Source organism: Aerococcus sp. UBA6277, assembly GCF_002440555.1.
Classification (GTDB): Bacteria; Bacillota; Bacilli; order Lactobacillales; family Aerococcaceae; genus Aerococcus.
The window spans coordinates 1-57,671 of the sequence record NZ_DJUR01000035.1 but is presented as its reverse complement, the minus strand read 5'-3'; the positions used below and the strand labels follow the sequence as shown (position 1 = coordinate 57,671).

Sequence of the window (57,671 nt, the reverse complement as noted above, 5' to 3'; positions counted from 1 at the left end):
AAAAATAATAGAAAAAGTGAGTGGGTCCGCTCAGCTCAACAACACTGGAAGAATAGTGCCGTATCAGACAAAGTATGTTGCAAACTATTCTGAAGTGGACTTGAGCTGATCGAGCGAAACTGACTAGGTTTGGAGCGTCAAAAAACAATTTATCAGTAACACAAAAATCCGAGGAATTGATCAAAACGATCATTCCTCGGATTTTTATTTTGAAGATGTTAGTGAATTTAGAAATCCACTTGGTTGTCTTCTTTGTTTTTACGACGTTGGTCACGACGTTTTTTACGTTGGTCAGCCATGCGGTTGTCTTTGTTATGTTTAGAAATTTGACGGCTTAATTTTTTCTTGTAACCCGGTTTGACTTTACGACGTTTGTTTCGTTCAATCATTCCAACTACAGTATGGTCAACTTCAGGTGCTTTTTGACGGGCAGCACGGGCATCGTGGTCTTTACCGTCGATTAGTTGATGGTCTTTGATATCTTTATTTTCAAAGACGATCCCTTTGTTTTCCAACCATTCAATATCTTTTAATTCATCCGGAATATAGAAGGTAATGGCAGTACCTGGTTTACCTTGACGACCAGTACGACCAACGCGGTGGATGAAGAACTCTAATTCATTCGGTACTTCGTAGTTGATTACGTGAGATACACCCTCAATATCGATCCCACGAGCAGCTAAGTCAGTGGCTACCACATATTGGAAGTCTAAGTTTTGCACTTGCTTCATGACACGGCGACGTTCACGCGATGGTAAGTCACCATGAATTTGACCGACATTTAAACCTTGAGATTTCAAGTATTTGTACAATTCTTGTACAGTTTCCTTGGTGTTAGCGAAGATTAAGGCTAAGTATGGTTGACCAATTGTTAAGGCATCGAATAACAATGCTTTACGGTCGCGTCCTTTAACAGGTACCAAGTAGTTATCAATGGTATCTGAAATTTTGTGACGAGCTTCAATTGTGACCCACTCAGGGTTGCTTAAGTATTTTCTCAAGAATGGTTTCAATTTATCTGGAATAGTCGCTGAGAAAACGTACATGTTCAATGATTTCGGCATACGCCCGGCAATTTGATCGACTTCATTTAAGAAACCTAAATCAAGGGTCATGTCTGCTTCATCGACAACGAAATCTGTTACTTGGTGTACAGAGATCAATTGGTTGTTGATCAAGTCTAATAGACGTCCTGGTGTCGCAACAATGACTTGTGGTACGGTATTTTCTAAACGGTTGGCTTGTTTAACAGTATCTGTCCCGCCAAAAGCACGCTCGATATGTAAATTTTCATCTGAAAATGACAAGATTTGACGCCCAGCTTGGTATAACTGCTCCGCAAGTTCACGACTAGGCGCTGTAATAACCAACTGTGTGTGGTTTTCCGCTGTAATCTTATTTAATAGTGGCAATAAGAAGGCGTGCGTTTTCCCTGATCCTGTTTGGCTTTGGGCAATGACATCGCGGCCTGATTGAATCACTGGAATAACTGTTGCTTGAATTGGAGACGGCTCATAGAAATTCAAATCTGCGAGTGCGTCGTTGATAAATGGTTTTAAATTAAATTGTGTAAAAGACATGGTCTCCCACCTTTCTCTACTTGCCAGCTTAGGCAAGTGCGGTTCTTTTTGCTCATCCGTACTATTGTACCATTATCCTACTTAAATCGAAAATAATAGAATATTAAAAAATACTAAGAATAGTCAGGACTAATTCTTGTGTAAGTGATGAAAGTTCGTATATAATTGAAGATGAACTATGAAAGGATGTAGCATAATGACTAACAAACAAGTTGGTGGGCTTATCGTTATGTTTGGTGCAGCAGGAGATTTAGCGCGCCGTAAACTATACCCATCTTTATTCCGATTATATCAGCGTCAATTATTATCTGAAAACTTTGCCTTGCTAGGAAACTCTAGACGCGAATGGACTGACGATTATTTCCGTGATATCGTCTTAGATTCAATTTCTGACCAAGAAGCAGAAGAAGAAACAATCAACAACTTTATCAAACATTTCTTCTACACATCTCATGACGCCACTCAAGCGGATGATTATGAGAATTTGAAGAATGAAATGGATCGATTAAGAAATGAATTTAATACCGGTGAGAAAAATTTATATTACCTATCGACTTCACCAGCCCTATTTCCTGAAATTACCCAAGGATTGAAGGATGCTGGCATTGTAACGGATGGCGGTACACACCGAGTCATCTTAGAAAAACCATTCGGTACTGACCTATCATCAGCCAAAGAATTAAATGATGCCTTAGCGATTTCTTTCGATGAAAAAGATATCTACCGTATTGACCACTATCTTGGTAAAGAAATGGTGCAAAATATCTTAGCGACACGTTTCTTTAACCCTGCAGTTGAAGCTTTATTAAACCAGGAATTCGTTTCAAATATTCAAATCACCTTAGCAGAAGACATGCCAGTTGGTAGCCGTGGTGGTTACTACGACCAATCAGGTGCTATTCGTGACATGCTACAAAACCATATCCTACAAGTGGCGACATTACTTGGTATGGACCTGCCCGCTTCACCAGATCAAGACGATGTGCATGCCAACAAGTTAGCTTTCATGAAACAAATCGATTCATTAACAGCTGACCAAACCGCTAAACAAACTGTGCGCGCCCAATACCTTGCAAGTGAAGATGGTGAATTCATCAACTACTTAGAGGAAAATGAGGTCGCGTCCGATTCTGTGACTGAAACTTATTTGGCGGGCTACTTCCAAGTCAATAACGAGCGTTGGGGCCAAGTACCCTTCTACTTCAGAACAGGTAAAGCCTTGGATGACAAACGGACAACCGTTGAAATCATCCTAAAAGATGCCGGTGATAAAACAGATATCGATAAGGGTTGTAACCCAAGTCAAAGTCGCATTACCTTCAACATTCAACCAGAAACTGGTTTAGCTTTTAACCTAAATCAAAAATTACCTGGTGAAGAATTATTGCCAACTATGGTGTCAATAAATTCTAATGTAGACGAATTAAACGCTGCTTATGTACCAGACGCCTATGAAAAATTGATTTACGATGCCCTAATCGGTGATCAAACCAACTTCTCGACATGGGATGAATTGGCTGAGCAATGGCGTATCGTCGATTCAATTATTGAAAATTGGAAAAATGCCGGTACTAAAACCTTACCTACATATGTTGGTAAAACACGTGGTCCTAAAGAGGCAGATGAATTATTACGCCAAAACGGCCATGTTTGGGTAAAATAGTTTTATTGAAAATTGCCTTATAGAAGAAACGGCTGATTTCACAAAATCTAATCCATATTAACAAAACCAGGAACGAAGATGAAAATCGAGGTTCCTGGTTTTGTTGTATTCCTTGTTTTAAAATACCCGTTTTCAACTGACTTAATAAGAAAACTAACTTTCAGAGTAAGTGTATTCTGGTACCTGAATGTCACCGGAGATAATGGCTGCTTTAGCTTCTTCAATTTGCGCCCAATCTTCGTCTGATAATTGCCCTTGGGTTAGCGAAACCCCACCATTTTCCAAGCCATAAGCTAAATTTTCACCTGCAGGAAAGGCATTGTCTCTTGTTTCCTCGGCTAAAGCAATAATAGCTGCCCCAGTATCTTTAAGGGTCGACGCTAAGGTAAAGTTGCCACCAGTCCACTCACCCTCGTCAGTTTGATCTCGGTCAACCCCAATCACCCATAGTTGCTCTTCTGAATTAGCTTCTAGACGGTTACGGGTCTCAGTGAAAACACCGTTACCAGACCCGCCAGCAGCTGTATAAATCACGTCAATACCCTGCGTATACATAGCATTAGCAATTTGTTGCCCTTTAGAGGCGTCACTAAACGACTCCGTATATTGGCTTTCTACTTCAATATTCTCGTCAATATAGGCAACACCCGCTTTAAAACCTGTTTCAAAACGGTCAATCACTGGAATTCTAGTCCCACCAATAAAACCAACTTGATTCGTTTCTGTAGTTAAAGCAGCCGCAACTCCAGCTAAGAAGGCAGATTCTTGGTCTTTAAAGGCGATAGATACCGCATTGTCTAGGTCAACTTCCCCATCAATCAAAGCGAAATTTTGATCAGGATTTTGCGAGGCCACTTCACTTAAGGCTTCTGCAGTTGTATACCCAAGACCAACGATAATATCATATTGGTCTGCAACCGCAACATTTAAATTAGGAATCAATTCAGATTGATCAGGTGATTCATAGTATTGGACCTTGGCTCCAGTTTCCGCTTGCCATGTTTGTAGCCCTTCCCAAGCAGATTGGTTGAACGACCGGTCATCAACGCCCCCTTCATTGGTTACCATACCGATTGATAAGGCATCAGTAGCTGTTGATTCACTCGCTTGTGAACTGGATGATGACGCTGTGCCAGCATTGGCATCCGTACCGGCATTTTGCCCTTGGCAGGCCACTAAAAGTAAGGCAGCACTTGAAATAAAAACGGTCTTAAATGTTGAAGACATGAATCGATTTTCCTCCCAACGAAAAACGGCAATGTTCGTTTATTCGCATTATTATTTTCTTTACCACATTACTTTAGCATAGTTATATTTTTAAATCCATATGAAATTGTTGTTTTATTGTATTATAGTTCGTTTAAATATGCATTTGCGCCCCATAAAATCTCTAAAATAGCCAATTTCCTTTGCAAAACCGAACGAAAAAGACCGCACCTGCATTTTACATACAGGTTGCGGTCTTGAAAGCTATATCCTATTTTTCTATTAGTCAAAAAATTGGTCGCGACGGTATTTCATAGCCACTTCACCTAGTTGAGCTAATAATTCTTCTTTCTCCTCTGAAGAATAAACGTTAGCGCCTGAGGCTTTCTCATGACCGCCACCATCATGTTGCGCAGCAATATGGTTGATTGCTGGCCCCTTAGAGCGGATTCGGCAACGTACTTTCCCATCTGGTTGTTCGATAAAGGTTACCCAAGTAATAACTCCTTCAATCGTTCCTGGAATTTGAACTATTTGGTAGGTTTCATTGGCTGTTAAATCAAGCGACTGCAATAAATCTTGTGAAATATAAACTGAATTTACTGTCCCTTGTGCTGATAATTTCATGTTTTGTAGGACATAAGCTTGCAAGCGAGCTTGAGAAATAGTTTGTGTATTTGATTCTTGCATCAATTCAGAAGCTGGGAAGTCGTAGTTCAACAATTCACCGGCAATTTGCATAGTATCTCGGGTTGTATTGTCATATAAGAAACGACCAGTATCCCCTACAATTCCTAAGAAGAAGCATTTAGCTGCTTCATCATTCATTTGCAACTTATTGTCATCACGCAAAACAATAGATGCCCATAATTCTGAGGTCGATGAGATACTTGGCTCAACGATCATAAAATCACCGTACGGATCGTCATTCGGATGGTGGTCAACTTTGACAAGGGTTGCCCCTTTTTTATACCGTTGATCATCAATCCGTGGTCGGTTAGCTGAATCGTTCACGATAACAAGTGCATGCTTGTAAGTATCATCCGAAATATCATCCATATCCCCGAATTCCGCTAATGAATCGTCATCTTGCCCCACTGCATAAATATCTTTATGTGGGTAAGTTTCTTCCAAAACTGCCTTTAATCCCATTTGCGAACCTAATGCATCCGGATCTGGGCGAACATGGCGATGAATAATGATAGTATCATGTGCCTCAATTGCCGCTAATATTTTGTCTAACATATTGACCTCTTTCTAAGTCCTAAAAATTTTCTCTTTTATCATTATACCCTTGATTGACAGATTCGTCATTAATTGGTCAGTGTTTTCACACTTGCCAATGCTTTTGTCATCACTTGTTTGCCGTGGTAAACCGTAATATCAATCTCCATAGACCGTCTAGAAACATCTAAGAATTCTAAGACGATATCGATGGTAGATTGTAAGGGTACTAATTTTAAATAATATGCACTTACCTTATCGACAACGATTGATTTATCTTGCATCTTCTTGACAAATTGTTTTACCGATAGTTGGATAATACTATGTTGTAAGGCATTAGATAAGGCACCGAAATCATTCGTTAATGAAACATCACTTAGAAATCGGTAGCGAGCTTTTGTCATATCCTCATTTTGTGCAACAAATTTCAACTTATCAGCTAATAGCATCTCAATCCGGTTTTCGCTCTTTTCTGTCTGTTGCGTATACTGTAATGTTCGTAAGACATCTTGTCTAGATAGGATACCTTGTAAATAATCCTCTTCATCCACAACCGGCAGTATTTCTAACCCATCCCAAATCATCATATGTGTAATCGAAGCAACACTCATTGGCTTCTTAGCCGAAATCGGTGTTGGTGTCATGGCTTTAGCTAAACGGGTATCCGGTGCGAAATCTAAGATATCCTTAGCTGTTAAGATCCCGGCTAACTTACCATCTCTTTCACAAATTGGAAAACGGGTATGCCCCGAGTTTTCTGACAATTGTCGGTAGGCTGTAATCGTATCATCCGTGTATAAAAATTGTGTTTGCTCAAGCGGAATGTAGATATCTTCAACAAGTAAAATATCCTTCTGCATAGACCGTTCTATCATCGCTTTATTGATTAAAGTAGCCGTTGCATAGGTATCGAAGTTGACACTTAAAAGTGGTACTTCCCGCTTATTAGCCAAGTCCACAATGTCATCTGAGGGTTTAAAGCCACCTGATATTAAGACAGCGACGTCATTCTCCAAGGCAATCCGTTGAATTTCATCACGGTTACCAACGATAATCAAGGAATCTGGTTCGATATAACGACGCATCCCGTCCGCTTCCATGGCGCCGATAATAAATTTACGGACCTGACGGCTCAGACCTGAAGCCCCACCCAAGACCTGACAATCCGTTACCTGGATAATTTCTTCGATGGTTAAATGGTGCATGCGACGGTTTTCGTTTTCTTCAATTCGGACGGTTCCCACCCGCTCTTTGGTCGCCACTAAATGCAAATTCTCAGCCGATTTAATCGCCCGATAAGCTGTCCCCTCTGACACCTTCAAATTGCGTGCGATAGACCGAACCGAGATTTTGGCATCAATGGGGAGGTTTTGAATATATTGAATGATTTGTTCGTGTTTAGTTGCCATTGGCATTGCTCCTCCGTTTAAAATCTGACCCATTCGGTTCTAGTCGTCATCCTTCTCTTCTTTAGATGACGTCTGATCTGGGGCAGGTTGAATTGCTGAATCTTCTTTTATATTTTTATTTTCATTTATATCTTCATTCTCTGATAATAAAGTGCTGGATTTGTAGGTTAGCGTTCCCGCTTCATTCGCTTCATTGGTATATAAATTCAAGCGAATATTTTCAAAAGCTAACTGCGACAAATCACTCACCGTAATCCCAAGCAACCGGATTCCTTGACTGACATCCCCGTATGTTTGCCACAGGTCCAAGGCGTAGAAATAAATATCCTGGCTATCTGAAATGGCGTCCACAAGCGACGTCTGCCGTGTAACCGTCTCAAAATCCGCATTACGAAACTTCAAAGTCACAACTTTTCCGTGCATGCCCTTTTCACGCAAGGCATCAGACACAGAATTGGCTAGCTTACGCAAGGTTTCTTCCACATCATTCTCATGGTAAAGGAAAGGATAAAAGGTCCGCTCCTTTCCAATCGATTTACGGATCCGAGTGACTTTAACCGGCCGGTCATCAACACCACGGACCCTTTCATACAAGGCCAAACCAGCTTTACCGAAGTACTGAATGCATTCATCTTGTGATAATTTCTTCAAGTCTGCACCTGTATAAATAGCCAGTTCATGCATCTTTTCAGCCGATCGTGTCCCGACCCCATAGAAATCTTCAATGGGCAATTGCTCTAAAAAGGGAATCGCTCGTTTAGGTGTAATGACCGTCATACCGGAAGGTTTTTGATAGTCAGACGCTAATTTGGCAATAAACTTATTATAAGACACCCCAATCGAACAAGTTAAATTCAATTCCTTATAAATAGTTTCTTGAATTTCCTTGGCCACGTCCATGGCGTAAGGAATCCCCTTCTTATTGTCAGTGACATCTAAAAAGGCTTCATCAATGGAAAGGGGTTCAATAATATCTGTATACCGCTTGAAAATATCCCGTACTTGTTCTGATACTTCTCGGTATAAGGCATAGTTGCCCGACACAAAAATCCCTTGCGGACATAAGCGGTAAGCCTCAGCCGCAGACATGGCTGAGTGGATCCCATACTTACGCGCTTCATAAGAAGCCGTTGATACAACACCCTTACCCGAATTCTCTTTTGGATGGCGGGCAATAATCACCGGCTTACCCCGATAAGCCGGATTATCTCTTTGTTCAACAGAGGCGAAGAAAGCATCCATATCGACATGTAATATTTTCCTAGACCCATCAATTTTTGGATCATCAAATGATAATATCCCTATCGTGCGCATGACACTTACCCCCTTTAAACACTGGGTTACTTGTGATGATTAGTCTTCGTCGACAAAAATATTCACAGTCGCCTTGGGATTCAATACAATTGATTCCCCTTTACGTGAAATCGTAAAAGATTTGTCAAAAGCTTCAATTTCATCGATCGTATATTTTTTATCTAGTTTAATATCTAACTTATCTAGGTAGTTTAATAAATCTTTATCATCTGTTACACGTTGGATTTTAAACTTATCACCAACCGCTAAATCAGCTAAAGGTACCGTAGCCTCTTTAGCCATCACACCATCTTTATCAGGAATAGCCCCACCGTGCGGACAGTATACAGGTTTACCTAAGAATTCATCTAATTGGTCAATAAAGAACTCTGTCCCAGTATGCTCTAACTGTTCAGCTTCCGCATGAACTTGATCCCAGTTGTAACCTAATTTTTCATATAAGAACATTTCCCATAAACGGTGACGACGTACTAAAGCAGCACCCATTTTAATGCCTTCTTCAGTTAATTGGACACCTTGGTAAGGAATGTAAGTGACCCAACCCTCTTCTTGTAATTTAGAAATCATTTCAGTTACAGAGGCTGCGGAAATATTTAGGGCTTCACTAATGGCTTTGTTGCCTACACGGTCCATCTTGCCACCAAACTCAAAAATGACTTTCATATAATCTTCTCTACTTTTAGACATGGTTAATCACCTTTCTTCAATGCTTACGCTCATTAGTACTATTATACCTTATTTTTAGGTGTTTTTGGAAATTACCTACTTTATTTTTATAGATATACCTAAAAAAAATGTTTTAAATTGAAATACTTTAAGTTTCTTTAACGTCCAGAAGTACAAAAAATTAGACCTTGGCTAATTCCGGTCTCACTGCATCTAAGGCAATGTTAGAAAAACGAAAGCCGAAGGTTCACTATTATAAATTAATCATTATGATTGACTTATTCATAATCTCTATTCACTAGTCACTCATATAATCAAAAAGAGCATGACACATAGTCACACCCTTCTCCATTTTTATTTCTGAAATTATGCTATTTTAACAAGTCATCGATATTCATTTCATCTAGCGGATGAACGTCATATACGGTCGCTTGTAGTTTTGCATAATCTAAATAGTCATTTGCATGCAATTTCTTGATTTCCCGAATACGGGCACTAAATTTCTTTGGTGCCTGACGTTTCCAAGCAAATTCTTTAAAATATTCTTCAATGTCTTGCCATTCTATCCCATTATACCCTTGTTTTTTTATACTTTGAGATTTTGAGTGAAACCATGGCCGAAGACAGAGGAATTCAAAGTTCGAAACTTTCATAATGGCCTCCGTAACGAAAGGTTCAATCATTCTGAATCAAGCAGTTGCTTTGACTAGATTTGATCGTCCTCTTGTTGGTCGCCTGCTTCTACATCTTCAATGATAACTTCATTTTCGCGTGCTTCTTCTTCAGCAGCATCGCTCATGATATCGTTAGCCATTTCAGTATTCATTGGGTCAGCTTTTTGCGTACGCGCAATTGCACGACGGTCAAATACTAAGTAGACACCTTCACAGTCTAAAGTGATCGTATTTTTAGTTTCATCGATTTCAGCAATGACACCGTGTAAACCACCGATTGTAACTGCTGAATCACCAACTGCCATTGCAGCCATCATGTCTTGTGTTTCTTTTTGACGTTTTTGTTGTGGTCTAATTAACATGAAGTACATTAAAGCCACTAAAACAACGATATATAATATTGTTCCCATAATAAGAATAACCTCCTGTTTGATTATTTGTTCACATATGAACGCTTAATTTTTTTCATCATTAGCATAATCGTACCATAAAGTACCCGCTATTTACATAAGTTTAGCCTTATGCGGCAAAAGTTTTAGCAAGACCCACCTAGCCCTTTTTCAAAAAGAAAGATTTTGACCTAAAAGGCGGTTTTTTGAACTTTACCGTAATATTGCAAGAAGAATTCGTCTCTAAAGTCCAATAGACGGTCTTCGCGAATGGCGTCTTTGATTTGCTCCATCAAATTGATTAAGAAATGCAAGTTGTGGATTGACGTTAAACGCAGCGCAAATGTTTCATTGGCTTTCAATAAATGACGGATGTAAGCGCGTGTGTAGTTACGGCAAGTGTAGCAGTCACAGTTTGGATCTAATGGCGTAAAGTCACGAGCGTATTGGGCATTTTTGATGACCACACGGCCTTGACTAGTCATGGTAGTCCCGTTACGTGCAATACGAGTCGGCAATACACAGTCAAACATATCAACACCACGGATGACCCCTTCAATCAAGGCATCCGGACTACCCACACCCATTAGGTAACGCGGTTTATCTTCAGGCATGACAGGTGTTAGGTAATCTAAAACCTTGTACATATCTTCTTTCGATTCACCAACTGATAAACCACCAATTGAGTAACCTGGGAAGTCTAACCCAATCATATCTTTTGCGTGTTGTAGGCGTAAGTCTTTGTAGCCAGCACCCTGTAAAATGCCAAATAAGGCTTGATCATTGGGTCTTTGGTGGGCATTTAAACCACGTTCAGCCCAACGCGTTGTACGGTGAATCGATTTTTCAACGTAGTTGTGGTCGTGGTTGAAGTCTGGACATTCGTCAAATGACATAATGATGTCCGCACCCAAGTTGTTTTCGATATGGATGGCTTTTTCCGGAGATAAGAATAACTTTTTGCCGTCTAAATGAGATTTGAAGGTAACCCCTTCTTCCTCAATTTTTCGAGAATCTGCCAGCGAGAACACCTGGAATCCACCTGAATCGGTTAGAATTGGTTTGTCCCAGTTCATGAATTGGTGTAAGCCACCCGCTTCTTTGACTAGGTCATCACCTGGACGTAACCATAAATGATAAGTGTTTGACAGAATGATTTGGGCATTCATATCCGTTAATTCTTCAGGAGACACAGCCTTTACAGATGCTTGCGTACCAACAGGCATAAACACCGGTGTTTCGATCGTACCATGTGGCGTTTCCACTTGGCCTAAACGCGCACCAGTATGCTTTTCTTTTTTATGTAATGTATATTTTAATGCACTACTCGTCATTAGAATTCCTTTCTTTCTACCACACAAACAACAAAATGAATCAACATAAGCGATGTGTGTATGACTAGATTTCTACCTAGTCCAACATATTGACAACCAAACAATGTTAACATGCATCTGCCTTGCAAGCAAGGTCCACAAGCTAGTCCATAGGCATTTCTAGCTGTTTTCTAATTTAAGCCAGATAGGATATTTTCGATATCATTTTTGATTTGTCCTTCAACTTCCGTAATATCAGAAGCTTTATATTGACACTCAACCGCAACCGGAATGGCTTGGTCTACCTCCTTTAAGACAGCAACAATGTCCACATCCCCGACTGATAAGCCTGCTAGACTAGTATTTGTCGCTTGTTCAACTTGTTTTAGGTGGACATAATGGACCAGTGGTAAAACATTTTTCACCGCTGTTACTGGATCTTCATTGAAATATAAGAAATTGCCCACATCGAAGCACATTCCCACTTTGTCGTTGCCATTATCTTGTAAAAAGGCTTTAAAGTAGTCGCTAGCACCTGTTGCCTGCGTGTTATCATTTTCCAAGGCTAGGGAAATACCGAAACGTTCAATTAAGTTGTTGACTAGGGTCATATCTTCAGCCACTGTTTCTGGGTTGTAGGCACCTAAGTTGACCTTCAATTGTGCAGCGCCCACCGCTTGGGCTAATTCAAAGTAATTTTCTAATTCAGGATTTAATAGCCCCTCTTCAAATAAAGATGCTGGCACAGAAAGGAAAACAGTTAAGCCCGCTTCTTTGTTTGTAGCCTTTAAGTCGGCCAATTCTTGGTCTGAACCGTCAAAGTACTCACTTCTCAATTCAATATAGTCAAAACCTAACCCTTTAACAAAATCAATCATGTCTAATTGCCCAAAATCATCTTGTGCCAGCAAGTCACCATAAGCAATTGTATTTAAAACCCAGATCATTATTGATACATCCTCTCTGATTTAAAACCCGGATAAACTAAAAGGGACTGTCACACAGCCCCTTTTGCATGCTAAGAAAGTCGTGATTTCAGGTTCCCATAGTCAGAACTGTCCGACACTTCTCAAAATGTGCGGTTAATGCTAAGCGACTATTGTCACACCTATCTTTTAGCTACTGGTTTGTCCAGTATTTCTTTTAATAATATACCACGTTTTAGGTCATTTTGATTAGATAAAGCTAATATTTCGCGTGGATTTCGTGATTTCTTCTTGCTTTCAGTCGTCACAAGTAAATCTTTACCCGGATCTTCCATTTCCTTGAACAATTGGCGTAACTCTCTATCCAAACGATTCGCTTCACGGTCATACATTTCATCCATTTGCTGCAAAGCTTTCCCTAATTCAAGGTCATTGGCAGCCATTTCTTGGCCTAAATAATCACCATTCGACATTGCAGTTTCAGATACAGATCCTTCATTAGAGCGACTACCTTCTGCAGAATAGCCCCGAGCGTCAGCATATACATCCGACTTATCCCAACCAGTCCCCTCACCAGCCAGCGCGGTACTTTGACCGCCCTCAGCTTGCTTTATTATGGTTGCATGTTGGTATTGACGCTTCTGGGCCCTCATAGCTTGATTTTGTTTAGCATACTGCTGACTTCGATTTTGTTGACCAGCATTTCGTTTTTGCTTATTCTGCTTGTTAGCTTGAACCTTTTCAGCCTTCACTTCTTCAAAAGATATTTGCGCATCCGGCTCAACTTCATCTAAATACGCTTGCGCTTTAGCTAGATAATCCGCCAAAGTTTTTGGCTTCTTATTCTCTTGCTGTCTACCGCGACTAGTATTTTGCGTTTGACGATTTGAAGTTTGCTGAGTTTGCATTTGGCGCGTGTTCCTTTGTCGAGCCACGCCGTTTTCACTCATCCGCGAAGGCTGGTTGGACGCATCAAATCGTTTCGCCGCTGCCTTCTCTCCTGCTTCCAATTTCTTTCGATAATCCTTGTAAAAGCTGTGTGTCAATCCAAAGATGAAGATCAGAATTCCAATCAGTTCCATTATTGATCACCTGAATTGTGTTCAGAATCTCCTTCAGAAAGACTTTCACGCATCTTCGTATCTGCTTGAATATTTTGCATATTGTAGTAATCCATTACCCCAATTTTACCGTTTCTAAAGGCCTCAGCTAAGGCTTCTGGTACTTGAGATTGTGCTTCCACAACTTTCGCACGCATTTCTTGGGTCTTCGCAATATTTTCTTGCTCTTGCGCAACGGCCATCGCACGACGTTCCTCAGCTTTCGCTTGGGCAATTCGTTTATCCGCTTCCGCTTGCTCTGCTTGTAGTTTAGCCCCAATATTACGACCTACATCTACATCCGCAATATCAATCGATAGAATTTCAAATGCTGTCCCTGAGTCTAACCCTTTTCGCAAGATAGTTTGTGAAATGGCATCTGGGTTTTCCAATACTTCTGAATGTGTCGCCGCTGAACCTACGGTGGTAACAATACCTTCACCAACACGGGCGATAATAGTAGATTCACCAGCACCACCAACTAAACGTTCAATATTGGCACGAACAGTTACTTTGGCTTTTGCGCGCACTTCAATACCGTTCATCGCAACCGCTGAAATAATCGGTGTTTCAATTACTTTAGGGTTTACGGACACTTGAACGGCCTCAAACACGTCACGACCTGCTAAGTCAATAGCCGCAGCTTGTTCAAATTCTAGGTCAATATTGGCACGTTGGGCTGCGATTAAGGCATCCACGACCATATTGATATCCCCACCTGCTAAATAGTGGGCTTCTAAATCATTTAAATCAATGGTTAATCCGGCTTTTGTCGCCTTAATCAAAGGTTTAATAATGTTATTTGGATTTACACGACGTAGACGCATACCGACTAAATCGCCAATCCCCACTTTTACCCCTGAGAAATAAGCTGTTACCCAAAGGCCAACTGGCACAAAGGTAAAGAACAGCGTTAAAACGACTAGAATAATGATGGCTAAAATCAAAATCCCCCAAATACTTGTATCATTTCCATACGAACTACTCATGGTTCACTCTCCTTACTAATAATTGATTGTTACGAATCCTCACAACAACCACCTGTTCATCACTACCAATCACTTCATTGTCACTCATCACTTCCAAGATATTCCCATCCGAGAAACTTGCCTTCCCAGTCGGTCTCAGTGGCGTAAGCGTCACAGCCTCTTGCGAAACATAATCCGCAACAGACACACTCTGCGATTGATAACCTCTCTCCCGATTCAAAGATGTATTCAATACGATTTGATCGTTAAAAGGAATCCGGTAACCCAACTTGACTAAAATATAAAAGGCCACGATACCCACAACAACACCGATAGTTAAATCTACCACCGCGTCACCAATATCAGCAGTCTGTCCCATCAATCCCCAGGCACCGATCAACAAACCTACGACACCCAATATTCCATAAGTAGGTAAAAATACTTCGGAAATAATCAAGACTGTCCCTAAAGCAAAAAGCACCAGCGACAACCAAGACCCATTGTCATATAAACCAAAATACAATAAGAATGATCCCGCACCCACAATGCCTCCAAGCATATAATGACGCGTCATCATTCCAGCGATAATGGCTAGGATACCAATGGAAAATAATACAGTCTCCATTTCTCTACCTCCATCCATCTTCTATACTATATATTTTACCATACTGGAAGACCGCTCTCATAATGATAGCTTAGAGCCAACAGTTTCTCTTGCCAGTAAATAGACGTATGAAATAAAAAATTCTCCACAAACTAGGCATACTACTTGCCAGCTTGTGGAGAATTGATCAATTACTTAATTTTGATATAGACTTAATTTTGAACTAATGGGGTTACATCAAAGGTGATTTCATGGTTTTCATCAATTGAGATATTCACTGCATGTTGCTTACTGATTGTACCTGCAATGATGGCACGTGCTACTGGTGTTTCCACTTGGTTGGTGATGAAACGACGCAATGGTCGTGCACCAAATTGTGGATCATAAGCAGTGTCACCAATCCAGCTCACCAATTCATCACTAAATGTTACCATAATTTCTTGGCTAGCTAAGCGATCGCTTAATTGTGCTAACATCTTGCGTACGATACCGTCCATATCATTGTGTGATAATGGTCTGAATAAAATAGTGTCATCGATACGGTTTAAGAATTCAGGTCTAAAGTGCATTTTTAAAGCACTTTGAACAGCTTCTCTTGCTTCATCATCGATTACCCCGTTTTCATCAGTACCGTCTAACAAGGCATCTGATCCTAAGTTACTTGTCATAATGATGATGGTATTTTTAAAGTCTACAATCCGACCTTGTGAGTCAGTTAGACGACCGTCATCTAAGATTTGTAACAGGATATTGAAGACATCTGGATGGGCTTTTTCAACCTCATCTAGTAAGACCACTGTATATGGATTACGACGTACAGCTTCGGTTAATTGGCCACCTTCTTCGTAACCAACATAACCAGGCGCTGCCCCGATTAAACGAGTCACATTGATTTTATCCATGTATTCACTCATATCAAGACGGACCATGTTGTTTTCTGAATCAAACATGGCTTCAGCTAAGGCTTTAGCCAGCTCAGTTTTACCAACACCAGTCGGTCCTAAGAATAAGAATGAACCTAACGGACGGTTTGGATCTTGAACACCGGCACGTGAACGTAATACCGCATTTGTCACGCTATCAACTGCTTCATCTTGACCTACCACACGTGTATGTAAGGTGTCATCTAAGTGAAGTAATTTTTCACGTTCCCCTTCGACTAATTTATTCACAGGGATCCCAGTCACTCTTGAAACCACTGCGGCGATAGAGTCTTCAGTTACAGATTCTTCTACCAAACGGTCAGCACTCTTGTCTGCATGCTCGTGGTAGGCTTTTTCCATATCTGCTAATTCTTGTTCCAAGGTTGGAATAATCGCATGTTTTAATCTGGCTGCTTCTTCAAGATTGTATTCATTTTCCGCTTGCTCTAAAGCATGTTTGGCATTTTCAATTTCTTGACGTTTAGCGTTGATATCAGACATACCGCCTTTTTCAACTTGCCATTGCATGGTTAATTGGTTAGTTCTTTCACGGACCTCGGCTAACTCTTCTTGAAGGTCAGCTAACCGGCGTTTACTTGCCTCATCTTTTTCTTCTAGTAAGGCTTTTTCCTCAATTTCTAGTTGAATTAAACGACGACGTTCTTGGTCTAACTCTGTTGGCAATGAGTTCATTTGCACGCGAATTTCAGCACTAGCTTCATCCACCAAATCAAGGGCCTTATCTGGTAAGTACCGGTCAGTGATGTAACGGTCTGACAATTCAGCTGCCGCTACTAAAGCTTGGTCATGTATCGTTACTTCATGGTGCAATTCATACCGTTCTTTCAAACCACGTAAGATTGAAATAGTATCTTCAACACTTGGTTCTTTGACTAAGACACGTTGGAAACGACGTTCCAAAGCCTTGTCTTTTTCCATGTATTGACGATATTCATCTAAGGTTGTGGCACCAATGCAGTGCAATTCGCCACGAGCCAACATCGGTTTAAGTAAGTTTCCAGCGTCCATTGACCCTTCAGTCTTACCGGCACCTACAATGTTGTGGATTTCATCGATAAATAAGATAATCCGGCCGTCTGCCTTTTTCACTTCGTTTAAGACAGCTTTCAACCGTTCTTCAAATTCACCCCGGTATTTAGCCCCTGAAATCAAGGCACCCATATCTAACGAGAAGACTGTTTTGTCTTTTAAGTTGTCAGGGACATCTTTTTTCACAATACGTTGGGCTAAACCTTCAACGATAGCGGTTTTACCTACACCAGGTTCACCAATTAGGACCGGGTTATTTTTAGATTTACGAGACAAGATACGGACCACATCACGAATTTCTTCATCACGTCCGATGATAGGATCCATTTTACCTGCTTTAACTTGTTCGACTAAGTCGACGCCATATTTCTCTAAAGCTTCGTAATTTTCTTCTGCTTGTTTACTTGTCACACGATCACCCTGTCTCAAATCTTCAATTTTTTCTTCTACTGCTTTGGCGGTAATTTGATGTTTTTTAAACCATTTTGCAAGGTCTGTATAAGCGACATCATTCAGTGCCGCTAGCACCATTTCGGTGGCTAAGAATTCGTCACCTTGTTTTTCTGCACGCGCTTGGGCTTTTTGAATCAATTCACCCAAACCACGTGATAGCCCTTGGCCATATTGTACATTTGTACCTTGGACCACTGGTACCGCATCTAATTCACGGTTTAATTCTTCTGTAAGTTCTGCCATTGGCACATTTAAATCTTCATAAAAGTCATAAGCAAAGTTTCCAGGTTGCACTAACGCTGTAAACATATGGGGAATACCAATTTCTTGATGTTTACGTGTCATAGCAATTTGTTGGGCATTTGCGATTGCCTCTTGTAAGGTTGTAGTCATTTCCATGTTTGCCATTTCACATCTCTCCTTTTCACTTTATGTATATAGTATAGCAAATTGGTCAGTAAAGGTCAAACATTTATTAGTGATATTTTTGACTTTTTTAACCATCAGAATCCTTGATATATCAGTATTATATTAAAACTTAACTATAAACATCAAACTAAAGGTCAATATGTGACCACTTACTTTCTTTGACCAATTCAATATGACGCACATCATCCCACAAAATCTTCTGACTACCGATTAAAAAATAGAAATAATTACTCTCCCCATTAAACCAACCAAAGATACGATCAAGGTAGCGGCCTAAATGATCTTTCAAAGACAATTGAATAGAAACAGGATAGTGGTTTAACCAAGCTTCCTGCAAGACTTGGTCAACCTCTTCCCTCGTCATCTCTGGCAGTGGGATAGATGCCTTAGCTGCATCCTTATGATTGGATTGAATGCCTTTGACCAATTCATCCATGGCATAAGCAGTAGCCCACTTCATACCAAAGGTCCGGTCTTCGTATTCGTTATAAGGCGTAAAGTATTTACGGGTCCTTGGGTGTCGTTGCTTTTTCAACCAAGACAGTTGGGCCCGTCTTGTAGCGTTCGGGAGTTCCCAAGGTTCAAGCCGCTTAGCCATGCGCCTCACCTTCGATACCCGCCATACCACCAGCATGTCCGCCGACCAAACTAGACCGGTCAATTGCCCGACCGCCAGCTTTAAGAGACGAGGCATAGACCAAACTCTTAAAACCGTATTTCTTACGGATGGTATCTACAATCACATCTGTTTTCATGTCCGCTACTTGATTATTTTCACTTTCAAATAAATTTAATTGAATTGCTTGATGGTAAACAAGGTTGCCGCTATATAAAGAAATATGCCGAATTACTTGATCATCATAGAGTAAGGACAGCAGGTACAAGGCCACTTCAGCAATCACCTTACTTTGATTGGTCGGTGTTACCTTGACTTGCTTATGAATACCCCTTTTACCACTTGTATCAAAGTAGCCCATAGAATAGCCTAAGCCAAGACCGACGACTTGGGTTTGCGCGCCAGCTCGTCTTAAACGGGTACCAATTTGGTCAGCCATTTCCTTGACGACGACAGCAATTTCATCCTTATCGGTGTAGTCTCTTGGTAGCACTTGACTGTTGCCAATGGACTTGTCCTTTGTGGTATAAGGGGTGCCGAGAAAAGACCGGTCCACGCCCCACGAATGGGCATAAAGTTGGGCACCCATGACCCCTAATTTATCTTTTAATACGTAATAAGAAGAATGGGCGAGGTCGTAGACATTATTAATACCCATTCCCTTTAGCCGGCGGGCCATTCGGTGGCCAATACCGCAGACTTCTGTTAAATCAGCAATCTGCCAAAGGGTATCCGGCACATCCTCATACCGCCATTCAGCAATCATGTCGCCCTCCTTTTTCGCGCCAATATCTAGGGCTACTTTAGCTAGAAACGGGTTATCGCCAATACCAATCGTTGTATAAATACCGGTCTGGTCATAGACATCCTTTTGAATTTTCTGGGCCATTTCGTAGGCACTACTAACCTTAAATAGTTTGAATGAATCCGTCACATCTAGGAAACTTTCGTCCACTGAAAACACGTGATGGTTGGCTTCGTCCACGTAGCTTTTATAGATCCGATTGATTTCTTGGTTCTTCTCCATATAAAACCGCATGCGCGGTTGGGCGATCACCAAGTCATCTGGATAGGGATAAGGTAAGTCACGGGCCCGGGTTACGTTGGAAATATTAAAGGCTTTCTTAGCGGCTGGTGAACTAGCCAAAATAAGCCCCGAACCCCTACTCTGACCGCCAGCCTCATCATAGTAAGACATGACAACTAATTTGGTCGTTAATGGGTCTAAACCGCGTTCTACTGCCTCCACTGAGGCATAAAATGACTTACAATCAATACACAAAATATCGCGACTAGGTTCCTTTGAATAGTCAAACATTACATTATTCGCAAACATCTTTAGCCCTCCTTCGCTTAGACATTTATATTTACGCCCTTCAAAAATCGAACGTATGTTCCTGTCAATAATAGAACGTACGTTCGGTAAATACAAGTGATTTCAAAGGAAATGTTGAAACAAAAATAAAAAGACCACGATCCGTACGGTCGCAGCCTCCTCAGTTAACTATTTAAATACAATTTTAGTCTTCCTTTTTTATCTTCTTCGTCTTACTCTTCTTCGCGCTCAACTACTAAGTCAATCGCCATTACCACACCTAAAATAATCGGCACCACATCAGCCGGCACATGGTCTTCGATATCAATCACAAAAGTATCGCGAATTGAAATCAACTTGCGGTCGATGCGGGCAATCCGGTCGCCATTTTCATCCGTAATACGGAAATCAAAATCAAGGATATTCCCCTTCACATTCCAATCCAATGACGTGACCTTGTAGTTATCTCTAAATAAAGAAATCTTCTTGCGAATTTCAGCTACCTTGTCATTATTTTCATCATACACATCGACCGTTGGCATCAAATCAATGATTTGCTCTTTCACTTGCGCCACTTCTTTATCTTGCGCCAGGTCAATAATGCGAAATTGTTGGCCAATTGACAGCCATTTATTCTTGATTTTATAAACAGGTTCACCATCTTCATTCTTCAAATTAAAGTCACGTTTCAGCGATAGTAATTGGTTTTTCATGTATAATTTCATGGTTTATCAACCTTCCTCTTATTAACCTATAGTTAATTATACCTTTATACTAGCGGAAATTCACACCGTAACCCTCATACCAAAGTCCGAAATCTAGGGTATAATTGAAAAAGAATCCATCATCATAAAGGAGTTATTATGTATTTAACCATTTTCGCTATCTTGCTCGTTGTCGCCGGTTTCGTTAACGGGTATATCTTCTTATTTAAATACCCCAAAGAATTTCAATCGACAAAAATCGTTCATGGTTTCTTGACCCTATCCTCACTCCTTATCGGCCTATACTTATTGATTATAAGTCTTGCGATATGACACCTATAAAATAAATAATAAGCCGATTAAGATTGGTTTAGTGTTTGTTAAAGCACCCTCTGTAGAGATTCTATTCAAAAACACCTCCCTAAAATGCTAGGGAGGTGTTTATCGTTATGCCATCATCAACATTTACAAGGCTAAGCCATTTTCACATGGGTGATATAGGGGGGCAAGTCAATTTTACCCTCCATAAAATCCTACACCATCCTATAGTAGTTCCGTTCTACCTTTGACGCCGCCAAAGGCTGATCCACGTCATTGATTGCTCTATAAGTAAAAAAATAAGAGAACAGGCATCTTAACAACCTGTTCTCTTATTTTTTATTTCCAATACGCTACGCCTATATTCATTAAAATATTGTTATACGTTGATGTAGCATAAGCCATAACACATGACTAGCGACTCTTCATTAGTAATTCAATTGCTTGTTGAATACTCTCTTCACCTGTGCTGCCTTCTTTAATATTTTCTTGCACACATTCTACTAAATTTTCAGCAACAACTAAACTAATCGTACGATCGATACTAGAGCGAACCGCTGATAATTGAGTCACAATATCTACGCAATCTTTTCCTTCTTCCATCATATTCAAAACGCCATGCAATTGACCGTCAGAACGTTTCAAACGGTTCACAATTTTTTTATCGTATTCCATTAAACAATTTCTCCATTCCAAGCAGAAATTCCGCCCATTACATTTATCACTTTGTATCCTTCTTGTGATAATTGTTGACAAGCCATTGAAGAACGCGCTCCAGAGTGACACATTACATAATATTCTTGGTTTTTATCCAATTTATTTTTTTCAGCTGAAAGATTACTTAAAGGAACATGGATTGCGCCGTCCAAGTGACCATTTTCCCATTCATCGATTTCTCTAACGTCTACTAAAGGAAGATTATTTTCTTTCCATTTTTGTTCAAATTCTGACATTGATATTGAATGATACATTATTTTACCACCTTTTCTGGTTTTACAGTTGAGTAAAGAGCAAATGCGCCGTCTAAATTTTTGGCTTGGTAGCCATTTTGTTTCAATATTCTTTCTGCTGCATAGCTACGCAGTCCACTGTGACAGCTGACAATAATCGGTTGATCTTTGGGCAACTCCGCCATGCGGTCTCGCAAACTATCTAAAGGAATATTGACTGCTCCTTTTAAGCGACCGTTGGATTTCAGTTCACCTTCATTTCGAACATCCAACAGTAAATAGCCTTCTGCTTGCTTGTCTTCTAATTCATACCATTGAATAGACTCACTAATGCCTTCCATAAGATTTAAAGCTGCATACCCAGCCATATTAACAGGATCTTTAGCAGAACCAAATGGAGGGGCGTAAGTGAACTCTAATTCCGGCAAATCTTGCACCGTCATTCCTGCTTTAATAGCTGTGGCAATGATATCAATCCGTTTATCTACTCCATCTTCTCCGATGGCTTGAGCACCATAAATTTTACCTGTGGTCGGATGAAACAATAACTTTAATAGAATGTTTTTTGCATTAGGATAATAGCCAGCATGACTTTTCCCTTGAATGTGAATCACTTCGTACGCCTCATCCGCTTGTTGCAATTGGCGTTCATTCAAACCGGTCGACGCTGCTGCCAATTTGAACACTCGTACAATCGCTGTCCCTATACTACCTTTATTTTTACGGTCTAATCCGCTAATGACATCAGCCACTTGACGGCCTTGACGGTTAGCTGGCGAAGCCAAAGCTATCATCGTGTCTTCTCCGTTGATTTGCTGTTTAACGACAACCGCATCTCCCACAGCGTAAATATCTTTTTGACTAGTTTCATATTGATCATCAACGACTATCCCACCGCGCAAACCTGTTTCGACACCGGCTGTTAAAGCTACCGTTGTTTCCGGTTTTACACCGACAGACATTAAAGTGACGTCACTCTCCAAGCGTTCTCCATTTTCTAATACTACGATTTTACCTTTTTCTTCAAATGATTCAGCAGCCAATCCAGTATACAATTTTATACCATTAGCTATCAATTCTTTCGTTATATAAGCAGCCATTTCTTCATCAAAAGGTGGTAGTACATGTGGTGCTTTCTCAACAATAGTAACTGCAATTCCTCGATGGGCTAAACTTTCTGCCATTTCTAGCCCGATAAATCCAGCACCTATGACCACTGCTTTTTTAGCGTTGTGTACATTGATAAAGTTGGCAATCGCATCGACATCGGGAACGGAACGTAAGGTAAAAATATTCTCTGCTTCTTCTAATCCCTTTGCTTGAGGAATGAATGGTTTTGCACCTGGGGATAAGATTAATTTATCATACCCCAACGTGTATGTTTCTTGATCAGTTTGCACGACCACTTCTTTATTATTGGAATCGATAGAAATAGCTTCACTATTTGGTCGTACATCTAAATCGAATCTTGCTTGCAAAGTTTCTGGCGTTTGAACTAACAAATCCGTACGTTCATCGATTTCTCCAGCGACATAATAAGGCAAACCACAATTCGCAAATGACACATAAGGCCCTTTTTCTAATACGATAATTTCTGCTGTTTCATTCAACCGTCTTAACCTTGTAGCGGCAGACATTCCGCCTGCTACACCACCTATAATGACAATTTTCATTAATTTTTACCTCCTTTTGTTGCGCCTGTCCAAGCCATCATGCCACCACGGACATTGATAACATCATGTCCTTGTTTCAATAACATTTTCGTTGCTCGTTTACTACGCATCCCCGATTGACACACTACATAAGCTTGACCTTTAGGCGTGTAGTTAGCAACTTTAGACAATGGTATATTTTTTGCTCCTGGAATATGACCATTTTTAAATTCATGTGGTTCTCTCACGTCAATAATTTGCGGTTTATCGGCTAATTTCTTTTCCAATTCAGTGGTTGAAATCGTAGGTAATTTTTTAAAAAACATATTTTTTCTCCTCAATAGATGATTATTTCATGGTTACTCTTTCCGTTAAATACGCTTTCAGTACTTCTTTTGGTTGATAGCCAACTATTTTTTCAACCGGTTGACCATTTTTATATAAAACCATAGTCGGAATGCTCATGATACCCAGTTGACTAGCTGTTACCTTATTTTCGTCAATATTCAACTTTGCAATTTTAATTTTAGGTGCAAACTCTGCTGCTAATTCTTCTAATACTGGTCCTAGCATTTTACATGGTCCACACCAAGGCGCCCAAAAATCGACTAATGTAATCGCGTCTTGTACTTCGGATGCTAAAGTGCTATCAGTCACTTTTACTGTCATTTGATTGTTCCTCTCTATTTATCTTTGGTTTATGATTTCTTTTCACTGAAAATGTACTTGGCCCTGGATCATATCCACCTTTAACAAATGGACGTCACCGTAAGATACCTCCATCTTGCATCAGAGACCCTTTTGTTGCGCCGTGTTTTCCAACGCCTTAAACACCGTAATCGGCGCAGGTGGGATGCTTGCGACCACTCGGCGGAAGCCACGGTAAAATCCCTTTTTTGATCATCTTCAATAATTGGTAAAAGTATACTGTTTATCCATATACCCCCCTACGTATACGAATTATACCCCTGCAGGTATTTTTTGTAAAGTTTTTTCTTACTAAATAATGCACACAGCCAATAACAATTTTTGATATTTTATTTGTTTCCTAGATATCGCAATACCAAACAGTGTTAAATAGGCTTGAATATAATAGGTCATTTAAGCGAATCTTGTGATGGGGAACTATGAAAAGGAAGTGCGCCAAAAGTAAAAAAATAAGAGAACAGGCATTTTAACAACCTGTTCTCTTATTTTTATTTTATGGTTACATCTATTTGGCAAATTGACTGTTATAAAGGTCTGCATAGAAGCCACCTTCAGCCATTAAAGCCTCGTGGTTTCCTTGTTCAATAATGTTCCCTTTATCCATAACTAAGATAATATCAGCATTACGGATAGTGGATAAACGGTGGGCAATCACGAATGATGTTCTACCTTCCATCAACTTGTCCATGGCTTCTTGTAATAATACTTCTGTACGGGTATCAACTGAAGATGTCGCTTCATCTAGAATCAATAAAGGTGCATCTTTCAATAAGGCACGTGCAATGGTAAACAATTGTTTTTGCCCTACGGATAAGGTTACAGAATCATCTAATACAGTGTCGTAGCCTTTCGGTAATGTATTGATAAAGTGGTCAATACCTACTGCAGCGGCTGCTGATTCAACCATTTCATCGGTAATGTGGTCTTGGTTAAAGATTAAGTTCTCGCGAATAGTCCCTTCAAATAACCAAGTATCTTGTAACACCATTGAGAATTGGTCGTGGACAGCTGCACGTGAGATTTCACTGGTTGGTGTTCCATCAATGTAAATTTCACCTGAGTCGATTGGATAGAATTTCATCAGCAAGTTGACGATTGTCGTTTTCCCAGCTCCGGTAGGTCCAACGATAGCAATCTTCTGACCTGATTTAGCAGCTACTGAGAAGTCTTTGATAATTGGATGATCTGCTTCATAGCCGAAGTGTACGTGTTCAAAAGTCACGTCACCATGGACATCCGGCAATTCACTCAATAGGTTTGTATCTTCGACCATTTCCTCTTCATTTAGGAACTCAAATACACGATTTAAGGCTGCTGACGCAGATTGAAATGAGGCGAATGATTGTGATAATTGGCCTAGTGGTTGAGTGAACATGCGGACATAAACCATGAATGACACAACGACCCCGAAGGTAATATCACCATTTAAGGCCATAATTGACCCGACAACAGAAACGGCTACATAACCAAAGTTCCCGATGAATTGCATCAGTGGTTGCATGATACCTGACAAGAATTGGGCATGCCAAACACTGTCATATAAAGCTGCGTTCGCTTCATTGAATGTTTCAGTCATTTGGTTACGGGCGTTAATAGTTGTTAAAACACTTTGACCTGTGTATGACTCTTCAGCAATACTGTTTACATTGGCTAGGTTTCTTTGTTGTGAAACGAAGTAACCTTGAGAACGGCCTAGAATCAAGACGATCCCTACAAAACCAATAACCACGGAAGCCAAGGCTACTAGGGTTAGAATTGCATTGTTGTAGAACATCATCACTAGGGTACCAAGCAGTAAAGTCACTGATGGGATAAATGACGGCATGGTTTGATTAAGCGATTGTCCCACCAAGTCCAAGTCGTTGGTTACCCGACTTAAGGTATCCCCGTGACTATGACTATCAAAATAGCGTAAAGTCAAACGGTCAATTTTATCGGATACATTCTTCCGTAATTTTTTTGAAAAGTTTTGAATAATTGTTGCCATCACGAAAGTTTGAATATAAGTGAAGACAGCCCCAAGGACATAGATCACCACTAAAGTCATGGCAATTTGTGAAATACGCTCTAGGTCAATCCCATTTGGTGACATCAAGCCTTCCGTAATTTTATCGGTCATATCTCCTAACCGGTCGGGACCGATAATTGAAGCCATAGAACCAATCATGGCTAGGACAACCGCTGCAACGAACGGCCATTTATATTCACGCGCATATGTCAAAATATTCGCCATCAATGAAGGTTGATTTGCATTTTTCTTTTTAGTCATTTGCTAATTCCTCCTCTGATAATTGTGAATAAGCAATTTCTTGATATACCTTGTTGTCCGCCAATAATTCTTGGTGTTTACCGCGGCCAACAATCTCGCCTCTATCTAGTACTAAAATCTCGTCCGCATCCATAATAGTTGAAATACGTTGGGCTACAATGATTTTAGTGGTGTCAGCCATGCGTTCAGCTAAAACGCCACGCAACGTCTTATCTGTTTGGTAGTCTAAAGCGGAGAAGGAATCATCAAAGATTAGAATCTCAGGTTTACGGGCAAGTACGCGGGCAATCCCTAAACGTTGCTTTTGACCACCGGAGAAGTTGTTACCACCTTGGGCAACATGGGTATCTAATTGGTCAGGTTCTCCTTCAACAAAGTCTCTTGCTTGTGCAGTGTCTAAGGCAGCCCAAATTTCATCGTCTGATAAGGACTCATGTTCAAGGTGTTCGTTACTTTCACCAAGGTTCATATTTGAACGAATTGTGCCTGAAAATAGAACTGGTTTTTGTGGCATGTAGCCGACAATATTATTCAAGCCAGCGTGGTCAAAGTTTTTGACATTTTGCCCATCGACAAGTACTTGTCCTTCAGATACGTCGTATAAACGTGGAATCATTTGGATTAAAGTCGATTTACCTGAACCAGTTGAACCGATAATGGCTAAGGTTTCACCCTTGTTGATTTTGAAATTAATGTCTTTAAGGGCTGGTTTGGCATCGTCACCGTATTTAAAAGTCACGTTTTTGAATTCGACAGATCCTTGCTCACTTGTTTGAATGGCATCTTCTTTAAATTCAATGGATGGTGCTAGATCAAGCACTTCGTTGATCCGTTTTGCCGAAACAATGGCACGCGGTAAAATCATGAAAATCATGACCATTAACAGGAATCCGATGATAACTTGCATGGCGTAAGATGAGAAGACAACCATGTCTGAAAATAGGTTAATTTGCACTGTCCCTTGTGCTGCATCGGCGATTAAGTAAGCACCTGACCAGTAAACTACTAGGGTTAAACCACTTGATACGAGGGTCATACCGGGTTGCATGATCCCCATTACACGGTTAACGAAGAGTTGGGTATTGGTTAAATCATCGTTGGCTTTAGCGAATTTTTTATTTTGATAATTTTCTGCATTGTAAGCTCTAATAACGCGTAAACCAGTTAAGTTTTCACGAGTCACGGCATTTAGACTATCGGTCAGGGTTTGGATTTTGCTGAAACGAGGGACAGCGAAGTACATGATAAATCCAATCATCACTAATAAAACACCCACAGCGACAGCAGTTGTCATTGACCATTGCCAGTTTTGACCGGAAATTTTCGCAATCGCCCAAATGGACATGATTGGTCCCCGCAAAACGACTTGTAGTCCTAAAGCAATCAACATTTGGATTTGGGTCAAGTCATTGGTAGAACGCGTCACTAAACTTGGCACTGAAAATTGGTTGATTTCATTAGCTGAATAGCTCATGACTTTATCAAACACTTCCCCACGAATACGGGCAGTTAAACTTGCGGCAATACGTGCAGCAAAAAGTCCTACCAATATAGCAGAGACAAAAGATGCTAGTGATAAACCAACCATGATTAAACCAGGCTCTAAGATATCCGCTGTCACGGTATCTGGCATTTGTAGTAATTCTGTAATTTCTGACATGTAGTCAGGGATTTCTAGCTCTAAGTAAACTTGCAGCATAATCAGCAGCACACTTAGTAAAGCGAAAAATTTTTCCTTTTTATTTGCTTTCGCTAATAGTTTTAGCACCTTTCATTACCTCCTAATACTCACCTTTTTAAGGCAGCATGTTCTGAATTAGTCTATTTAACAAGTTGACCAAAGTATCGACCTCTTCTTTTGAGAGACCTTCAACTAGTCTGTCATCTATCTCTTGTAAATATTGGAGAATCCGGTCATGGGCTTCATGTCCTTCCTCTGTAACAATTAGCCTTTTTAAACGACCATCTTTTTGCGATTTCTCCGTCTTCACGTACCCATTCTTCTCTAATCGGCTGACCAATTCAGACGCAGTAGATTTACGAATCTTCATATATTTTTCCAGGTCTTTCACATAGATTTCATCTTGTGCTGACGCATGGATTAGATAACCCAATGCCATCGATTGTGGACCCTTCATATCTCCCAATTCGTGCTCACTAAGTTCTACACCAATATTTCGATGGACTGCAATTGTTAACTCCCGTAGCAGACCACCTATATATAATGGACGATCCTCATGTATCACTTCTTCACCTTCCTTGCATGTCTGTTTTTGATTAGTTCGCACCCGAACCTTATAGTTCGCATACTAACTATTTTACTTAGGAATTCACCAATGTCAACGGATTAGGACCATAAAAATATGGGTTTTTCCATGAAAACGTTTTTTATTTTCTGATAGCGTTTTCCCCATAACTTAGCCATTTTGCCAATAAAAAACTAGTATACTCGACCACCCCATTGGAATAGCTGTCGCATACTAGCTTTGGAAAAAGTATTTACCTTTATAACTTGGCAATATCGGTCCGGTAAGTCAGTGATTCGCCGTGAATCTGGCCCACAATCTTGTAGACTTCCTGGCGGGCGCTTTGAATATCATCTGCTAAGGCAACTGGCGTGAGGACACGACCACCGTTTGTAATTAATTGCCCTGCTTCATCTGTTGTCGTCCCGTTATGGAAAATCAAGGCGTCTTCAGGTAAGGTTTCAATCGCAACATGGTTGTCGTAAGCACCAGGATAGCCTTTAGAATATAAAACCACGCCGACTGCAGCTTGTTTAGACCAGGTTAAATCACTGGGTTTTAAAGTGCCAGCAAGGGTCTTTTCAAATACCGTCAGCAAATCATTTTCAAGTCTTGGTAAAAGGACTTCCGTCTCAGGATCCCCAAACCGGACATTAAATTCCAAGACTTTCGCTTGGCCATCTTGAATCATAAAGCCGATAAATAAAATGCCATAAAAAGAGAATTTTTCAGCGATTAACCCACGTTCAATTTGCCCCAAAATGGCTTTGATTTGTGCTTTCAATGCCGGATCTGCCGTCTCTGGCGAACTGTAAACACCCACGCCACCCGTATTAGGCCCTAAATCGCCATCAAATGCTTTCTTATAATCTTGGGCCGTATCCATGGGGACCAATTGGTTATTGGACACGAAACATAAAAGTGACTGCTCATTGCCGTCTAAATAGTCTTCAATAACCAATTGGCTAGCGGAATCACCGAAACTTTGATCAAGCAACATGTCTTTTAAAGTGGCCTCTGCCTCTTCAAGACTGTGGCAAATCACAACCCCTTTGCCCTTGCATAAACCGTCCGCTTTTATGACGATTGGCAGGTCAGCTTGGTTGATATAGGCCTTGGCTTGATCATAGTCGCCTGTGGTGAAAGAATTGGCAGTTGGAATTTGATATTTATTCAAAAATTGCTTGGTCAAATCCTTGCTTGCTTCCAGTTGGGCGCTCATTTTGTCAGGGCCAAAAACAGCAATGCCAACCTCTTGGAAAAGGTCAACAATGCCGGCACACAGTGGATCTTCTGGGCCTACAATGACAAGGTCGATGGCCTCAGTTAAGGCAAAATGAAGTAAGCCATCAAAATCCATCACATCGATTGGGATATTGGTATAATCACCTTCAGTACCTGCATTTCCGGGTGCTAGAAAAATATCAACTGGTCGGTTGGACTGGGACAGTTTCCAAGCAATGGCATGTTCTCTACCACCAGCACCAATAATTAAAATTTTCATGATTTCTCCTTAGGAATGAACAGCTCGTCATTAATGTTTGAAATGACGCATGCCAGTAAACACAACTGAAATATCGTAAGCTTTAGCTGCTTGAATCACTTTCTCATCTTGGACAGAACCACCTGGTTGGACGATGGCTTTAATGCCATATTCATGTAAACTGTCGATGGTATCTGGGAAGAAGAATCCGTCTGAAGCGACAACTGCCCCTTCTAATGGGAATTCAGACCGTTGTAAGGCATCTTCAAGCGCCCACACGCGACGTACTTCCCCGTGACCTAAAGCGTAGGTTTGTTTGTCTTTTGCAATGACCATAGCGTTTGACGCACAGTGTTTAGCCACTTTCCATGCGAAGTCCATATCTTCTAACTCTTTGTCCGTTACTTGACGGTCTGTTTTAAGTTCAAGACCTGTTTCAGCGTAGATTGGTAAATCTTTATCTTGGATTAACAAGCCGCCCACTGTTTCCTTATAAGTCGTCCCTTTACCCTTGAATTCACCTAATTTCGTTGATTTCACTAAACGTAGGTTTTTCTTTTTAGCCAAAATGGCAAAAGCTTCTTCCGTAAAGTCAGGCGCCACAATAATTTCTAGGAAAATTTTCGACAATTCTTCAGCCGTTTCAGCATCCACAGTACGGTTAAAACCAATAATCCCACCGAAAATAGACACTGGGTCCCCAGCAAATGCTTTTCTGTAGGCGTCTGCCGGTGTATCAGCAACTGCTACCCCACAAGGATTGGCATGTTTGACTGCCACACAAACTGGCTCGTCAAACTCTTGGACAAGGTCCATATTGGCCCGCATATCATTGTAGTTGTTGTAAGAAATTTGTTTCCCATGTAATTGTTCGAGGTCAAAGTCTTCTTCAAGTGGACTTTCATAGTAAACAGCCGCTTGGTGAGGGTTTTCACCGTAACGCAATTCTTCCTTATAACGGAAGGCTTTCGTCAATAATTCTGGGAATTTTTCATCAGCTAGTCCAGTAAAGTATTCAGCGATCATGGCATCATAGAAAGCCGTTAATCTGAAGGCTTTTGCCGCTAGATTTTCCCGTAATTCAAGGGTATTATTGTCATTTTCCAAAGCGTCAGCAACTAAATCATAATCCGCTGCGTCTGTAACAATTAAGACGTCTTTATAGTTTTTAGCTGCTGCACGGATCATTGAAGGCCCACCGACATCGATTTTTTCAATAATTTCTGCCTTAGATGAAGCCGCATTTTTCACGGTTTCTTCAAATGGATATAAGCTGTTAATCACCATATCGATGGTATGAATCCCTAACTCGTCAACTGTTTCTTGATGTTCAGGAATGTCACGGTTGAATAAAATGCCACCATGAATATGTGGATGTAAAGTCTTCACACGCCCCTGTAAAATCTCAGGTGAATTGGTCACTTCTTCAACAGAAATCACCTTGATGCCAGCCTCTTCTAATAAAGATTTTGTCCCACCTGTTGTGATGATTTCCCAACCTAATTGGTCTAATTTGGTCGCAAATTCAACAATACCAGTCTTATCGTAAACAGAAATTAAAGCTCTTTTCATTTTTGTCTCCTTATGTCTCCGTAATATTTTTTTCTTCGCTTAATCGCTAAACCTAGCCGTCTAGACCGCTAATGACCTCAGCAATCGCTGTGATCAATATCTTGTGTTCTACTGCTAAAACGCGTGCCTGCAAGGTTTGTGCAGTTTCTGTTGGCCAAACATCAACCACTTCTTGAATCAAGATTTTCCCCTCATCAAAGTTTTCATCCACTAAATGAACGGTCGCCCCCGTCACTTTAACCCCGCGATCAATGGCTGCTTGATGGACCTTTAACCCGTAATACCCCTTACCTGAAAAAGCCGGAATAAGTGACGGATGAATATTCAACATCCGCCCTTCAAAAGCTTGTACCAGGTCTTTAGCAATCAATTTCAAGTAGCCCGCTAAGACCACGATATCCACGTCATAGGTCTGCAAGGTCGCTAAAATCTGCTCATCATCATTGCTATACAATTGGTCAATCCCAGCCTTTTTGGCCCGTTCTAGTCCATAAGCATCCGCCTTATTTGAAATAACTACTGACACTTCAGCTGGTAAGTCGCCTAACCGACAAGCATCTATAATGGCCTGCAGATTGGTCCCACCGCCAGAAATTAAAACGCCAATTTTGATCATACAAAAGTTACTCCATCAGTTTGCGTCGTCACCTGACCTAGTTTAAAGGCGCCGCTATCATTAGCTGCTAAAACTTGTAAGGCTGTGTCAACATCCGCTGGGTCTAGGAAAATGACCATGCCGACACCCATGTTAAAGGTCCCAAACATTTCATCCTCTGCCACCTGGCCTAGATCTTGTAAATAGTCAAAAATATCTAGCGTCGGGATTTGGTCACGGTTAACCGTTAAACCAAGGCCTTCGGGTAAAGTACGCGGTACGTTTTCAAATAAACCACCGCCTGTAATATGGGCCAGGCCTTTAACAGTCACGGCATCGATTAAAGCCAGCACATCTTTAGCGTAGATTTTTGTGGGTGTCAGTAAAACTTCGCCCACCGTCTTATTAGTAACTCGATATTGATCATTAAAATCAATCTTATTTTTTTCTAATATTGCTCTAACCAAAGAAAATCCATTAGAATGGACGCCTGAAGATGGTAAGGCAATCGCGGTATCGCCTGCTTTGATGTCATTTCCTGAAATGATTTTTTCTTTATCGACAAGACCAACAGCAAATCCAGCTAAATCATAGTCGTCTTCGCCGTACATACCTGGCATTTCAGCAGTTTCCCCACCGATTAACGCAGCACCAGCTTGTTTACAACCATCGGCTACCCCTTGGACGATGCTGGCCATTTTCCCGGGAACTAATTTACCTGTCGCAATATAGTCCAGGAAAAATAAGGGCTTGGCACCTTGGCAGATAATATCATTGACACACATCGCAACAAGGTCAATCCCAACGGTGTCATGGACACCAACTTCTTGGGCCACCATTAGTTTGGTTCCCACGCCGTCAGTCCCTGAAACAAGAACGGGCGCCTTCATATCTGACGCACCCAGTTCAACCATACCTGAAAAGCCACCCGTTTCAGTCATCACCTGATCTGTATAAGTGGCTTTCATCATGTCTTTAATTAATTGCACCTGCTGGTAGCCGGCTTCTTTGTTGACCCCAGCAGACTTATAATCTAATCCCATTTTGATCTCCTATTATCTTCTATCTGTCGCTTATTCTTCGGTAAAATAAGGTTCATATAGTTTATTGCGCCCGATGGCACGATGAAAGCCATCTAAAGAAATATATTTCAAGCTGTCACAGCCAATCAGGTCTCTCACTTCCTCAATCGTCCGGTTGTAAGCGACAAGTTTGTGCTTGTCTGGAATATCCACCGTCATCGATTCACCTTTCACAACTGGTGGCGCGGCAATGCGGACATGAATCTTACTTGCCCCTGCTTCTTTTAAGGTGTTGACCGTCCGTTTGATAGTTGAACCTCGCACAATAGAATCATCGATTAAAATGACTTCACGGTTGGCCACAATACTTTTAATTGGGGTCAATTTGATTTCAATATTTCGTTCGCGAATGGTTTGCGATGACTGGATAAAGGTCCGGCCAATATAGCGGTTACGGACAAATCCTTGCTCATAAGGTAATCCTGACGCCTTAGCGTAACCCATAGACGAAATCACACCCGATTCCGGTGCCCCAATCACAATTCCTTTGTGCAATTGGTCTTCTTGCCACAAGGTTTCCCCTAAACGATAACGCGCATCATAGACAGAAATCCCGTCTAGAATAGAATCTGGACGCGCCGTATAAATAAACTCGAAGGCATCCAGGTTTTCAGTTGCTGCCATGTTGGCCGATAGGTAATGAGAAATGCATTGTGATTTTGTTTGAATAAACAATTCACCCGGTTGGATTTCACGAATCACGTGCCCAGCGATTGAGTCAATAGCTGCCGTTTCCGAACTCGCAATGATGGTATCGTCCATCTTCCCAATGGCTAAAGGTTTAATCCCGTCCAAATGTTTATAGGCGATAAACCGGTCATTATTCATATAAATCAAGGTAAATTTCCCGATTAAAGCTTCAAAATAAGCTTTAATTGTTTCAACATCTTGCCCAAGCACTTCAATACAAGCCTGGTAAGTGAAATCTTCATTTTCAATTTCCCCATCAATCGCCATTAAAGCCCCCTCATGGTAAAAAGGCATAGGCTCACTTTCCCGGTTTTCAAAGGGGTATTGGACAAAACCAATCCCCTTATTCCCCGGCATATGTTCAATCAAACCGTCACCAAAATGATCACTGATTAACCCTTTTTCACGGATTAATTGACTGTCACCATCTGGCGTAATGGTCCCAATACCAACGGCCGCTTGCCCCCGGTGTTGCAAGGCATAGAGACCGTAATATAAATGTGGAAATGCTTCAATATTATTGAAAGAGTAAACGCCTAAAATACCACTCATTTAGCCACCTACTACAACGCTTGAATCGCTGCTTCGTTGTTCATATCGCGAACGCCAGCACTTAACTCTTTTTTATAGTCGTTTAATTTTTCTGTTAAAGCTTGGTCTGCTACGGCTAATATTTGTACGGCTAAAACAGCCGCGTTTTCTCCACCATCAAGGGCCACAGTCGCAACTGGGACACCTTTTGGCATTTGAACGATTGATAATAAGGCATCTAAACCTGACAAGGTAGATGATTTAACCGGTACACCGATTACTGGTTTAACAGTCATGCCCGCAATCACCCCTGGTAAATGTGCCGCTTTACCCGCAATACCGATGTAAAGATCAGCATCATTTTGCCCAACTAATGCTTGTAGATCATCTAAGGCACGGTGGGCAGAAATCACAGATACTTGGTAAGGAATTTCAAATTTACTTAAGTTACTAGTTACTTTGCGGGCGATTTCAACATCACTTGAACTACCCATAATAATTCTAACGAACATATTTTCCTCCTATTTGGCGTTTAAATACGCAAAAGCTTCAGTTAAGAATGGATTTTCACCTTGACTTGGCACGTTTTGGTAGAGGTCTTGGCCATTTCTTTCAAATGAAGAGATGGTCCCAAAGACTAAACCGTTTGGACTAGCTAAGCCGTCAATATTTTCTTCTGCAAAATAAGTATCAAAAGCAGCAATCACTTGACCATTGGCTTTGATTTTTTCTGCTGCTTCCCCTAATACCACACGACCAAATGCTGTAGCAAGCGGCGCTGTATAGGTTTTGTCGGCCCGACCAGTGGTAAAGGCTGACTTCTCAGAAATGACACGACCAGTCGTTAAATCAGACACGAACTTACCGTTTTTATTTGGTAAAACGTGAATTGCTGAATGACCAGTCACTTGGCCAAATTCAATTAAACCAGTGCGGATTAAGGCTGAAAAAGCAGATCCAGACCCGATAATCAAGCGGTCGGCTTTTAAATGATCGTCAATGACTTGGCTGACATCCGGTCTATTAAGGATCAATTCCCAAGCGCGACCTTGTTCATCCGTTTGGTTGCCAAAGATTGACCCATTTGGTAAAGCCAGTAATTGTGTTTCTTTTAAGTTTTCAATTAACGTTTGAATTGATTGCTCGAATTTGGCATTTGATGAGTCAGCGATGACCATCACTTGGCAGTCAAATCCAGCTTCTTCAAGGGCAAATTGTAAGTCATATTCACCATTGGTTCCGTATAAAACTGGAATCAAGGCTTTAACAGGGGTTACTGTATTGCCAAGGGCACCATTAGGGCAAGCAAAGCTATTGCCTGCAACAATTTTAGGTGTTTGGCGGTCAGCATTTTCAATCTGATCAAATACAGAAGCGAAAACTTCATTTGAAGCATTTTTAATCGCCTTAACAGGGTAGTCTTGACCCGCAATTTGAATCGTATCCGCTTGCGTTTGGCCAACAACTTGGTAACGAATATCCCCAAGTAATGCTTTAGGATCGCCGTCTAATTCTAAAAGGAAAGTCCCCATCATTGGTTCAGCCAAGCGGTTAGTGAAGTCCTCTGAAATAGCGACAGAAATCCCATTTCCGTAAGACATTTCGATTAAATCTTTCAACATTCCGTTAAAACCAACAGTCGAAGCAGCTAATAAAGCGTCCCCTTTAGCCAATTGATGGATAGTCTCATAGATGGCTTTTTCTTGGTCTAAATCGATGGTCCAGTCACGGTTTAATGGGTTTTCCACTAAGACAACTGTTGAACCCACTTGCTTGAAGGCACGAGAAACCACTTGGTCCACATGGCCTTGCGCAACCGCGAATGACAATAAAGTTGGCGGTACGTCGATATCATCAAAGGTTCCTGACATAGAATCCTTCCCACCGACACTCGCTAAATCAAGTCCAGACATAGCTAAGTTGGCCCCTAATAGAGATAAAACAGGTTTACCCCAGCGTTCTGGATCATTTTGTAAGTTTTCAAAGAATTCTTGGAAGGATAGGCGTAAATCTTTATAGTCAAATCCTAAGGCCACCATGCGGCTAACTGATTCAATCACTGAGTAGAAAGCCCCGTGGAATGGTGATTGTTCTGATAAGTAAGGGTCAAATCCGTAAGCCATTCCAGATGTTGTGGTTGTTTTACCGCCAGTAACTGGTAATTTTGAGACCATACCTAATTCAGGCGTTGCCCGGTATTTCCCACCGAATGGGAAGAGTACAGACGCACGACCAATCGAACCGTCAAACTGTTCCGCCATTGCCTTTTGGCTCGCTCTATTTAAGGTTGACATATAAGCTTTTAATGACGCTTCATCCCAGACTGTCCCTGCTTTCACATCATTTTGGAAAAGGGTTTTTGGTTGTAGTAAGGTTGCATTCGCGTGTTTAGCCGCCCCGTTTGAATCTAAAAAGGCTCTTGATAAATCAATAATTTGCTTACCAGACCAAGTCATTTGCATCCGGTTATTATCAGTCACTTCAGCAATAATCGTCGACTCAACATCTTCCTCTTCGCAGTATTGTAAAAAGGCTTCAATGTCTTTCTCAGCAACCACAACAGCCATACGTTCTTGCGATTCAGAAAGGGCAATTTCACCACCATGCATACCAGGATATTTCACCGGTACAGCATCTAGTTGAATATCCAATCCGTCTGCAAGCTCACCAACAGCAACAGAAATCCCACCAGCACCAAAGTCGTTACAACGTTTGATTAAACGTGTTGCTTCACCGCGTCTAAATAAACGGGTAATTTTTCTTTCAATGGCTGCTGCCCCTTTTTGCACTTCAGCACCTGCATTTTCAAGGGATTGTTCGGTTTGAATTTGTGATGACCCAACGGCTGCACCCAAACCGTCACGACCAGTCCGACCACCTAATAAGATGATTTTGTCAGTTTCAACAGGTTCTTCGCGAATGATATTTTCTTTTGGTGCCGCTGAGATTAAAGCCCCTGTTTCCAAACGTTTAGCTTCATAACCAGGATGGTAAATTTCTTCAGCGTAACCACCCGTTAAACCGATTTGGTTGGCGTAATCGCTATTACCTTCTAAGGCACGTTTCGCGATGGTTCTTTGCGATAATTTTTCAGGATGAGTGACATCAAGCGGAAGATTCGGGTTTTTAGCACCCGAAATACGCATCCCTTGGTATACCCAACTTCTACCAGATAATGGATCACGAACTCCACCACCAACACAAGTAGACGCACCACCAAATGGTTCAATCTCTGTCGGATGGTTATGGGTTTCATTTTTAAAGTAAAGGATCCAATCTTCTTCAGTGCCATCAACGTCTACTTTAATTTCTAAAGCACAAGCGTTGACCTCGGGTGAAATCTCAACATTGTCAAGGATGCCATTTTCCCGTAAGTAACGGCTTTGAATTGTTCCTAGGTCCATCAAGGTGATAGGACGTTCAGATCGGCCAAGTTGTGCCCTTTTCTCTAAATAATCATTTAAAGCTGCCTTGAATAAAGGCTCGTAGCGACCGGCATCAATGGTCACGATATCGATTTGGGTGTTGAAAGTGGTGTGACGACAATGGTCTGACCAGTATGTATCAATAACTTTCAACTCAGTTAAATTGGGATTACGGTTTTCAGATTTAAAATATTCTTGGCAAAATAGCAAGTCGTCTAAATCCATGGAGAATTTTTGAGCTAGGTTAACTAAATCAGCTTCAGACATTTCAGTGAACCCAATAACTTCCTCAAGTTCTTCAGTAGATGAAGGGTAAATTTCAAATGGGGGTTCATCCATGGCAATGACGGTATTTTCAACCGGATTGATGAAATAATTTTCAAAAATTTGCCCTTGGTCTGCCGTGACATTGTTTAAGGTCACGACTTTAGAATGGAAAACTTTGACTTCTTCAAAGCCAAGCACATGTTGGATCATTTCCGTCATCATTTGCTCATGTTCATTGTATTGACCAGTCACTTGGCGGTAGCGGAAGGTGTAGTCAGCGGTCGGGATCTCTTCGATAAAAGTTAGTTTCTCAGTATCGAATAAGGCTTTTTGAACCGCTTCAAGGGTGGCTTCAGAAGCCCCCTCAAATTGGTAAAGATTGTAGAAAGCAATTTCAGTATCCGCAGCAAAATTTAAAAATTCTAAGGCCTCTTTAGTATATTTTTGACCTTCAACATCGAATTGGGCGTTATTTTTTGTAATGACTTGCATTTTTGGCCTCCAATTATTCAAAGTAATGCACTAGCGCTAAAGGTTCGATGTATTCATCACCTTTATAGACACGCATGTTTCCACCTGCAACTTCATCGATTAAGACAATGTCATCAGAATTGTCTAAGCGCCCAAATTCTAATTTGATGTCATAAAGTTCTAGGCCTTTTTCGGCTAATGCTTCTTTGATCACTAGGGAGATATCTTGGGTTAATTTTTTCAATTGGTCGTATTCGCCAGCTTTTAAAATATTTAATTGTTCTAAAGCATCTTGGGTGATCAATGGATCTTGGCGGTCATCATCTTTTAAAGTGAACTCTACATAAGCATCAAGTGGTGTACCTGATTCAATGTAAGCGCCGTAGCGTCTGATAAAGCTACCAACAGCTTTAAAACGACAAATCACTTCTAACCCTTCACCAAATACGGATGCTTTTTCAATCTGCATAGTATTTTCTTCAGTGTTTGAAGAAATATAATGGGTTGGAATATTCTTTTCTTTAAATAATTCAAAAAAGTACGTTGAAAGCACAACATTCGAGTGGCCTGACCCTTCAATCGTCGCCCCTACTTGGTTTTCACCTGGGTCAAATACCCCATCTTTACCCGTAACATCGTCTTTAAATTGGAAATAATATTGGCCGTTATCATCTTGGAATAAGTTTTTTGTCTTACCTGAATAAATAAGCATTGCTAAAAATCGCTCCTTTTTTAAACACATACGTTTCCACTGAATTATTTATGAATATTCGTTCTCCGGATAATCATGTGCTTACCTTAACCAACTTCATGAGTAATGACAAGGTTAAAAGTGAACATTTTAACAGGAAAAGTAAAATTTCGTCGGAAAATAGCCACTATAAACGAACATTCGAATTTAGATGCGCATTTATCGTTAAGAATTTAATATTGTTGATGACAATTGTGCAACTTTTGTATTTCGTCAAAATTAGCTGGCCAAACTAAAAAAATGGGCAAAAAAAAAGACCATCATAAGTGCAACGTGATGCGCACTGATGACGGCCTATCTGCCCTTGCATGTAAGGTTGGGCATGCACTTTAGGGCGAGTTAGCTTTTATATATTCGAATTTTTATTCAGCTTTTGGTTGAGTTTTGAGTACTTCAACCTTTTTGCCATTAATTTTCTCTTCTAATTCAGGGTACACAAGACGCGCAGTCGCTGAACCAAAGACCATTAATTCATACAATAATTGTGGATCTTCTGTGGTTCTTGATAATAAACGCAAGTAAATTTCCCCGTCACCAGTCAAGATTAAAGTGTAGTAGCCTGCACGTTTTAAGTTAATTTCATTGATTACTGCTAAGGCTTTTGTTTGGTTATTGAAGTCTTCTACTTGGACTAATTTACGATAAGTGATTTGGAATTCTGTAACCGACGAACCTTCTTTAAATTCACGCGCTACCACGTTAAATGGAATTGTTTTATCTTCAGCAATACGGTAAGCACCAGAGAAAACAATTTGATCTTCGTTGAATTGATTCTTCTTAACGGGCACTTTCTTATCGTTAAACATTTTCTCTAAAATTGGTTGAATTGATGGCATGGTATTCCTCCGTTTATCTTCTAAATTCATTACTATCATCATTGTAACATAAGCTTGTCAGAAACCTAGAACAAGGTTGGTCAAAAGTTGCATAGATTTATTACTTTTAATTCATTAGGCGTTTAAAGACTGCAGCGTAACATCCCCTGTTAGCTAAACTAAAATCGGGGTCGAGCATCCAAAAAGGACTGCGTTTCAGTTTAAGTTTACTTTCTTGGCATCCGCTCTCGCACCTTAGTAACAAATTCTGCCATCATTTCTAGCGCATCATCTGCTTCAGGAATCGGGTAAATTGGAAAGATGTGGACCATATGTTGGTAAATATCGAAATGGATCGGTAAGTCCTCCGCGTCCGCTTTCTCCCTTAAGGCAACCGTATAAGTCAGCGTCATATCCCGCGTTCCACTCACCACTAACATAGGCGGTAAATCTTTGAACGACCCGTACCAAGGCGACACCAATGGATCGATGGCTGCTAGCGGTTTGGCGAAAGTTTCCGTTTCAAGGGCAATTAATTTCGGTTGTAGAAAGGGTTCGTACTCCACATGATCATATGCCACCAGGAAATTCTGCAAGGTCCCGTCCAAAATGGGTGCGATAAGTACAGCCGAATCCGGCAGTTGTAAACCATGGTCCCGTAATTGCTGCATAAAAGACACCGCCAAAGCCCCACCCGTCGAATCACCAAGAATCGCAATATTTTCTGGTGCAATTCCCTTTTCCTCGATTAAATATAAGTAGCGTTTTAAAATCATTTTGTGCGCATCAACGACGTTGTGGGCTGGTCCCTTTGGAAAAATAGGCATGACCACTTGCCGGCCTGTCAGGTTGGCGACTTTGCGTGCCATATTAAAGTGAAATAGGGTTGGTTGTAACCAAAAACCACCACCCGCAAGATAGAAGATGACTTTTTCTGGTGTTTGTGAGCTCGGAGACTGCTTATCCTTTTCCACGTTTCGCACAATAAAGGTGTCTGCATAGTCATCAAAATAATCAAATCCCATTGAACGTTTCGTCCAGCTAAGGGCTAATGGTAGCTCATTGCGGTTATAAGCGAGCGTGTACAGACGGTCATAATTAGATTTTTGACCAGGAAGAATACTGGAAGCAAGGGTCAGGCTATCCTCGACCAATTGCGCAGCGTAAGAAATATTCACCTTACGGGCCCTGATTATTTGACTAGCAACAATACCTGTTAATGCACCCAGTGCGGCTTTTGTCCATGTTTTCATAGGAACCTCCTAAAACATTTTCTTACAGTAATCATATCATGATAAGCTATACATAAAAATCCATCTAGATTAACCAACTTCATATGTTAAGTATAGAAAAAAGTCCGATGATGACGTCGGACTTTCACTTGGATAAAATAAGTTTTTTGCTTTCTATAGTCTACACATAGTGATAGGCTAAAGCAGATTGCCCTTATGACTGTATTTCAACTTGCTCACCTTCGCGTAATGATGTTTCATACGGTCTCAAGTGCGTATCATAATTGGCTAATTTAAATTCTAGACGGTCCTTGGCGGCTTGTAAGACATCAATTCGTTTTGTTAAATCTTCAATTTGGTCATGTAAAATTTCTTTTCGTGCTTCAATCGTATGGTCACCTTCTTGGAACATGCTAACGTAGTGACTTAAGGACTCAATTGAAAGTCCTGCAGTTCTCATGGCGCGTGCAAAATGAATCCACCGTAAGTCTTCTTCATCAAATATCCGTACGCCATTCTCATTACGTTTAATAGAATGGATTAGTCCAATTTTTTCATAATAACGAATAGTATCCGCTGAAATCCCAGTGATTTCACTGGCCTTTTTAATATTCATATGCGACTCCTTCTAACAGCTATCCTATAGATTATGCTCAACTTTCGCCTATCATATGCTAAAGACGAGATAAACTCAAGAAAGAAACCCAACTATCCTATCCAATATCCTAAGAAACTTCGCTATAAAGCTACGCGGGCCAACATTTCTAGTTTATAGTGATTACCCATCTCGTAAACATCCCCAAGTTCCTGAATCATGTCCTGTCTATCTGTTCTTACGTCATAGCCCAGGGACATATCCAGACTTAAATTATTTTAAAATGTTAGTTTTGGTTCCCAAATTGGTTCTTCTATAAGGTTTGAATCAGCAATAGCCATATCTAGTACTTCCATAACCGTTAAACTTTGGGCTAAATGTTCTTCTGCATACATGGTATCCTCATGATCAATCCAATTCGCAAAAATCCTAAATTCTGCACCCATTTTATGCTCGCATGTATTCAATTCAAAATGATCTGTATAGCCATCATTTGTCCAAATATCAAATGAAGTGACCCTATTAGTAGCGCTATTGACCCTAATAGTGCCTTTAGTACCTTGAATAGTTGCCCCGTTTTTCCCTGTAGAATCCTTTGAAGCCATGCATACAGCTTTTGTGTATCCATAGTCCATGATTAAAACGCCAGATGTATCGATAGCATTCTCGATGTTGGGGTAGTAAGTAACTTTCTTTGGTCTACCAATTAAGCCAACAACGAAATGTATATTGGATGAATTTAAATCCATTAAGGCACCGCCACCATTTTTGATATCAAAAGCCGGTAAAACGTTACCTGCTGTGAAAGAGTCATACTTAGTCGAATATTTTGAGAAATTGCATTCAATTAACTTAATATCTCCAAGAAGTGGTAAAAGCTCGCGGATTTTACCATAATTTTCAACGAACTGCCCTGTTACAGCCTCAGCCAATACTAAATCGTAATCAATGGATAGTCGTTCTAATTCGATTAATTCCTTTTGTGACATCGTAAAAGGTTTCTCACATATCACATGCTTACCGTGAAGTAAGGCTTCCTTAGCAAAAGGAAAATGTAAGTTATTAATGACGGCAACATACACAGTATCAATATCTGCTTCAGTCAAAAATTGAGTGTAATCACTATATACTTGATCAATGCCATATTGTTTTTGAAAGGCGATTGCCTTGTCAACGCTTTTAGGTGTTGAGTTAATTGCAGTTACTTGTATTTCTGGCAACTCGGCAAGTACCGGTAAAAATTGCTCAACCACTTTTCCAGTTCCCGCTATCCCTAATTTCAAATCTACCCCTCCATTAACCTGAAAATACTGTCAAATCAGGTGTTAACATCGTTTTCCGATAGCTAATTATAAGCTTCTAATTCAACGAATTCTAGCCCTTTTTGACACAAATTTGATTTTTCACTCAATTTCATACAAAGTAACCGACAAGTCGCTATTTTAAAAACAAAAAGGCTCTTTCAAATTCCCCGGTAACGAGCAAAAACAAGCTAACGCCAATTCGTTTCACTAGCCAGCCATTCAAATGTCCTTTATCATATAAGATAGTTAGGCAAAAGATTTTAAGGAGGATTTCTCATGAAAAAGTATAACAATTTCATTAACGGTGTGTGGACAGCCCCTACTAATAATGAATACAAAGAAGTAGAAAACCCAACAACTGAAGAAACGTTTGCCCAAGTCGCATATTCCGCAAATGAAGATGTTGACCAAGCAGTTGAAGCAGCTAAGACAGCCTTTCCTGCTTGGAATAACCTATCTCTTGAAGAAAGAACCGGTTATGTAGAAAAATTATTAGATGAAATCAAAGCCCACAAAGAAGAGATTCGTGACATTATTGTTGAAGAATTTGGTGCTTCCAAGACCTTTTCCGAGTCAGGACAAGTTGGTTTAGCCATTGATGAAATGTCAGCTACTGTTGAGGCTATTAAAGACTACAATTTAACGGAAGAAATTGGAAATACTAAAGTGATTAAAGAAGGTTATGGTGTAGTTGCTGCCATCACACCTTGGAACTATCCGTTAAATCAAATTCAACGGAAAATCACACCTGCTTTATTAGCTGGGAATACCGTAGTTGTTAAACCAGCATCTGATACACCACTCACTGCAGTCAAACTATTTGAATTAGCTGAAAAAGTAGGCTTTCCAAAAGGTGTATTCAATCTAATCCTAGGAAGTGGTAGTGGTGCTGGTAACTATCTAGCAGAACATGAAGATGTCGCCGTTGTTTCCTTTACTGGGTCAACTGAAGTTGGTCAAGGGCTATATGAAAATGCTGCTAAAGGCATCAAACACATCATTCTTGAACTAGGTGGTAAATCTGCGTTAGTTTACTTACCTGGTGGCGATTTATCCTTTGCAGTTAAAAAAGCAATGGGCACTATTTTAAACAACCAAGGGCAAACTTGTACTGCACTTACAAGACTGTTAGTGCCTAAAGACGAATTAGCTGATGTAGAAGCTGAAGTAAAATCCTTCTATGAAAACAACGTCGTTATCGGTGATCCTGCTGATTCAAATACCGTTGTTGGTCCAATGGTATCCGCTAATCAAAAGAAAACAGTACTCGACTATATTGAAAAAGGTAAAGCTGAAGGGGCTAAAGTTTTAATCGGTGATAAAAAACCAGCCATTGAAACTGGTCATTTTGTAACACCTACTGTCTTTACAAACGTCACAAATGATATGACCATTGCACAAGAAGAAATTTTTGGTCCTGTACTTGTCATCATCACATATGATAATGAAGAAGAAGCGATTGAAATCGCCAATGACTCAATTTACGGTCTTTCAGGTGCGGTAGTTGGTCCTACTGAAGATGCATACAGAGTAGCTAAGCAATTACGAACTGGTAATATCTTCGTAAACAAATCAGAACGTAACCCACTTGCGCCATTTGGTGGCTACAAACAATCCGGACTGGGTCGTGAAAATGGTCTATATGGTGTAGAAGACTACTTAGAAACAAAAGCGATCTTCATGGATTAAACGATTGAATAATAAAATAACGAAAAGCGTCATGCATCTGTAAGTTGGGTGCATGACGCTTTATTTATGTTTATTGGTTAACAATTACTCAACTACAGCAGATTCGCTTGAAACCTCAGTCGAACCTTGGACCACTTCTGGGAATTCAGAAGTAGTTGACTCAGCTTTAGCTTCCTCAACTCTTTGTTCTGTATAATTTTTCAATTTCTCGATTTCAGCTTCCATAGAATTGATGGTTTGTTCATCTTCATTGATTTTTTCATTCTTACTATTATTCTCTGCTTTTAAACCGTTGATCGTGCCGTTTAATTCGCTAATTTCAGCTTCTAAGTCCGCTACTTCTTATTCTAATTCATCTTCTTTGTCTAATAATGCAAATTTTTCTTTATTCAACAATCTAACATTTAAGTTAAGGTGTTTAAGTTCTTTTTCATTAATCACTTTATTCGCTTCAAGACTAGCGATTTCTTCCTTCAGCGTATTAATCTCAATATCCTTTATTTTGATATCATTATTAGTATTATCAATTTGTACATTTAAACCTTCAATTTGAGTTTCTTTAGCCTGAACAATTTTCTTCTCGCCATTTAATAAGCCAAGTACCTCACTGACATTTGATTCAATTGCAGACAAATTATTAGACCAATCGAAACTTACAGCAGCATACGCTGTCATACCTCCACCAATAAACAAACATACTACTACGAACCCAGCAATCAATTTTCCTCTTAATTTCATTGTATATCCTCTTTTTCTCGTTCACCTTTCATCCTCCAATGCAATTAATACTTCAAGAGTATAACTGAATTGGTAATATTTTGGGATGGAAAGTGCCGAAAGTTATCTGGCAATAACTGCCGATTCTAATTTAGCATTAACACTATTTCCGGTAAAATAAATAGTAACTTTAACTTCATAACTATAGAAAATAGTATTATTAGCAAAATTGATGAACCAAACAACATCAAATATTTAACCCCAAAATCAGGGAAATCAGAATACTATGCAAATGACGTTAATTAATTTCAAAGGATGGTAGACTGTATTATTTACCCGAATAGGGATTTACAATATTTTGCCTCTATTTTTAGATCTACGGAAGACCCTCAAACTAGATAAACTGTCGTTATCTTTCCTAGCATAATAGGTATCTGCATATAGCACTAGCATAGAGCCACAGTATACAGAAGACAATTTAATACTGGTAAGATAATCCGCCAAAAATGGTAAAGTACGATGCAATGTGTGGTAAAAATAATTGCACAGCTGGTAAAAACTAGGAGCAATAATCATATACCATGGAAAGTATAAAAAAAGAACCACGAAGTGGTTCAAGTTAACCGATTTAACTGGCTCAGTGAATCACGATTTGGGTGGCTCTCTTAACTTCGTCGCAGTGGCTCTTTTAGTGCGCTGTATCCAGAGAACCAATGTTTTCTGGTACATACCTCTGCAAGATATGGTAAATTCGCATGCATTAGCCAGTAGAAAAACCGCAAGGTTGGTAAAAACTGTCCACCATACTCACCTCCATATCTAAAATGATATGGAAGACTTCAATAAATTATTGTTCTTTTAAAATTTAATCAAATTTAGTGGGAAACATACTTAAGTAGGGTCACCAACACCATTTGCAAAAGAACCAAAAAGAAGGTCTCCAAATCTAAAAGATATGGAAACCTTCAATATAATTACTGTTCTTTTAAAATTGAAACAATTTTAGTGGTAAAATTACTTAGGCAGGGGTACCTTCACCATTCACTTATAATCTACTTCTTAAATCTTTGAGAAATAATTTCAATTTCATAGTTAATCATTTGTCTATTAACCACTATAGCATAGACAATTGAAATTGTTGAAGCAATGATATTAAGATAAAAATTATGGGTATAGTAAATACACAATATAACTATTAATACAATAATTGCTGAAAAAATAGATAAAGTCCATATAATTGTGTAAAAGATAAAAGGCTATGTAACAGCCCTTTTACGGTACAATGTTTTTAACCACAAAAACATACCCAGGAGAACGTTACATGACCCAAGTACATTTTACACTGAACAACGAAGAGATTCAAAGTATTATTGAACATTCGGTAAAAGATGAAGTTTCTAAAAATATTTTGACCACTGTTTTCAACCAATTGATGGAAAATCAACGAACAGAATATATTCAAGCCGATAACCATGAACGTTCAGAAAGTCGTCAGAGTCAAAGTAATGGCTATTACGAGCGAGACTTTACGACTCGTGTGGGCACACTCGAGTTAAAAGTGCCTAGAACACGTGATGGTGAATTTTCACCGACGGTGTTTGAGCGTTATCAACGAAATGAAAAGGCACTGCTCGCTTCAATGCTTGAGATGTATGTTTCAGGCGTTTCGACACGTAAAGTTTCAAAGATTGTTGAAGAGCTATGTGGAAAATCGGTATCGAAATCTTTTGTTTCTAGCCTGACTGAGCAGTTAGACCCGATGGTCAACGAATGGCAGAACCGTTCACTCTCAGGTACGAGTTATTCTTATTTGATGACTGATGTTCTCTACATAAAAGTCCGTGAGGACCATCGAGTGCTTTCTAAAAGCTGCCATATTGCGATCGGGATAACAGAAGCTGGTGATTGTAAAATCATTGGATTCATGATCCAAAATGAAGAAAGTGATGACACATGGTCCATCTTCTTTGAATACTTAAAAGAACGCGGTCTACAGGGGACAGAACTCACCATTTCTGATGCCAATAAAGGCCTAGTGACTTCAATTCGTAAGTCATTTACCAACGCAAGTTGGCAGAGATGCCAGGTCCATTTTTTAAGAAACATCTTCAGTTCCATTCCAAAAAAGAATTCAAAACCGTTTAGAGAAGCAGTAAAAGCGATCTTTAAGTTTACGGATATTGAACTCGCTCAAACAGCTAAGAATGCCTTAGTCGGTGAATATATCGGCCAGTCTAGATATACAAAAGCTTGCGAAACATTGGATAATGGCTTCGAAGATGCCTTTCAATACACGGTTATCGGAAATGGTCACAATCGGCTAAAAAGCACCAACCTTCTTGAACGACTGAACCAGGAAGTCCGCAGAAGAGAAAAGATTATTCGGATTTTTCCCAACCGAACGTCTGCCAATCGATTAATTGGAGCTGTCCTTATGGACCTTCATGACGAATAGCTCAGTTCTACAAGAAAATATATTAAGTTTAATCAATGAGAGACCGGTAAAACATTGTATAGTAACACAGGATTATGTACTTGACTAAACACTTGTATCTCAAAAGTAATTCACATTGGTCCTGACAGAAAAAATTATTCACTACTATTGTACCTTACAAAACTTCAAAAAATCATAATATTTACATTTTCTTTACAAGGATTAGCAATATATCTACATATTAAAATTTATAGTGTATACAAGTTATAGATTTACTCCCAAATTTAAAAGAGCCTTCGCTAGGAGACTCTTTTAAATTTCTATTCATAACTTTATTGCTAAGTGGTTTGTCTTATAAATATCCAGAGCAATAAAATTACCACTAATATAAGGAGAATATATCGCCAATACGGTCCAATATTTGACCACCATGAGCTTTGTGTTTCCAGTTCTGTTTCATCCGGTGCATCTATTCGATGTCCTCTTACCAATAATCTGTGTGAGTTAATCATATAAGGTGTGCAAGTTAGTAGAGTAACGTAATCTTGCCCTTCTTCAATTCTGACAGCATCAATGTCTGTTGGTTCTACTACGGTGATTTGGTCTACTTCGTAGTAAAGTTCTCCTGCAATTGTCTCTACGGAGAAGGTGTCACCAATTTCCATTTCTACTAAGTCGGTAAATAATCTGGCTTCCGGGAGTCCACGATGAGCAGTTAGTACGCTATGGGTATTCTCTCCACCTACGGGTAAGGAGGTACCTTCTAAGTGGCCTACGCCTCGTTGAAGGACTTTTTCACTTGTTCCAGCATATATTGGCAATTCAACTTTTATTTTAGGAATATTTACGATGCCTATTTGCTCCTGCACTTTTAACATGTCGGCGTAATTGGATAAACCTTCTGATCGTTCTTCATCGCTGTAAGGATCTACCCAATTGAGATTTGGATCCAAGGCCTCATTATAAGCTTCGGCTAATTGAACATTCTCATCTTTTTCCTCAGTAATAGACATTTCTTCAACTGCCTGCCTAAATTCGTCGGTAGATGATTCAAGGGACGCATCATAATAGAGTTGAGAGGCTAAGGGATAGAGCATGATAGCTAGGCCAATTACAAGTCCCGCTATCAGCACCCAAGTCCCCTTTTTATTTGATTTCTTTTTCAACATCGCCCCTCTTTTCTCTAAAGAATATCCAGTATGCCAGGATCAATCCGAATAACAAAATCAATGTAAGCACCCCGTATCGTTCAATCCATAGCTGCAGATCATCATTTGTATAAGTTGGTCCTACACTAACAATTTGCGTATTTTCTTGGTTTATTGTCTGAACTTCTTGTGATTGTTCTGGGTTGTCAATTCGCTTTGCGTAGACTAAGTAACGGTCTACGCCGTGTGGTAAGAAGATACATGTCAACAAAGTTAGAGTATCTTGACCAGGAATAATGGCTAGAGCAGACACTTCATCCGGCTTAATAATTGCTGTGTTGTAGACTTCATAGGTTAACGTTTCTTGTTGGTTTTGAATTTGAATTGTATCGCCATTGACCAATTCATCGACATCAGAAAAATATATTTTTCCAGCCAGACCATTATGCCCTGCAATTACTGAATTGGTGTTGATGCCGCCGACTGGATAGCTGGTACCATCGACGCGTGCTAAGCCATTGTATAAGTTCTCATCGTTGGCACCGTCATAGATGGGATAATTCAGATCAATAGCAGGGATGGACATGGTGGCGATAATATTTTTGTCAGATAAATCTGTGTTTGTTTCTGGCGTTTCCTCGGTAAACGTTACATTAGCAATTTCGATATCATCTAGCTGCCTAACTGATTGCTGATTATAGGCTACTTGGTCAGCGTGATTTTGACTTGCTTCACTGGTTTGTTCAAATTCCTGATGGATGGCAGAAACTTCTTGTCGGTACAGGTTTTCGTAGTAGCTTTTAGAAATCAGCGGAAAGATGAAGACAGCAAGTCCTAGCACAAATAAAATGACACCTATATACTTGCTTTTCATCGTGCTTGCCTCCATTTTACGATTTGTCTGATGACTAATATTATGATGATTATTAGGATAATGAGTAATAACCACTTGTAATCCAACGTGATGTTGAGCCATTGTTGCCACCATGGTGTTTGGATTGTATCTTCAGTTGCTACTGGTATTTCTGTCCGTTCGCCGGTGACCAATAGTCGGTGAGAGTTCACCATATAAGGTGTACAGGTTAGAAGTGTTACTAGGTCGCGATCTTCTTGGATAGCCAATGTTTCGATTTGCGTTGGCTCAATCACCTGAATGTCGACGACTTCGTAGGCTAATTGACCAGCTATGGTTTCGACGTAGAAGAGATCGCCTATGGCCATTTTATCAAGGTCGGTGAATAGTTTATTTTCCGGTAGTCCTCTGTGGGCGGTGATGACGCCGTGAGTGTTTAGGCCCCCAATGGGTAGAGATGTGCCTTCCAAGTGCCCTGCGCCTTTTTGCAGTACTTGTTCGTTGGTTCCGGCGTAGATTGGTAGGGTCACATCTATGCTAGGAATGTGAACGGCACCCATTTTCTCATTCACTTCAATCATTCGTGCGTATTCAGCGATTGCTTGATCTTTCTCTTCGTCGGAGTATGGGTCACCGAGCGGACGCATGTCGTTGGATAGGATAGCGGAGTTGTAGGCATAACCTAGCTTTAGCTTTTCTTGAATGGCTTCCTGGGATAATGCGTCGATGCCTTCCTGGAAGGAGGCGACTTCTTCGTTGCCACGGTAGTTGTAATAGACGCGGGATGCGAGTGGATACAACACGATGGCTAGGCCAATGAAGAAGATTAGAATGAGCACGATTGGATTTTTCTTTTTGGTTGATTTTTCCATGGTGGCCCTCCTTTCTGCTATTTTTAATACATCAAAAGGAGTTAAGTCCGGAAGTGGGTCTTAACTCCTTTTGGTGTTTAAATGTTTGGGTCTGATGGTGATTTATGCAGGATTTGATTTTTTGTAGTAAACCACTGCGAAGATCATTAATGCTAATCCAACGATTGTGAATAAGATTGTGCCCATACCACCTGTTTGAGGGATGGTGATTGATTTGTGTACGATAGTTGTTGGGGTGTTATTTGCTGATACTGTAAATACAGTTTCTGGCGTTGTAGGTAATGCGTAGTCACTTGCAGCTTTTGTTTGAATAGCTGTGTAGTCACCGTATGCTAAACCGTTCACTGTGAAGTTACCGTTGGCATCTGAAGTGAAAGTAGTTGCTTCGCTTTGGTTTTGTGTGAAGCTAATCTCTTTTGAAGTAGGATCAACTACGATGAATTCGATTTTATCATTTTCAGGATTTTTTCCTTGAACTACGAATTCAGCATCTGAAACGTTTTTGCCAGCGTCATTTTTATTATTAAAAGTATGCGTACCTGTTACTACTTGTGCTGGTGTATTTGGATTTTTGATTGTTACCCGTCCATTTGTATGTGGTGTTTCGTAAGTTACAGAAATCGTATTGTTGATTGCAGTGTTTGCTGTAGCATTTTGGTTCATTTTTGTTATAATATTGAATTGAATTGTGTCATCTTTGGTTAATTTAGCGATACCTAATTCGGTCAAGCTAACAGTTACTGTGCGTGCTGAAGCATCGTAGGCTACTTGGTAGTCTGTGCCTTCAATTAGCGTTGTTGGTGAACTTAAGACTACACGTTCGTAATCTAATGCTAGATTAAGATTATCTGTGAATGAGTAAGTTGAGTATTCTTTAATACCAGTTGGTACATCACTTGTTACTGTCCAAGCAAATTCTTGACCGATGTATTGAGAACCGTTTGATGATGACTTTTCATCTAATTCTTTAGATACTGTAGGTGCATCATCTACTAAAGTGTTTTTAGGATAGACATTGATTGTGCTAAGGTTTTGATCACCGGCTGTGTTTGTGTATGGCAATGTTAATCCGAAAGGTACCGCTTTTGAAGTGGCAACTGTCGTTAAAGGTTGTTCAATTATCCAGTAGTATCCTTCGTCTAAGACTACTGTTGTTAGACCGTCAACGTCTGTTGCAGCAGTTGAAGTAGCAGTTTTGTCCGCAACAAATAATTCAACTTGTGCTTTAGTTGTGTAGTCTGCAGAATTTTCTTTCATTTTCTCGTATTCTGCTTGCGTAACATTGTAGATATCAAAAACTACACCTGAAATTGGTTTTGCATCAGCACCAAAGTGTCCCTGCATATCTGTAATACCATTTTGTAATTCGTCTGCAGTTAGTTCACGCCCCTGATCTGATTCGATTTTATGGATGTTTACGGTTGTAGTAAAACCAGCAGTTGGTAATTGCGCTGCTTGCGCTGAGTTTGTGTTACCTACGAAGCTAAAAATTATGACGAATAGTAATACGACTAATGTGATTAATTTTGTTAATTTATTCATTTTCTTTTCTTCTCCTACCCTATTATGATGTTATTTTTATAATAAATACCCAAACTTATTGTGACGATTAATAATCCGATGACCATGAAGCCCAAGGAACCCGGGCCACCGGTTTGTGGAAATTCTCCTTGAAGATAATTTGTTACTATGTATTGATTGGCGTTATCAGGGTCTGTTTCAAGTCCCTCACCTATAAATTCAATTTGTAAGGTGTTGTCTGGTTGTTTGACTACGTTAAATGACCAAGTATTGTTGAGTGGTAAACGGTAGCCATTTGGTACTTGATTTTCCGTTAGACTATAACGCCCTTCAGTTAAACCGTTGTATGTAAATAGCGAATTTGTGGTTACATTTTCGATAGTCGTTGTTGTGCCGTCGTCAGCCACTTTTTCCAAAGTGAATGAAGCACCTGTTAAATCTTGACCATTTCCATCGACTAATTTGAAGTTGAAATTGATCGGATCTGGATCAGGTACGACGACTTTAAACTCGACTTGCTGGTGCTTTTGGTCAGTAGTCAATGTCACAGCTTTTTGTGAATTTTCACCGCTGTATAGTTGGTAATCCGACGGTGGGTTTGCTTGTACTTGATAAGTTGGATTGCCATAAACTTCTAAATACTGTGACCCATTTTCCAAATGATAGGTCATTGCATCTTGACTTGGTACATATACCTTGTTTTGACTATCCACTATCTTCCCATCTGTATTGATATAATTCCCTTGTTTATCAACTAGTGAATATCGGATGCCGATGGTTCCGTTGGTCACCTGTAATGACGGGCTACCAATTTCCTCTACCGGTTTCCTTACTTGCTGATTATTAACATCTTTATAGTCTAGATATACATCCTTGTTGGTTTGGAATGTACCATCTTTGAGCCAGTACTCATCTTTCATTTGGACATATATCTTATAGTTCTTTGTTTCCTGGGTGATATTGCCCACATCTATTTTCACCGATCTGTCTGCTGAATTATAAGTCCCATCACTGACGTATTGACCATCACTATAGTATTCAAATTCGTCTGAAATGTAGTCTGTGAAGGCGGCGTCTGTTCCGGCTAGATGAATTTCACTCGCGACATCCTGTAAAACTGAATCTAAGTTAGCAACATTAGAAACATTATGGTAATACGCATCTCCACTAGAAATATTCTTTAATGCTTGTGGCGCGTCTCCCGATACTTGAATACCTAGAGTATGAATAGTGGCGCCTGCTGATTTTAAAGCATTGGCTTGGTTAACTCCGTTCCAATTAGTATCATTGGCTGAGGTACCATATGCACCTGGTGTACCATCTGACATGAATAAAACCTGTAATGGTCTATCTTTTTGATCAGCTGAACGACTATTAGCGAAATCTAATGCCTTCTGAAGTGCGGCGGTGTAATTAGTACCACCGGTTGCTACAGATCGATTAACATATGAAGATAAAGTGGAAGCATCATCAGTAAAGTTGTGACTTCCAGCAGTTGCGGAAGCAACCTCTATAGTACCCGCACCACCTTTAGTAGTTCCATAACTAAATGGTATATAAGCTACGCGGTTACCATATTCATTCCCGTTACCTAATATAGATTGAATAAAGGATTGACTTGCTGACTGAGCATTAGTCATCCTCTGGTTATCTTTCATTGAAGCTGAGGTATCCATAATCAAGATGATATCCGAACCAGACTTGGTCGCGTTTCCATGGACATCTAAATTGATTTCGGCTATTCGTTTAGAATAGTCAGCCCATTTAGCTGTCTTACTAGCATTTACTTGACTAGCATTTTCATCATTTTTAGGAGGAACAGGATTTTTAATTGTATCAATGGTGTCAGGAACAACTTGGATGTAGAAATAGTCTTTTTCCCACCAATAATTTAATGGAAACGACCATCTCCGTTCTTTATGTTCTACCTTCACTAATCCTTCTTTTTCGCCTTTTAATGTAGTCGTTCTGTTGCTATTCTGAAATGAAACAGAACCCGTCCCCGAAAACTTCCAATCAGAAGTATTCATTTCCTCATTGTATAAGGTGATTGTATCGCCAATCGCTAATTTATATGGTTGATCTGCATCGTTCACTTTATCTCTCAAATTCGTTCCAACAACATAAATGGAGAAGTGTGTGGTTTCAAAAGTGATCTTTTCATTTTCAGACTGGGACTTAAATGTTTCGATTTGTTTATTCTCTTCATCTACATGGTAGACTTGAGTTTCGTCATCATTTTTTATGAAATTTAATCCTTTAATGTTTACTTTTACTTCACCTTTTGGCTGAATTTCATTTCCATCTTTATCAAATATGGTGATATCTAGTAATCCAACTGAGGAGAATGAAATATCTTTCTTTTCTTCAATTTCATTTAACAACTTGTCCACATGTTCATCCGCAACTGGTTCTACTTTAAGGCTTGCGTCCTCTGGTAATACCCCTGGTTCACCGCTCACTTCAACTGTTATACCTTCAATTTCGTAAGTTAGTGTTACAGCTTGTTGTTCCTCTTTTGAAGATGACGACTCTTTTTCGGATTCGCTTTCCCTACTTTCACTCTCTTCAGATGAAGATGATGATTCTGAGCTTAGACTGACAGACGATGCATTACTTGCTGTCTCTTCCTCCGCAATCGAACTTGCTTTTTCTGGAGGATTGGTTGCTGATTCAGTAATGGTTTTATCTGTACTGGTTAATTGTGATTCCTGCATTTCATTTTTTTCTGAACTTTCTATTTTGGATTGTGTAACGCTTGTTATTTCAGTTGAGCTACTTGTTTGCTCTTGGGCTTGAACATTTACTGTCATCCATCCCATCAGAATAGGTAGCATGAACTGCAGAGATAAAAATATTGTCAGAAAAACATTGAATGTTTTTTTCATTAACTTATTGTTCTTATGTTTTTTTCTTCTAATTTGCACATTCACTCTACCTTTCTTTGTAAATTTTTTATATCTTCGTTGCTGTATTTCATATTTTTTTAACGAAAGATTTACAATCCAAAAATAATTATAATCCGTATTCGAACAAATTTATTTTTAATTTCGGGTATTTTTTTGAACAATTTGAGAAAAGCTGAATTAAACTACACAAAGAATTGATGAGAATGTTATAATTTAAGAGTTATCACTCGTGATAAGAAAGTGTACTCGATTGCTTTTTTTAAAGAATATTGATCACACTTAACTTATTGACTATTATTCATTGAAAGTGTACTTTAGTGTTTGAAAATTCATTGCTTTATTGGGAGAAGTAAGGAGAATGGGTTGAGTTAAATGAAAAATTTATTAACAGCTACTGAACATAGAAGATTTGATTTTATTGAATTACTCGTTAAACGAAAATCGTGGGTTGATTTGTCCGAGGTGGCAGTTGAATTAGCGTGTTCAGAGCGTGTATTGCGAAATGATCTAGACTATTTCAAAGATTTAAATCATTTATTTAAAATTAGTTGGTCGGATTACGGCATTCGTATTCGACTAGAACCTAATGTGGGCATGCTGACTATTTCGCAGAAATTTATAGAAAATTCAGATTACTATAGTTTGCTGGAACATATCTTTTTTTCACAAAATAAGACCGTTATGGAGATAGCGAGTGAACTGTACAAGAGTAGTGCTACGGTTTATCGAATGATCAGCACTATCAATAGTATTTTTAATCATTATGATATTTATATTGATACAAAACCCATTCGAATAACTGGCAATGAGTTGAATATTCGTTATTACTTCTTTAACTATTTCACCAGTAAATATGGGTTAATGTACTTTCCTTTCACTCAAATTAATGATGATGTTTTTGATCAACTTTTAAAACCATTTGCTGACCACTTCAACTGGAAAGTCGGGTTTTCGGAAATGAATAATTACAAATTTGGTACTGCAGTCAATATTATTCGATATATAAACGGGCACTTGGTTGATAAGTCTGATAACCGAAAACTTCGGTTCGATCCCTTACCTGCATATGAAAAAAGGATTGCTTTTCTAAGTGAGCTTGAATCCTCTCTTCGGATTAAGATAGATGAACAATTTATAGAGCAAATCTTCTACCTCTATCTGGATAAAAATTATATTTTGGATCATTCAACACTGAAAGAACAAGTGTCTACTGATGCCAATTTATCTGTAAAATTTGTTCATTTGATGATCGATTTTACAGTATTACAGAGGGGATTTAATCTGGAACTGGTAAATGCTAGTGAGTTAATTTTAAATATCATGAATAGTATTTACTTAGCGGAGAATAAGCCTTTTTCTGACTTTATACTTTATGATGAACGGAAGGATTTTGTTGAAGGTGTTAGACAGATTGCACCGTCATTTCTAAATCATTTAGAACATTATCTTATGAATGATTTTAAAGATTATACTGCACCTTTGAGCAGAAATAATGTCAACTTCTTGTTATATACAATTATTACGCATTGGGAGAATTTAATTCCACAATTATTGCGGCAAGGCAACGAAATAAATATTGCGGTAATCAGTCACCACTCTCAGAATTATGCACAGATGATTAGTGAATTTTTAAGTTTTGAATTGTCTGAAAATGTATCGATTGCGCTATATAATGAACTGAATCCCAATATGACAACTTTACTCAATGAATCTTACGATATGATCGTCACAGACTTCCCTGCGCGGGTTCAATTACCTAGACTGATATATATTGAGGACATTCCAGATAATCAGGATTTTAAGAAGATTCATATGACGATAGATAGGATTATACAAGGACGGAAGAATAACAGAGCTGATATTGATTAAAATAGTCGTTGTAAGAAATTATGGCTCTTCGTCAAATAGGACTGATGAGTAATGTTTGCCAGGTAATCATTAGATCACCTGGTTTTTTTATACTCTTTTCCATTATTCATTCTTATCTTTATACTATGCTTTCGGAGCAGCCCTTAGGCTGCTTGTACTACCGGTATTTCATTTAGA

48 protein-coding genes (1 of these 48 running past the window's edge) are annotated in these 57,671 nt (G+C 39.8%); 5 read left to right on the top strand and 43 right to left on the bottom strand.

From position 1 onward, the window contains the following. Positions 1-8 carry the 3' portion of a DUF1189 family protein gene (locus B2V22_RS05990; RefSeq protein ID WP_290491080.1) on the top strand. It extends 781 nt beyond the left edge of the window, so 8 of the gene's 789 nt are visible here — the last part of the coding sequence; the start codon falls outside the window, past its left edge; its stop codon occupies positions 6-8. Between the two features lie 219 nt (positions 9-227). Here the strand turns inward: B2V22_RS05990 and B2V22_RS05985 are convergent, their stop codons facing one another. Further along, complete coding sequence (locus B2V22_RS05985) at positions 228-1,580, bottom strand: DEAD/DEAH box helicase (protein ID WP_290491078.1); 1,353 nt, start codon at positions 1,578-1,580, stop codon at positions 228-230. A gap of 196 nt (positions 1,581-1,776) precedes the next feature. On the opposite strand from B2V22_RS05985, the gene zwf reads away from it, so the two are divergent. Next, positions 1,777-3,243 carry a glucose-6-phosphate dehydrogenase gene (gene zwf, locus B2V22_RS05980; RefSeq protein ID WP_290491077.1) on the top strand — a complete coding sequence of 489 codons (1,467 nt, stop codon included), beginning with the start codon at positions 1,777-1,779 and terminating at the stop codon, positions 3,241-3,243. Between the two features lie 153 nt (positions 3,244-3,396). Here zwf and B2V22_RS05975 read toward each other — a convergent pair whose 3' ends face one another. From B2V22_RS05975 to B2V22_RS05800, 36 genes are all read right to left on the bottom strand, one after another. Continuing rightward, positions 3,397-4,470, bottom strand: a complete 1,074-nt coding sequence (locus B2V22_RS05975) for a BMP family lipoprotein (protein WP_290491075.1) — start codon at positions 4,468-4,470, stop codon at positions 3,397-3,399. A gap of 261 nt (positions 4,471-4,731) precedes the next feature. Further along, complete coding sequence (locus B2V22_RS05970) at positions 4,732-5,694, bottom strand: DHH family phosphoesterase (protein ID WP_290491073.1); 963 nt, start codon at positions 5,692-5,694, stop codon at positions 4,732-4,734. 68 nt (positions 5,695-5,762) lie between these two features. Further along, complete coding sequence (locus tag B2V22_RS05965) at positions 5,763-7,082, bottom strand: DRTGG domain-containing protein (protein ID WP_290491071.1); 1,320 nt, start codon at positions 7,080-7,082, stop codon at positions 5,763-5,765. A gap of 39 nt (positions 7,083-7,121) precedes the next feature. Continuing rightward, complete coding sequence (gene dinB / locus B2V22_RS05960) at positions 7,122-8,396, bottom strand: DNA polymerase IV (RefSeq protein ID WP_290491069.1); 1,275 nt, start codon at positions 8,394-8,396, stop codon at positions 7,122-7,124. Between the two features lie 39 nt (positions 8,397-8,435). Next, positions 8,436-9,083 carry a metal-dependent transcriptional regulator gene (locus tag B2V22_RS05955; protein ID WP_290491067.1) on the bottom strand — a complete coding sequence of 216 codons (648 nt, stop codon included), beginning with the start codon at positions 9,081-9,083 and terminating at the stop codon, positions 8,436-8,438. 350 nt (positions 9,084-9,433) lie between these two features. After that, entirely contained in the window at positions 9,434-9,715 is a 282-nt protein-coding gene (locus B2V22_RS05950; RefSeq protein ID WP_290491065.1) for a post-transcriptional regulator, read from the bottom strand. Between the two features lie 53 nt (positions 9,716-9,768). Continuing rightward, positions 9,769-10,146 (bottom strand): preprotein translocase subunit YajC, encoded by a 378-nt coding sequence (yajC, locus tag B2V22_RS05945; RefSeq protein WP_290491064.1) that lies wholly within the window; start codon positions 10,144-10,146, stop codon positions 9,769-9,771. Positions 10,147-10,316: 170 nt separating this feature from the next. Next, positions 10,317-11,459 carry a tRNA guanosine(34) transglycosylase Tgt gene (gene tgt / locus B2V22_RS05940; RefSeq protein ID WP_111857246.1) on the bottom strand — a complete coding sequence of 381 codons (1,143 nt, stop codon included), beginning with the start codon at positions 11,457-11,459 and terminating at the stop codon, positions 10,317-10,319. A gap of 170 nt (positions 11,460-11,629) precedes the next feature. Continuing rightward, a complete protein-coding gene (locus B2V22_RS05935; RefSeq protein WP_290491062.1) occupies positions 11,630-12,385 on the bottom strand; it encodes a sugar phosphate isomerase/epimerase family protein in 756 nt (251 codons plus the stop codon). A gap of 161 nt (positions 12,386-12,546) precedes the next feature. Further along, a complete protein-coding gene (locus B2V22_RS05930; protein ID WP_290491060.1) occupies positions 12,547-13,446 on the bottom strand; it encodes a hypothetical protein in 900 nt (299 codons plus the stop codon). Continuing rightward, a complete protein-coding gene (floA, locus tag B2V22_RS05925) occupies positions 13,446-14,453 on the bottom strand; it encodes a flotillin-like protein FloA (RefSeq protein WP_290491058.1) in 1,008 nt (335 codons plus the stop codon). The genes B2V22_RS05930 and floA overlap by 1 nt, the downstream gene beginning before the upstream one ends. Beyond that, on the bottom strand, positions 14,446-15,057 hold the full coding sequence (locus tag B2V22_RS05920) for an NfeD family protein (RefSeq protein ID WP_290491056.1): 612 nt from the start codon (positions 15,055-15,057) through the stop codon (positions 14,446-14,448). Before B2V22_RS05920 ends, floA begins: the two co-directional genes overlap by 8 nt. 191 nt (positions 15,058-15,248) lie before the next feature. Next, complete coding sequence (gene clpB, locus B2V22_RS05915; RefSeq protein ID WP_290491055.1) at positions 15,249-17,870, bottom strand: ATP-dependent chaperone ClpB; 2,622 nt, start codon at positions 17,868-17,870, stop codon at positions 15,249-15,251. A 148-nt stretch (positions 17,871-18,018) separates the two neighbouring features. Continuing rightward, complete coding sequence (locus B2V22_RS05910) at positions 18,019-18,489, bottom strand: hypothetical protein (RefSeq protein ID WP_290491053.1); 471 nt, start codon at positions 18,487-18,489, stop codon at positions 18,019-18,021. Next, positions 18,482-19,843 carry a Y-family DNA polymerase gene (locus B2V22_RS05905; RefSeq protein WP_290491051.1) on the bottom strand — a complete coding sequence of 454 codons (1,362 nt, stop codon included), beginning with the start codon at positions 19,841-19,843 and terminating at the stop codon, positions 18,482-18,484. Before B2V22_RS05905 ends, B2V22_RS05910 begins: the two co-directional genes overlap by 8 nt. 212 nt (positions 19,844-20,055) lie before the next feature. Further along, positions 20,056-20,547, bottom strand: a complete 492-nt coding sequence (locus tag B2V22_RS05900; protein WP_290491050.1) for an LURP-one-related/scramblase family protein — start codon at positions 20,545-20,547, stop codon at positions 20,056-20,058. 711 nt (positions 20,548-21,258) lie between these two features. Next, the gene (locus B2V22_RS05895; protein ID WP_290491049.1) at positions 21,259-21,519 is read right to left on the bottom strand and encodes a metal-sensitive transcriptional regulator; all 261 of its coding nucleotides are present in this window, start codon (positions 21,517-21,519) and stop codon (positions 21,259-21,261) included. Then, positions 21,519-21,815: a rhodanese-like domain-containing protein gene (locus B2V22_RS05890; protein ID WP_290491048.1), complete on the bottom strand. Its 297-nt coding sequence runs from the start codon at positions 21,813-21,815 to the stop codon at positions 21,519-21,521. Before B2V22_RS05890 ends, B2V22_RS05895 begins: the two co-directional genes overlap by 1 nt. Further along, on the bottom strand, positions 21,815-23,467 hold the full coding sequence (locus B2V22_RS05885) for an FAD-dependent oxidoreductase (RefSeq protein ID WP_290491046.1): 1,653 nt from the start codon (positions 23,465-23,467) through the stop codon (positions 21,815-21,817). The genes B2V22_RS05890 and B2V22_RS05885 overlap by 1 nt, the downstream gene beginning before the upstream one ends. Further along, positions 23,467-23,772, bottom strand: a complete 306-nt coding sequence (locus B2V22_RS05880) for a rhodanese-like domain-containing protein (protein WP_290491044.1) — start codon at positions 23,770-23,772, stop codon at positions 23,467-23,469. Before B2V22_RS05880 ends, B2V22_RS05885 begins: the two co-directional genes overlap by 1 nt. Before the next feature lie 22 nt (positions 23,773-23,794). Further along, the gene (trxA, locus tag B2V22_RS05875; RefSeq protein WP_290491042.1) at positions 23,795-24,115 is read right to left on the bottom strand and encodes a thioredoxin; all 321 of its coding nucleotides are present in this window, start codon (positions 24,113-24,115) and stop codon (positions 23,795-23,797) included. Between the two features lie 544 nt (positions 24,116-24,659). Next, complete coding sequence (locus B2V22_RS05870; protein ID WP_290491040.1) at positions 24,660-26,423, bottom strand: ABC transporter ATP-binding protein; 1,764 nt, start codon at positions 26,421-26,423, stop codon at positions 24,660-24,662. Beyond that, positions 26,416-28,191, bottom strand: a complete 1,776-nt coding sequence (locus B2V22_RS05865; protein ID WP_290491038.1) for an ABC transporter ATP-binding protein — start codon at positions 28,189-28,191, stop codon at positions 26,416-26,418. The genes B2V22_RS05870 and B2V22_RS05865 overlap by 8 nt, the downstream gene beginning before the upstream one ends. A 28-nt stretch (positions 28,192-28,219) precedes the next feature. Then, positions 28,220-28,669, bottom strand: coding sequence for a MarR family winged helix-turn-helix transcriptional regulator (locus B2V22_RS05860; protein WP_270370198.1), 450 nt, complete (start codon positions 28,667-28,669; stop codon positions 28,220-28,222). Between the two features lie 259 nt (positions 28,670-28,928). Further along, entirely contained in the window at positions 28,929-30,173 is a 1,245-nt protein-coding gene (gene purD, locus B2V22_RS05855; protein ID WP_290491036.1) for a phosphoribosylamine--glycine ligase, read from the bottom strand. 30 nt (positions 30,174-30,203) lie between these two features. Continuing rightward, on the bottom strand, positions 30,204-31,724 hold the full coding sequence (gene purH, locus B2V22_RS05850; protein WP_290491035.1) for a bifunctional phosphoribosylaminoimidazolecarboxamide formyltransferase/IMP cyclohydrolase: 1,521 nt from the start codon (positions 31,722-31,724) through the stop codon (positions 30,204-30,206). A gap of 52 nt (positions 31,725-31,776) precedes the next feature. Then, positions 31,777-32,340 (bottom strand): phosphoribosylglycinamide formyltransferase, encoded by a 564-nt coding sequence (purN, locus tag B2V22_RS05845; RefSeq protein ID WP_290491033.1) that lies wholly within the window; start codon positions 32,338-32,340, stop codon positions 31,777-31,779. Beyond that, entirely contained in the window at positions 32,337-33,362 is a 1,026-nt protein-coding gene (gene purM / locus B2V22_RS05840; RefSeq protein WP_290491032.1) for a phosphoribosylformylglycinamidine cyclo-ligase, read from the bottom strand. Before purM ends, purN begins: the two co-directional genes overlap by 4 nt. 30 nt (positions 33,363-33,392) lie before the next feature. After that, the gene (locus B2V22_RS05835) at positions 33,393-34,643 is read right to left on the bottom strand and encodes an amidophosphoribosyltransferase (RefSeq protein WP_290491030.1); all 1,251 of its coding nucleotides are present in this window, start codon (positions 34,641-34,643) and stop codon (positions 33,393-33,395) included. 11 nt (positions 34,644-34,654) lie between these two features. Further along, positions 34,655-35,134, bottom strand: coding sequence for a 5-(carboxyamino)imidazole ribonucleotide mutase (gene purE, locus B2V22_RS05830; RefSeq protein WP_111857263.1), 480 nt, complete (start codon positions 35,132-35,134; stop codon positions 34,655-34,657). Between the two features lie 9 nt (positions 35,135-35,143). Further along, positions 35,144-38,806 carry a phosphoribosylformylglycinamidine synthase gene (locus B2V22_RS05825; protein ID WP_290491029.1) on the bottom strand — a complete coding sequence of 1,221 codons (3,663 nt, stop codon included), beginning with the start codon at positions 38,804-38,806 and terminating at the stop codon, positions 35,144-35,146. Positions 38,807-38,819: 13 nt separating this feature from the next. After that, complete coding sequence (locus B2V22_RS05820) at positions 38,820-39,497, bottom strand: phosphoribosylaminoimidazolesuccinocarboxamide synthase (RefSeq protein ID WP_290491028.1); 678 nt, start codon at positions 39,495-39,497, stop codon at positions 38,820-38,822. A gap of 401 nt (positions 39,498-39,898) precedes the next feature. Further along, positions 39,899-40,372 (bottom strand): hypothetical protein, encoded by a 474-nt coding sequence (locus B2V22_RS05815; protein WP_290491027.1) that lies wholly within the window; start codon positions 40,370-40,372, stop codon positions 39,899-39,901. A gap of 206 nt (positions 40,373-40,578) precedes the next feature. Then, positions 40,579-41,604 (bottom strand): alpha/beta hydrolase, encoded by a 1,026-nt coding sequence (locus B2V22_RS05810; RefSeq protein ID WP_290491025.1) that lies wholly within the window; start codon positions 41,602-41,604, stop codon positions 40,579-40,581. Positions 41,605-41,797: 193 nt separating this feature from the next. Next, complete coding sequence (locus B2V22_RS05805) at positions 41,798-42,199, bottom strand: MerR family transcriptional regulator (RefSeq protein WP_290491023.1); 402 nt, start codon at positions 42,197-42,199, stop codon at positions 41,798-41,800. 257 nt (positions 42,200-42,456) lie between these two features. Then, complete coding sequence (locus B2V22_RS05800) at positions 42,457-43,461, bottom strand: Gfo/Idh/MocA family protein (RefSeq protein ID WP_290491021.1); 1,005 nt, start codon at positions 43,459-43,461, stop codon at positions 42,457-42,459. Positions 43,462-43,758: 297 nt separating this feature from the next. On the opposite strand from B2V22_RS05800, the gene B2V22_RS05795 reads away from it, so the two are divergent. Continuing rightward, positions 43,759-45,171 (top strand): aldehyde dehydrogenase family protein, encoded by a 1,413-nt coding sequence (locus B2V22_RS05795; RefSeq protein WP_290491019.1) that lies wholly within the window; start codon positions 43,759-43,761, stop codon positions 45,169-45,171. A 342-nt stretch (positions 45,172-45,513) separates the two neighbouring features. On the opposite strand, the gene B2V22_RS05790 is transcribed toward B2V22_RS05795, so the two are convergent. Next, positions 45,514-45,909 carry a hypothetical protein gene (locus B2V22_RS05790; RefSeq protein WP_290491018.1) on the bottom strand — a complete coding sequence of 132 codons (396 nt, stop codon included), beginning with the start codon at positions 45,907-45,909 and terminating at the stop codon, positions 45,514-45,516. Between the two features lie 1,300 nt (positions 45,910-47,209). On the opposite strand from B2V22_RS05790, the gene B2V22_RS05785 reads away from it, so the two are divergent. Then, positions 47,210-48,343: an IS256 family transposase gene (locus B2V22_RS05785; RefSeq protein ID WP_290491016.1), complete on the top strand. Its 1,134-nt coding sequence runs from the start codon at positions 47,210-47,212 to the stop codon at positions 48,341-48,343. 317 nt (positions 48,344-48,660) lie between these two features. Here B2V22_RS05785 and B2V22_RS05780 read toward each other — a convergent pair whose 3' ends face one another. The 5 genes from B2V22_RS05780 to B2V22_RS05760 all read right to left on the bottom strand — a co-directional run bounded on the left by B2V22_RS05780 (position 48,661) and on the right by B2V22_RS05760 (position 55,529). After that, entirely contained in the window at positions 48,661-49,455 is a 795-nt protein-coding gene (locus B2V22_RS05780; RefSeq protein ID WP_290491014.1) for a class C sortase, read from the bottom strand. Between the two features lie 13 nt (positions 49,456-49,468). Next, on the bottom strand, positions 49,469-50,344 hold the full coding sequence (locus B2V22_RS05775) for a class C sortase (protein WP_290491013.1): 876 nt from the start codon (positions 50,342-50,344) through the stop codon (positions 49,469-49,471). Continuing rightward, positions 50,341-51,195, bottom strand: a complete 855-nt coding sequence (locus B2V22_RS05770) for a class C sortase (RefSeq protein WP_290491011.1) — start codon at positions 51,193-51,195, stop codon at positions 50,341-50,343. The genes B2V22_RS05775 and B2V22_RS05770 overlap by 4 nt, the downstream gene beginning before the upstream one ends. A 102-nt stretch (positions 51,196-51,297) precedes the next feature. Next, complete coding sequence (locus tag B2V22_RS05765) at positions 51,298-52,737, bottom strand: SpaH/EbpB family LPXTG-anchored major pilin (RefSeq protein WP_290491009.1); 1,440 nt, start codon at positions 52,735-52,737, stop codon at positions 51,298-51,300. Between the two features lie 14 nt (positions 52,738-52,751). Further along, positions 52,752-55,529, bottom strand: coding sequence for a SpaA isopeptide-forming pilin-related protein (locus B2V22_RS05760; RefSeq protein WP_290491007.1), 2,778 nt, complete (start codon positions 55,527-55,529; stop codon positions 52,752-52,754). A gap of 468 nt (positions 55,530-55,997) precedes the next feature. Between B2V22_RS05760 and B2V22_RS05755 the strand changes: the two genes are divergently transcribed. Beyond that, the gene (locus tag B2V22_RS05755; protein WP_290491005.1) at positions 55,998-57,494 is read left to right on the top strand and encodes a helix-turn-helix domain-containing protein; all 1,497 of its coding nucleotides are present in this window, start codon (positions 55,998-56,000) and stop codon (positions 57,492-57,494) included. Positions 57,495-57,671: the final 177 nt, after the last annotated feature.

Bases quoted from the DNA above. Each gene is read 5' to 3' on its own strand.
- B2V22_RS05870 (WP_290491040.1), bottom strand. From the start codon at position 26,423: ATGACTAAAAAGAAAAATGCAAATCAACCTTCATTGATGGCGAATATT.
- B2V22_RS05885 (WP_290491046.1), bottom strand. From the start codon at position 23,467: ATGAAAATTGTCATTATAGGTGGTGTAGCAGGCGGAATGTCTGCCGCT.
- B2V22_RS05835 (WP_290491030.1), bottom strand. From the start codon at position 34,643: ATGAGTGGTATTTTAGGCGTTTACTCTTTCAATAATATTGAAGCATTT.
- B2V22_RS05775 (WP_290491013.1), bottom strand. From the start codon at position 50,344: ATGAAAAGCAAGTATATAGGTGTCATTTTATTTGTGCTAGGACTTGCT.
- zwf (WP_290491077.1), top strand. From the start codon at position 1,777: ATGACTAACAAACAAGTTGGTGGGCTTATCGTTATGTTTGGTGCAGCA.
- B2V22_RS05950 (WP_290491065.1), bottom strand. From the start codon at position 9,715: ATGAAAGTTTCGAACTTTGAATTCCTCTGTCTTCGGCCATGGTTTCAC.
- B2V22_RS05910 (WP_290491053.1), bottom strand. From the start codon at position 18,489: ATGGCTAAGCGGCTTGAACCTTGGGAACTCCCGAACGCTACAAGACGG.
- B2V22_RS05825 (WP_290491029.1), bottom strand. From the start codon at position 38,806: ATGCAAGTCATTACAAAAAATAACGCCCAATTCGATGTTGAAGGTCAA.
- B2V22_RS05815 (WP_290491027.1), bottom strand. From the start codon at position 40,372: ATGCCATCAATTCAACCAATTTTAGAGAAAATGTTTAACGATAAGAAA.
- B2V22_RS05765 (WP_290491009.1), bottom strand. From the start codon at position 52,737: ATGAATAAATTAACAAAATTAATCACATTAGTCGTATTACTATTCGTC.
- tgt (WP_111857246.1), bottom strand. From the start codon at position 11,459: ATGACGAGTAGTGCATTAAAATATACATTACATAAAAAAGAAAAGCAT.
- floA (WP_290491058.1), bottom strand. From the start codon at position 14,453: ATGAGTAGTTCGTATGGAAATGATACAAGTATTTGGGGGATTTTGATT.
- B2V22_RS05985 (WP_290491078.1), bottom strand. From the start codon at position 1,580: ATGTCTTTTACACAATTTAATTTAAAACCATTTATCAACGACGCACTC.
- purN (WP_290491033.1), bottom strand. From the start codon at position 32,340: ATGATCAAAATTGGCGTTTTAATTTCTGGCGGTGGGACCAATCTGCAG.
- B2V22_RS05755 (WP_290491005.1), top strand. From the start codon at position 55,998: ATGAAAAATTTATTAACAGCTACTGAACATAGAAGATTTGATTTTATT.
- purM (WP_290491032.1), bottom strand. From the start codon at position 33,362: ATGGGATTAGATTATAAGTCTGCTGGGGTCAACAAAGAAGCCGGCTAC.
- B2V22_RS05795 (WP_290491019.1), top strand. From the start codon at position 43,759: ATGAAAAAGTATAACAATTTCATTAACGGTGTGTGGACAGCCCCTACT.
- clpB (WP_290491055.1), bottom strand. From the start codon at position 17,870: ATGGCAAACATGGAAATGACTACAACCTTACAAGAGGCAATCGCAAAT.
- B2V22_RS05920 (WP_290491056.1), bottom strand. From the start codon at position 15,057: ATGGAGACTGTATTATTTTCCATTGGTATCCTAGCCATTATCGCTGGA.
- B2V22_RS05970 (WP_290491073.1), bottom strand. From the start codon at position 5,694: ATGTTAGACAAAATATTAGCGGCAATTGAGGCACATGATACTATCATT.
- B2V22_RS05955 (WP_290491067.1), bottom strand. From the start codon at position 9,083: ATGTCTAAAAGTAGAGAAGATTATATGAAAGTCATTTTTGAGTTTGGT.
- purE (WP_111857263.1), bottom strand. From the start codon at position 35,134: ATGTTCGTTAGAATTATTATGGGTAGTTCAAGTGATGTTGAAATCGCC.
- B2V22_RS05790 (WP_290491018.1), bottom strand. From the start codon at position 45,909: ATGAAATTAAGAGGAAAATTGATTGCTGGGTTCGTAGTAGTATGTTTG.
- dinB (WP_290491069.1), bottom strand. From the start codon at position 8,396: ATGCGCACGATAGGGATATTATCATTTGATGATCCAAAAATTGATGGG.
- B2V22_RS05820 (WP_290491028.1), bottom strand. From the start codon at position 39,497: ATGCTTATTTATTCAGGTAAGACAAAAAACTTATTCCAAGATGATAAC.
- B2V22_RS05805 (WP_290491023.1), bottom strand. From the start codon at position 42,199: ATGAATATTAAAAAGGCCAGTGAAATCACTGGGATTTCAGCGGATACT.
- B2V22_RS05880 (WP_290491044.1), bottom strand. From the start codon at position 23,772: ATGTTTTTTAAAAAATTACCTACGATTTCAACCACTGAATTGGAAAAG.
- yajC (WP_290491064.1), bottom strand. From the start codon at position 10,146: ATGGGAACAATATTATATATCGTTGTTTTAGTGGCTTTAATGTACTTC.
- B2V22_RS05895 (WP_290491049.1), bottom strand. From the start codon at position 21,519: ATGGAATACGATAAAAAAATTGTGAACCGTTTGAAACGTTCTGACGGT.
- B2V22_RS05905 (WP_290491051.1), bottom strand. From the start codon at position 19,843: ATGTTTGCGAATAATGTAATGTTTGACTATTCAAAGGAACCTAGTCGC.
- trxA (WP_290491042.1), bottom strand. From the start codon at position 24,115: ATGACAGTAAAAGTGACTGATAGCACTTTAGCATCCGAAGTACAAGAC.
- B2V22_RS05770 (WP_290491011.1), bottom strand. From the start codon at position 51,195: ATGGAAAAATCAACCAAAAAGAAAAATCCAATCGTGCTCATTCTAATC.
- purH (WP_290491035.1), bottom strand. From the start codon at position 31,724: ATGAAAAGAGCTTTAATTTCTGTTTACGATAAGACTGGTATTGTTGAA.
- B2V22_RS05890 (WP_290491048.1), bottom strand. From the start codon at position 21,815: ATGTATCATTCAATATCAATGTCAGAATTTGAACAAAAATGGAAAGAA.
- B2V22_RS05900 (WP_290491050.1), bottom strand. From the start codon at position 20,547: ATGAAATTATACATGAAAAACCAATTACTATCGCTGAAACGTGACTTT.
- purD (WP_290491036.1), bottom strand. From the start codon at position 30,173: ATGAAAATTTTAATTATTGGTGCTGGTGGTAGAGAACATGCCATTGCT.
- B2V22_RS05760 (WP_290491007.1), bottom strand. From the start codon at position 55,529: ATGACAGTAAATGTTCAAGCCCAAGAGCAAACAAGTAGCTCAACTGAA.
- B2V22_RS05810 (WP_290491025.1), bottom strand. From the start codon at position 41,604: ATGAAAACATGGACAAAAGCCGCACTGGGTGCATTAACAGGTATTGTT.
- B2V22_RS05975 (WP_290491075.1), bottom strand. From the start codon at position 4,470: ATGTCTTCAACATTTAAGACCGTTTTTATTTCAAGTGCTGCCTTACTT.
- B2V22_RS05930 (WP_290491060.1), bottom strand. From the start codon at position 13,446: ATGGAACTGATTGGAATTCTGATCTTCATCTTTGGATTGACACACAGC.
- B2V22_RS05785 (WP_290491016.1), top strand. From the start codon at position 47,210: ATGACCCAAGTACATTTTACACTGAACAACGAAGAGATTCAAAGTATT.
- B2V22_RS05965 (WP_290491071.1), bottom strand. From the start codon at position 7,082: ATGGCAACTAAACACGAACAAATCATTCAATATATTCAAAACCTCCCC.
- B2V22_RS05935 (WP_290491062.1), bottom strand. From the start codon at position 12,385: ATGATCTGGGTTTTAAATACAATTGCTTATGGTGACTTGCTGGCACAA.